The organism is Methylobacterium sp. Leaf123 (assembly GCF_001423405.1).
Lineage (GTDB): Bacteria > Pseudomonadota > Alphaproteobacteria > Rhizobiales > Beijerinckiaceae > Methylobacterium.
In genome coordinates this window covers 110,600-165,632 of record NZ_LMNS01000034.1, presented here as the reverse complement: position 1 = coordinate 165,632, position 55,033 = coordinate 110,600, and the positions used below count along the sequence as shown (strand labels likewise).

Genomic DNA, 55,033 nt, shown 5'->3' with positions numbered 1-55,033 from the left:
GTCTGCAGGCTCAGGAGCTTGGCCGCGACCTCTTCCGTCGAGACCGTATCGACCCCGTCGAGGGAATCCTCCAGGGTCGCCTTGGTGGTGTTGGCCACCGACTTCGCGTTGGCCATGCTGCTGGCGGCCAGGCCGAAATCGGTGCCGATCTGCTCCAGGCTTTGCTGACTGTCGCCTGCGGTGAGCAGGTTCGCCGCCCGGCTGGAGACCGCCTCGAACCGGGCCGTGTCGACCGTACCGGTCCCGGTGGTGAAGTTTTCCGCCGCCATCGCGGCGATCCCGGCCAGCGTCCGGCGGATCGCCTCCTCATTGGCCTGCGCGCCGATCTCGACCGTCCGGCTGGTGCCGGCCTGCACGGTCGCCGTCGCCCGCGGGTCGGAGGCGGTGTCGCCCTTGTACCAGATCACGGTCTTGGCGCTCGCGGTCTCGGCGTAGCCGGTGCCGTAGCCGGTGGCGTCCGTCACGATGCGCCGCGGGCTCAAGCCGGCGGCGGGCGAGCCCTCGAAGAAGTTGAGCGAGGCGCGGCCGGCCGAACTCGCGGAGAGTTCGGTGTTGGCCGCCGTTGTTAGCGCGTTCTGGAGCGAGCGGGAGAGGTTCGCGGTGGTCTCCTCCGGCGTCGCGCCGATGGCGAAGGCCGTCGCGGAGCCGGCCTCGGCCGTGGCGGCGGCGGTCAGAGTGATCGACTTGGTCGTGCCGTCATGCATGCCGAGTTTGAGCGTGATCGTGTCGCCGACCGTAGGGTTGCTGCCGACCGTCACGGTCGCCGTGCCCGCGCGGCCGTTGCTGAAGGCCGCCGCCACGCCGGGCGGGCTCGCGCTTTGCACGCTGGCGATGTCGGCTCCGCCGAGCGCCCGCTTCAGATTCGCGGCGGTCTCCTCCTTGGTGGCACCGATGGAGAAGGCTCCGGCGGCATTGCCGGCCTCGCCCGCGCGGGCCGTGAGGTCGAGGGTGTTCTGACTGCCGTCGGCGAGCTGAATCACCACCCGTACCTGAGCGCCTTCGGCCGGCTGCTCGGCAAAGCTCAAGGCGACATCCGGCTTCGTCCCGGCGACGACGTTCGCGCCGAGTGCGGCGCTGTTCGAACTCGATGCGGCCATGAGGGTGAAGCCGAAATTCACCCGCACTTCGGCGCTGGGATCCTCCGCCAGGCTGATCGTCTGGGTCCCGACGCTCTGGGTCAGGCGGCCATTGCCCGCGGGGCCGAGATCGGCCTTCTTCTGCTCGGCGATCAGGGTTCTGAGACCGTCGAGGCCTTCGGACGGAATCCCGTTCAGGATGGCTTGGTCGGAGACGACCGGCGCCGTCTCGGTCGCGCGCCCCGAGAAGACGTAGACCCCGGCCGCCTGCTGGTTCAGGGCATCGACGGCCGCCGAGAGGTTGTTGGCGGCAAGCTGCACGGTGGTCGATGGCAGCTTCTCGTTGCGGGTAGCGACGATGCCGGTGAGGTTCGAGCGAGTGCTGTCGGAGAGGGCCTTGAGCTGAGTGAGGCTGGCGCTCGTGAGCTTCACCCGCGTTTCGGCCGAGCCGATCGCCGCGAGGTAGCCGTCCTGGGCGCTGATCGCCGCATGCGCGCTCAGGCTGGTCGTGCGCGCCACGCCGAGGCCGCCATAGGTTTCGGCGGTGCGCCCGGTCGAGAGCTGCTTGGCCAGCCCGTCGAGCTGGTTCTTCATGCTGACGAGGCTCGCCGACTGGCGGTCGAAGCGGTAGGTGCCGGCGGCGAAAGCGGTGATGGTCATCGGCGGCTCCGCACCTAAATCCTGAGCAGGGTGTCGATCATGTCGCGGGCAGCGGTCAGCACGCGGGCATTGGCCGCGTAGGCCTGCTGGAGCGCGATCAGGTTCGACATCTCCTCGTCGATGTTGACCCCCGAGGCGGAGGCGAACCGCCCCTGCGCCGTCGAGAGGGCGATGCTCTGTCCCTCGTCGAGATCCTGCGCCGCCGCCGCCGCGGCGCCCTGCACGGTGATGACGCCCTGGACGAAGTCGGCGACGCTCGACCGGGTCGGAGCGTCGATGCCGCTGATGCCGCTCGACGAGGAGAACAGGCGCTGCGTCCCGGTCAGCGCGGTGAACAGCGCCTGCGGCCGGGTTCCGTCGCCGTTTCCGCTTCCGGCCCCCGTCCCGGTGACGCCGACGAGGCTGCCGGCGCTGCCGACCACTGCGGGGTTCACGGCGATGCGCTGCGCGAATCCGGTGAGCTGCGAGCCGCCGTCGAAGGAGCCGGTGTAGAGTGCGGAGGAGGCGCCGTCGACGAAGAGCGGAAGCTGCGTGCCGGAGCCCTTGATGTCGCCCGCTGCGGTGACCTGCGTCACGCTGGCGCTCGCCGCGACCAGGGTGGCCCCTCCGCTGGCGAGGATGCGCATCGCGCCGGGCTCGCCGCCCGGCACGCCCGACACCGTGTACCCTCCGCCCAACGCCGTGGTGATCGCGCTGCGGAGCTCTTCCGGGGTGCGGGCGGGGGTCGCGTCCGGCCGCCGGATCGTGAAGGGGATCACCGTGGCGTTCGCGTCGTCGGTGGCGCCGGCGGGAATCGCGGGGGGCGGATTCTGGTAGGACGGCACCAGGATCAGGTTGCGCTGCGTGCCGCTCCCATCCTGGACCGTCAGGGTGATGGCGTTGCCGGCCGAGAGACCGGTCAGGTCGATGTCGAAGCCCCCCTTGGTGCCGTCGGCGGGGACGGTGCCGGTGGCCACACGGTCGGACATCGCGCGGGAGAGCCCCGCCGCGAGGTCGTCGAGCTGGCGCTGGGCCTGAGGCAGTACCGTATCGCGCAGTTCGATCGCGGCGGCGATCGAGCCGGAGCGGATCGCCCCGGAGGCGAGCAGGTCGATCTTGCCGCCACCGGGCGTCGACGCGACGATGGTGCCGACGCCGCTCTGCGACGGATCGGGGGCGTAGAGCGCGTTGGCCGAGAGCGTCCCGCGGGCATCGAAGCGGAGCGAGGCGGCGTTGGAGCGGTCGAGCAGGGTGACGCCGGAGCTGGTCAGCACGCTCACGCTGCCGTCGCTCTGGGGGACGGCGTTGATGTCGATCAGGCCCGACAGGCTGGTCAGCGCCTGGTCGCGCTGATCCTCGAGTTCGGGGCGGCTCGCATCACCCGCCGCGGTCGCGACGATGCGGGTGTTGAGCTTGGCCAGTTGCGCGAGCAGGCCGCTGGCCTTCTCGGTATCGGTGGCGAGTTGCGATTCCAGCCCCGAGCGCAGGGCCTGAACCCCGTTGGCGGCGCTGCCGATGCGCGTGGCGAGGTCGTTGGCCGCACTGAGCACCGTCGCCCGGGCGGCCGTCGAGGTCGGGTTGGCGGCCAGGGTCTGAAGCGAGAGGGTGAAGGTGTTGAACACCCCATCGAGCGCCGAGGCGTCGCCGGGCCGCCCGTAGAGCGTATCGAGCTGCGTGCGGGTCTTGGACATCAGCGAGGTGTAGGCCGCCCCCGAACTCTCGGCGCGGAGCTGCTTGAGCGCGGCCGCGTCGAGCGCCCGCGCGACCGTGCCGGTCGCCACGCCGGCATTGCCCGAGCCCGAGGTGATGGGCGAGAGCGTGCGCCGGACATAGCCGGCCGTGCCGACATTGGCGATGTTCTGCGAGACGACCCCGATCTGAGCCTGCGTGACCCGCAGGCCGGCGGTGGCCGTGCTGAACGCGTCGAGGGCCAAGGCGCTTCTCCTCCCTCAGGGCTCGTCAGCGGATGACGTTCAGCAGATCGGAGATCATCGTCTGCGCGGTCGACATCACCCGGGTGTTGGCAGAGTAGGCTTGTTGGGTAACGATCATCTTCGAGAATTCCGCGGCAATGTCGGTATTCGACTGCTCGACATTCGCCCCGACCACGGTCGAATCCTTGAGCCCGTTGATCGGCTCGCCCGAGGCGACGGTCTGCTGGTAATTGCCCATCGAATCCGGCTTCAGCCCGTCGGGATTGACGAACTGGGCCACCTCGACCCGGGCCAGCCCGATCACCGAGCCATTGGAATACTTGCCGCTGATGATGCCGTTCTCGCCGACCTCGACGGAGTTCAGCGTGCCGGAGGCGTAGCCGTTCTGCTTGAGATCGTTGGTCGTCACCGTGCCGGCGGCGGCGGCGTATTGCGTCAGGCCCCCGCTGAGATCGAGGGTGACCTCGCCGACATTGACGCCGTCCACGGTCAGGTTGCTGATCGGAATGGTTTTCCCGGTCGGGGCGGTCATCTGCCCGCTGGGGCTGAAGGTGAAGGCCTGGCCGATATTGGTCCAGCTCGCTTGGTTGCCGCTGACGCTGGTCTTGTCGGCGGTGAACAGGTTCCAGGTGTCGCTCGTGCCGGCCGCGGTGTCGGCGGCGGCCACCTTCGCCCACCGGCTCTGGACGCTCACGGGGGCGCCGGAGGCGGTGTAGACGGTGAGCGCCGGGCCGGCGATGCTGTTGTCGATGAAGCTCTGCGCATTGGCCTGGGAGACGCTGCCGCTGGTGCGGCCGTTGGTCGGCGTCACCCGCGCGTCCGACCCGTCGCTGAAGGCGGAGAGCAGGCCTCCGGTCGAGGCGGCGCTGGGCGTGGCGGGGGATTTGGGCAGGTTGGCTGAGTAGGTGACCGACGTCGTCGGCTTGGCCGGGATGATCGCGTTCGAGATCTTGATCGGCCCCGTGCCGTTGGTCTGGCCCGTGACCGGATCGAGGCTCGCGCCGACGAGGTAGGCGCCCGCGCTGTTGACGAGGTAGCCGTCCTTGTCCGGGGCGAAATCGCCGCGGCGGGTATAGAGGTTGCCGGCGGAGAAGCCCTCGCCGCCGCCCGCATCGGTGGTCTTCTTGCGCACCGCGAAGAAGCCCTGGCCGTCGAGCGCCATATTGGTGGAGACGCCGGTCGAGACCTTGTTGCCCTGGATCGAGTTGGTGAGTTCCGAGAAGGCACCGACAGAACCCGCGGTCTGGCTCCGCGCGTCGCCGTCCACGAGCATGTCGACGAAGCTGGTGTCGATGCGCTTGTAGCCGGTCGTCTGCGAGTTCGCGATGTTGCCCGAGATGTTGCTCAACGAGAAGGACTGCGCCTTCAGGCCCGAAACCGCGGTCTGAAGCGCGGAAAAGACGTCCATGGCGTTCGCTCGCTCCCAAAGGCCGCACGAAGCGGTGGATCTGGAATCAGGAGCGCAACGCCCGTGCCAGAGCTAAGTCATTGGGATTGTTGGAGCCGGTTTGCCGGGGCTCGGCAGTTTCGGACAGGCGGGTAGGGGACGAGCGGCAGATTCTGCCGGGTCCGTCCGTGTTTACGGCCCGTTATCGCCATGCCCGCTAAGGTAGCCGCGAGTTGTCGCGTCGGACGGGATTCATGAAGAACAAGAGGACGAGCCTCGTCCACCTGATCTACTTCTCACGCCTGACCATTTCGAACGAGCCGGCTCTGCGCGCCAAGCAGATCGGTGACATTACCCGTCAGGCTCAGAAGAAGAACGAGTTCGCCGTGATCACGAGCTTTCTGATCATCGATCAGAATTTCGCGATCCAGGTCGTCGAGGGCGAGCGCCAGTCGGTCAACGAGACCTTCCAGCGGATCGCCGCCGATTCGCGCCACCGCGACGTGCAGATCGTCGAGTGGCGCGAAATCGCCAAGCGGGAGTTCGTCAGCTCCTTCACCACGGTCAGCCGAACGACCGCCAACGAGCCGCATTTCGCCAAATCCGGCCTTCTGCCGATGCTGCAACGGGGCACGCCCAAGAGCAGCGCGATCCACGGCCTGGCCGTCACGCTCCAAGCCGAATCGATGGCCAAGCAGGGCATCGATCATCTGTTCGTTTGAGCGGGTGGGCTGTCTTCAGCCCGCCCTTCAGAGATCCCGTTGAGACGCGACCCCGGACGCCATGAGCGACACGCTTCCCATCCTCATCGTCGATGACCAGCCCAAGCTGCTGCGGCTGATCATCGAGCTGATGACCCGCCTCGGTTTCCCGGACGTCGAGGGCGTCTCGGACGCGGCCGAAGCCCTCATCCGGATGCGGGAGCGCCGCTACGCCCTCGTCATCTCCGATCTCACCATGGAGCCGATGGACGGGCTTCAGCTCCTGCGCGAGATCCGGGCCGACGACAGCCTGATGAACACGCCCTTCATCCTCACCGAGACCTCGTTCGACTTCGAGGACATCAACCACGCCCACGTCGCGGGCGCCGATGCCTTCATCCTCAAGCCGTTCGACATCAACCTGCTGAAGACGAAGCTGAAGCAGGTGCTCAACCGCAAGCCGCGCCGCCGCGAGGCGCCGCTGCCGGCAGAATCGACGCTGAGCCAGGAATTCCCGCTGCTCGGCAAGTTCTGACCGGCGCCGTTCTCGTCTGTCCGGTGGCCCATCGAGGGCGCCGCGCCTCGCTGTCTCGCGCCGTGTCTCCGACGACGCTTCGCTGCGTCCTTGCCTCAAGGCGGATGCCGTCGGCGCGGGGCATCCATGGGCCCTCCACACCCGTCGTTTGTCTCGGGGGTGATGCGCCGCGTTGAGCGCCGGACCCTTCGCAGCGCACTCGGTCTGATCGCCGTTTCCGAGGAAAACCGACCTATGGTTGGCGGTCCGTGAGGCACTCTTAACCGGATCCGGCCATTTTGCCGGAAACGAAGAAGGGGGTGGGCGACCGATGCAGGCGCAGGCCGAAGGTCAGGGAATCGCAGAGCGGCGGACGGGTCGGGGCAGCGGGCAGGGCGGTCGCGCGACGGTCGGCGGACAGGTGTTGCGCGCCGGCTTCGGACTCTGCCTGACCGTCGCCGGATTCGCCGCCACCGCGCTGACGGCCTCGCTCTCCGCCGCGCCGACTCTGAGGCTCACCGTCGTCGGGGGCGCGGCCGTCCTCGCTCTCGTTCTCGTCTGCCTAATGCTGCGCCGGCTCGCGCGCAGCCTCACCCGTGCGATGCAGGCCGCCGACAGCATCGCCGCCGATCCGACGCCGCCGGTCACGCGGACGGGTCTTGCCGATCTCGACGCCATCCTCGCCACGGCCCTGAAGCACCGCGAGGATGCGTTGAGCGATCGCATCGCCCGTTTGAACGCGGCGCTCGATACCCTCTCCCTCGGCTTCCTGCTCTACGACCGCGATCACCGGCTGCTGGTGGTCAACCGCCGCTACCACGAGATCTACCGGCTGCCGCCGGGGGCCGTGACCCCCGGCATGTCGGCACTGGAGGTGCTGCGCAGCAACGTCAGAGCCGGCGATCAGCCGGACCGGGGCGAGGCCGAATCCATCGCCGAATTCGGCGCCCTGATGGGGGCCGATGCCGTGCCGACCCAGATCCAGCATCTCGCCGACGGGCGCGTCGTCGCCGTCGAGATCCAGCCGATTGCCGGCGGCGGCTTCGTGGCGATCTACGAGGAGGCGACCGAGCGCTGGAACGCCGAGACCCGCATCGCCCACATGGCCCGGCACGACGCCGTCACCGATCTGCCCAACCGCGTGCTGCTGCGCGAGCGGATCGAGGGGGCGATTGCCCATGCCCGGCGCGACACCGGCTTCGCCATGCTCTGCCTCGACCTCGACAACTTCAAGCAGGTCAACGACACCCTCGGCCACGCGGTGGGCGATGAGTTGCTGCGGGCGGTGGCGTACCGCCTCAGGGCCTGCCTGCGCGAGGTCGATACCGTCGCCCGTCTCGGCGGCGACGAGTTCGCGATCATCCAGGCGGGCGTCGAGACGCCGGCCGATGCCGCCACCCTGGCCCGGCGCATCCTCGACGTGGTCAGCGCCCCCTACGCGCTGACCCATCACTCCGTCATCGTCGGCGTCAGCATCGGCATTGCGCTCGCGCCCGGAGACGGGCTGGAACCCGAGCGGCTGATGCAATGCGCCGACGTCGCCCTCTACCGCGCCAAGGATGACGGGCGCGGCGTGTTCCGGTTCTTCGAGGCGCAGATGGATGCCCGCCTCCAGGCCCGGCGCGCCCTCGAACTCGACCTGCGCGCCGCCTTCGAGGCGGAGGCGTTCGACCTGCACTATCAGCCGATCTACGACCTCGCCGAGGAGCGCATCTGCGGCTTCGAGGCACTGCTGCGCTGGACCCACCCGACCCGCGGCCGGGTCTCGCCGGCGGAGTTCGTGCCACTCGCCGAGGAGATCGGCCTCATCGTGCCCCTGGGCGAGTGGGTGCTTCGCCGCGCCTGCCGTGAAGCCTCGGGCTGGCCGGAGGGCCTCAAGGTCGCGGTCAACGTCTCGGCGGCGCAGTTCACCTCGATCGCGCTGATCGGGACGGTGCAGGCGGCGCTCGCCGAGAGCGGCCTCTCCGCCCGCCGCCTCGAACTGGAGATCACCGAAAGCGTGCTGCTCGTGAACGGCAGCGCCACGGTGGCGATCCTGCACGGGCTGCGTGATCTCGGAGCCCGGATCGCCATGGACGATTTCGGCACCGGTTACTCCAGCTTGAGCTACCTGCGCAGCTTCCCCTTCGACAAGATGAAGGTCGATCAGTCCTTCACCCGCGACCTGACGGTGGAGCAGGGCTCCGGTTTCATCGTGCGGGCGGTGGTCAGCCTCGCCTCCAGCCTCGGGATGACGACGACCGCGGAAGGCGTCGAGACGCCGGCGCAACTCGCTTGGCTGCGCGAGGAGGGCTGTGACGAGGTGCAAGGCTACCTGTTCAGCCCGCCGGTGCCAGCGAGTGAACTCCCGGCCCTGCTTCAGATCTGGAACGGCCGGAAACGCCGCGCCGCGTGACGCCGTGATCCGATCGGGCTCGTTGTCGATCGTGCGGAATCAGGCCGCTTCAGACGCCGGCGGACGTTCCCGAGACACCTGGGCCACCGCCTCGCGCAGGGTGGCGAGGCCCGCCTCCGGGCCCATACCGGCGGTGGCCAGATGGCGGCGATAGGCCCGCGCGCCGGGCCGCCCGTTGAACAGGCCGAGCATGTGCCGGGTATAGGCATGAAGCCGCAGGCCCCGTTCGAGCCCTGCGGCGACGATCGGTTCGAAGGCCTCGATCGCGGCGAAGGCATCGGCGACGGGCGCCGGCTCGCCGAACAGTTCGGCATCGACATCGAGCAGCAGCGCCGGTTCGGTGTAGGCGGCCCGGCCGATCATCACGCCATCGACCTCGCCGAGTCTGGCCTGGGCGGCGGCGATGTCGGCGATTCCGCCATTGACCGCGATCGGCAGATCCGGATGCGCCCGCTTCAGCCGGGCGACGCGGCCGTAATCGAGCGGCGGCACGTCCCGGTTCTCACGCGGCGAGAGACCTTTGAGCCAAGCCTTGCGGGCATGCACGATAAGGCCGTCGACTTCGGCTGCGACCACCGCATCGGCCACCGCATCGAGGGCTTCCTCGATATCCTGATCATCGACGCCCAGGCGGCACTTTACGGTCACCGGCACCGGGACGGCCGCCTTCATCGCCGCCACGCAGGCGCCCACGAGGCCCGGCTCGCGCATCAGGCAGGCACCGAAGCGTCCGTCCTGCACCCGGTCGGAGGGGCAGCCGACATTGAGGTTGATCTCGGCGTAACCGAAATCGACGGCGATCCGCGCCGCCGCCGCAAGGTCGTCCGGGTTGGAGCCGCCGAGCTGCACCGCCACCGGCTGCTCGTAGGCGTCGAAACCCAGCAGCCGCTCCCGGTCGCCGTGCAGCACGGCCCCGGTCGTCACCATCTCGGTATAGAGCCGCGCCCGGCGCGACAGGGTCCGGTGGAACGCGCGGCACTGCCGGTCGGTCCAGTCCATCATCGGTGCGACGCTGAAGCGCCATCCGCTGAGTTCGTCGAGTTTTGCAGCCGGGGTCGACACGTGCGCCCTGTTCCGTTTCGATTCTGCTCGCCGCGAGCCGTCCGCGAGGATCATCGCAGGGGCGGCTCGGTCGGCGGCGTACGAGTCTCGGCCTGAACGACCGGCGAAACGCCGATGCGGCAAGGGTCCGATCTGCCTGATTCCGCAGGCCGGACGCTCTCCTTCAGGACGATGTACGCGATGCGCGTGCCGATACCACGCATCGGCCAGCCTCAAAAGTGACGAGCATGGCCCTAGCAGGACGGGAACGTTTGCTCGATCGTGGGTCACCGCGCTTCAAGCGATGACTCTCATCACGGCTGCAACACCGATGTTTGGACAGAAGCGTTTAGAAGTAGGCACCGAAGGCATCGGCCTGCGTGTTTTCATCAACCGTGACGATGCCGTGAAACTTCTTCCCTTCCGCGGGAGTGACGAAATTCTCCGGGTTCATCTGATCCATGAAAAACGGCAGGCCCGACCAGCGGCGGCCCATGATACCCAAGAACAATTGCAGACAGCCGCCGACATATACGGCATGCTTTCCACAAACATCTCGTATGTGGATGCCGAGCGGCATCGCATAGGATCCGCATGACAAGAGAGCGATATCGAAATCGATTGCGCTGATCTCCGAATTCATCCGGTCGACGGTGGCCTGCCAGCTTTTGTCCGGATACATTTCCTGGGGCAGTCCGGCATAAGTAATGGGGGTGTCATAGGTGACTAGATCGAATTCTGGGTATGTATAGTTTTTGAAAAATTTATGCTTGCGACTCTGTTGTTCTACGGATGTTTGACTGAATGGGGAGATTACCAAAACCTTTTTCCCGGGGAGTAGCTCCGACAGAAGGTTAAATAATGTAAATTTATTTGAGACTATTCTCTCAATAAAATCATAGGCGTGCAGGTAAGGTCCATCTCTTTCGCTGAAGAGAGTATCGATGAACTCACGATACTCCGTGAGATATTGTGCATCCTCAGGGCGCAATTTGTATCCAATTCGTTGTGGATAATAGGCGCTCAACAGCGTCCAATTGGTGACGAAAAGCTCGTCGCTTTGCTGATAACATTCTCTGAGCGTATTGAGATAGTTAATATATTGTGTCTTTTGGTCTCCTTCGATTGCATAGAATCCATTGTATTCCTTAACGCGGTTCAAAAAATAATCAAAACTACCTTCATTGGATGGATCTTTCCAGTATGACATCAGCGCGTCGGTATCGCTTCCGCCAATACGTGAAAGAAATCGAGGCACTTGGCTCGTTAAAAGACTTTTTGCTCGCTGATGAGTTTCTTCCTCGGAAGCTACAATATTGATCATTGATTCCTGTCCACCATGGAGCATTTGTTCAAAGGTCTAATTTAGTCTCATAAGCGCTTCCTCGTCGGCTGTTGGTTCAGCAGGCAAGGCTCAAGGGACCCTTATCAGGTCGCGCTGCCCACGGCCTAAACCTCAGCGCAATCGAGCAGGGTAAGTCCATCGCTCGTCAGCAAAGCCATATCCTGATAGCGCCTCGTGCGCGAGCACCAAGCCCCTAAGATTTTGAGGCAAGTTTTCTGCATACGGCTATAGGTTTTTTTAAAGAGGTAATTTGCAAATTATATTGACTCAAGGTAAGCTATACGCATCTTGAGTTGATGGGCCATGTGGAGTGTTCGGACTGGCGGAAGCGTTTGTAGCACGTCGCGGACGACGCTTGCTCCGATTGCGGAACCGGTTGATCCAAGCACACAAGACCTCGGTAATCGACGTCAAAGGCCAAGCTGTGGACTTGTGTGCCCAGATGCAAGGGGAATGCTTGGATGTTGCGCTGAGCCGCGCAAAGATGGCTCTCTGCTCTCGTATCGGTGAGCTAGTCGTCGCGGTGTTGCGCGACCGGTGACGGTCTCCGATCAGTTGCCGCGGCTTTGGATGTCGGGCCGGCCGCAGCAGTTTAGAAACTCGGCATACATTGGGCACCGACGTGTCACGCACCCTTCGAGAATGGCTGACGTGTGGTGCTGTCGGCGGCCATCACGGCATCCACCGCGCGTTCGGCCAGCGCACGAACGAGATCATGGGGCAGTCGGCCGTTGCTGGGCAATTGCCGGCTGGTGACGTCCTGTTGCGCGATAACGGCGGCAACGGCCCTGATCCGATCTTCGCGGCTTGCCTGAGCCTGATGCACGTCGTCCCTCCTGGTGCGGCGTCGATCCGAACTGGATTGCGCCTGTGCAACGCCGATGAGAGTGCCCCGCAAACCTCGCGATCATTGATCGCTTCCCTCTCACCGCGACGGCGAAGGGACGGTTCGGCAGAGGCACCAAGTTGAGGCGCTTCGCGCGCTTTGCGCTTGTTCAATACCGGAACGGGCGTCCCATGTCCGCGTCGTAGTCAAAAATCTGCACAAGTTGCAGGCTGGTTGGAAATGTTTGAGGCGCCCATTTTGTAGGCTGTGCACAAACGCCATGCACCGTCGATCCGAGCTTGGTGACCGTCCGGATCGCGGCCGGTCGGCTACGATTTCTGCGCGGGCTGCTGATCGCCGAGCCTGAGAAAGCTTGCTGCGAAGGCTTCCGCGCTCTCCTTGGTCAAGTCGGTGATGACGAGGCCCTGGGCGGTCACCGCCCAGAGACCGTCGCCGTTCTTGACGATGCTGATTTCCGTCACGGCGTTCTCCCGGAACTCAACGTCCCGGTTAACCATCACGCTCCGCAACACGTTCCTGGGCGGTCGCGGCGGGGCATGCCCACGCCGCTCACGCGATCCACGGTGTCTCGATGGCGTTGGCAGCCGCTCAGTGTTCGTGGCGGTGGCTGTGACCATGCTCATGGCTGTGGTCGTGGCTATGGTCATGCCCGCAGCCGCCGTGGGCGTGGCTGTGCTCATGGTCATGATGCGCATGGGCTTCATGACCATTCGCGTCATGCGGTTGGGGTTCGTGGCCGTGATGATGATGGTCATGGCCGCACTGGCTGTGGTCGTGAGCGGCCTTTTCCGGCTTGAAGGGGCGGTTCACGGGCTCGGCCGAGCAGCCGGCGCCGCGGATCAGTTCGGCGGCGCTGGCCGGGACATAGAGAACCTCCGCGCCGACTTCCGCGGGGACATGCTCGCCGCCGAGCTGCCAGGCGAGGCGCAACAGGCGGGCCGGATTGCCGGCGCGGACTTCCAGAAGCGCTTCCTCGGCGGCACGCACGGCCACGAGGCGCCCGTCTTCGAGCTTCAACGCGTCACCGTCTTCAAGGCCCGCCGCACGATCCAGGTGTAGATCGACGGACAAGCCGCCCGCCGTGGTCAGGTGCGCATGGGCCTGTGCCCGGGCGGCGTGGTCGAGGGTCACCGTATCGACGACGAGATCGGGCCGGACGGCGGCCTTGCGGACGATCAGGCTGGCTTTGGGCATGGTGGTCCTCGGACATGGGCCCGTCGGCAGCGGGCCGAAACCGGGCGAATTTGCAACAGGCGCGCCTTCAGATGGCAGGCGCAGGGCGAAAAGTCATGCGCCGATGCAACCTGCCCCAATCTTGGCCGTTTCATGTGCCGTCGATGACGGCCGGTGACAAACCAAGGCCAAAACCGTGCCCTGCGCCGGCCAATGGCCCGATCGCCGATGCACAAGGGAGTTCGGACCACCATGAAGAGACTCATTGCCGCCGCCCTCGCGGGCAGCCTCGCGCTCTCGCTCGGTGCCTGCAACACGCCTCAGGATCGGGCTCTGGGCGGCGCTGCCCTCGGTGCGGGCCTCGGCGCAGCGGTCGGCGGCCTCGCCACCGGTCGTGCGGGCGGTGCGCTGGCCGGTGCCGCGATCGGCGGCGCGGGTGGCGCCATTGCCGGTGCCGCCTCGGCCCCGCGCTGCCCCTACGGCACGATCCGTGACGAGTACGGCAACGTCTACTGCCGCTGATCCGCGACGCGACGGCGCATCCAAACGAAGACCGAGAGCCGTATCCGGCCTGACGCGTTCAGGTCGGATACGGCTCTCGGGAAAGGGCCGGGGCGGCACGCTCCGGCCCTTTCCTTTTGCGATCGGACAACGCGCCGGGCTTGCGCTGCGGTACGCTTTGCGGCGTTTAAGGCATCGTCCCGAAAGGTGGCTGCCGGCTTTCGGAACAAGACGATGCTCCGGCTCCAACGAACGCTCCCGCCGCATGACCTCGGAACCGCTCTTGCCCGCACTGAAGTCCCGATCCTCCCGCTCTCCTCGCGCGGGCGGCGCCCGATGAGCACGGGCTTGTGGGGCAAGATCGGCGGGGCCGGAATCGGCGTGCTGGTCGGCGGGCCGATCGGGGCGCTGGTCGGATCGGTCGCGGGCCACTTCCTCGTCGATCGCGAGGGCGCGCCCTTCGGCCCGACGCCCCGGGACGTGGTGTTCACGACGGGACTCGTGGCGCTCGCGGCCAAGATGGCGAAATCCGACGGCGTGGTGACCGAGTCCGAGGTCCAGGCCTTCGGGCGGGTGGTGCAGGTCGAGCCCGAGGCGCGTGCGAGCGTCCAGCGCCTGTTCGACCTCGCCAAGGCGACGACCGACGGCTTCGAGGCCTATGCCGGGCAGCTCGCCGCGACCTTCGGCGAGGAGCCGGCTCTGCTCGAGGACGTGCTCGACGGCCTGTTCCACATCGCCACCGCCGACGGGGCGATCCACGAAGGCGAGGAGCGCTACCTGCGCTCCGTCGCCGGGATCTTCGGCCTCGACGAGGCGGCCTTCCGCCGGATCGCTGCCCGGCACGTGCGCCTCGCCGACGACCCCTACCTCGTGATCGGCCTCGAACGCTCCGCCGACTCCGCCGCCCTCAAGGCGCAGTACCGGCGGCTGGTGGCCGAGAACCATCCCGACCGGGCGCTGGCCCGCGGCCTGCCGCCGGAGGCGGTGGCGATCGCGACGCACCGGCTGGCTGCCATCAATGCCGCCTGGGACCAGATCGCGGCCGAGCGGGGGCTGACATGAGCTTCTCCCCCGATAGCCCGCTCGTGCAGTCCGTCATCGCCTCGCCCAATCGCGGCGCGCGGATCGGCGACGGGCTCGACATGCTGATCCTGCATTACACCGGCATGCCGACGGCGCAGGGCGCGTTGGACCGCCTGTGCAACCCATCGGCCGAGGTCTCGGCCCATTACTTCGTGTTCGAGGATGGCCGCGTCGTGCAGATGGTGCCGGAGGCCGATCGCGCCTGGCACGCGGGCGCCGGCGCCTGGGCCGGCACGCGCGACGTCAACTCCCGCTCCATCGGCATCGAGATCGCCCATCCCGGCCATTCCGGCGGGCTCCCGCCCTATCCGGAGGCGCAGATCGCCGCGGTGGCGCGGCTGGCCCGCGACATCGTCGTCCGGCGTGCGATCCCCGGCCCCCGCGTGCTCGCCCATTCCGATGTGGCGCCCGCACGTAAGGAGGATCCGGGCGAAGGCTTTCCCTGGGAGCGGCTGGCGCGCGAGGGTGTCGGGCATTGGGTGCCGCCGGCTCCGGTGCGGGATGGCCGCTTCTTCGCCATGGGCGATACCGGCCAGCCGGTCGAGGCCCTGCAGGCGATGTTGGCCCTCTACGGCTACGCGCAGCCGGTCACCGGCCATTTCGATGCGGCGATGCGCGCGGTCGTCACCGCCTTCCAGCGCCATTTCCGGCCGGCCCGCATCGACGGCGTCGCGGATTCCTCCACGATCACGACCCTGCGCGATCTGATCGCCTCCCGCCCGGCGTAAATCCGGCCCGCCGCGGATTTCGGAAAGAATTCCGGTCGCCGGGCGTTCCGTTGCCACCGTCATTGGCACGGGGGCACGTCGGGTCCGTTTCCTTTCATGTTCGTGTTCCACTGGATCGTCGGCGTCTTGGTCGGCGCGGTTCTGCTCGCTGCCCTGGCGCGGCGCCTGCGCGCGCCCTATCCCGCCTTCCTGGCCCTGGGCGGCGTCGGCCTCGCCTTCGTGCCCGGCGTGCCGAGCCTGACGCTCGATCCGGAACTGGCGCTCGCCCTGTTCCTCGCGCCGGTGCTGATGGATGCCGGCTACAGCACCTCGCTGCGCGATCTCCTGCGCAATGCCCGCCCGATTGCCGGGCTCGCCGTCGGCGCGGTGGCGGCGACCACCGCAGCGGTCGCGGGGGTCGCGCTGTGGCTGGTGCCGGACATGCCGCTGGCCGCCGCCATCGTGCTCGGTGCCATCGTGGCCCCGCCGGATGCCGTGGCGGCGCTGTCGGTGCTCGGTCACGTCTCCCTGCCGCACCGTCTCGCGACGATCCTGCGCGGCGAGAGTCTGCTGAACGACGCCGCCTCGCTGCTGATCTACCGGCTCGGCGTGGCGGCGGCGATGACCGGCCATTTCGCCTTCGCCGAGGTGGCGCCGGCCTTCCTGATCGGTGTCGTCGGCAGCCTCGTGGCAGGGCCGCTCGCCGCGCTCGCCTACCTGCGGATCCTGCGCCGCATCGATGAGCCGGCCAGCGTTATCGTCTTGCAGTTCGCGGCCGCCTTCGGCCTCTGGATCGCCGCCGAGGCGATGGAGCTGTCCGGGGTGCTCACCGTTGTGAGCTTCGCGATCACGGTTGCCCGCCTCGCCCCCGGCCAGACCTCGCCGCGCCCGCGGGTGATCTCGAACGCGGTCTGGGCAACGGCGATCTTCGTGCTCAACGTCCTCGCCTTCGTGCTGATCGGCGAGCAGATCGGGCCGATTCTGGCGCGGATGTCGCCGGAGCAGGAATTCGCCTACGCCTCCGTGGCCGGGGCCGTGGTCGTCACCGTGATCCTCGTTCGCATCGCCTGGGTGCTGCCGGCGAGCGCCATCCGCCATGTCGGCTTCGGCGTCGCCTCCGATCCGCCGGACGATCACGGCCCGGCCCGCGATCTCGGCCTTGGTGCCGGCTTTGCCGTCTCGTGGTCGGGGATGCGCGGCCTCGTCACCATCGCCACGGCTTTGGCCCTGCCCGAGGGCGGACCTGAGGGTGGCGCGTTTCCCTATCGCGACCTGATCGTGCTCACGGCCTTTTGCGTGGTGATCGGGACGCTCGTGGTCCAGGGCTTGAGCCTGCGTCCGATCCTGGGCTGGCTCGGGCTGGAGGATAGCGATCCGGTCGGCCGCGAGGTCGGCCGGGCGCGGGCCGAGGCCTACGGCGCCGCGGTCGAGGCCCTGAAGGACGACCATTCGGAGGCGGCGGATGCCCTGCGCCGTGAGTTCCATGCCGCGCTGGCCCAGGCCGAGGCGCATGAGGAGGGCCTCGCCCCGGAAGGGCTGCCGACCGACGAGCCCCGCCGCCGCGCGATTCACGCCGCCCGCGACCGTCTCCTGACCCTGCGCCGGAACGGCCGGATCGGCGACGACGCCTATCTCGTGCTGGAAGAAGAACTCGATTGGGCCGAACTCAATGCGACGCCGCGAGGCGAGGCGTGATTCGGGATTCGACGGGTATGGGTTTAGACGGCTTCACTTTTAAATTGTAACAGAACGGCCGAATATTCTGCTGTTTCGCTTATGAACCGGCAAGAGCAATTCAGTGAGTCTTCAATTTGCCAAATTACCCCGTTGTATCGCCTTCACAGCCGCCGCGTGGCCGGGCGAATATAATCTTGACGCGCGCTGCCTATCGACGGATCGATTTATGAGATTTGTTTCCAGTGTTGCCACGTGCGCCCTGTTCCGCAATCGTCCGTATGGAACTGTGTATCGCCGTTGGAATGATCCAAAAATCCTGATCGAATAAAGTGCCGATGCACTAAAGCGCATGGGCCCGAGGCGGCGATGACGGGGACGGCTGTCAGAAGCGCGCCGGGCAAACCTTTTGCCCCCCTGACACGTAATGGCCTGCGCCACGCGGCGCGCCCGCGATCCCTCATGTCTTCGCGCTGCCATCGGCTTCCGCGGATGGGGCGGGAACAGTCCGATGCCGAGATCGATGTTCGAATCGTCAGCCTCATGCCGAACTGCATATCCGCCGGGACAGCCCCCGGCGGATTGCGTCCCTGCCTCCGTCCGTTCCCTCGGGGTGGGGCCAGGCAGCGCCTGTCTTGCAGGTCCGGCTATCGTCCGTCCGCTGGATCGCCTGTGCTGATGGTCGCGAGCACCGCTTGTCTTGTCGCGGGTGTCGGGCTGGCGGCTCAGGCGCACCGCTTCGGCGCGCGCGCGGCTTTGGCCGAAACCCTGGCCGGCCTTCTGCTGATCGCCGGCCTCGCCCTGATCGGCTCGGGGCTACCGGTGTTTCGGTAGGGGGCGATCGCGATGGGGGAAGGCCGGTTGTCCGAGACGCTTCCGTCTCGGAGGACCGTCAGCCGCCGACGCTGCGGCGGGCGGCGAGCCGCACCTCGATCGCATCCCAGACCGAGACCGCGAGATCGGGGCCGCCGAGCCGCTTGATGGTGCGGATGCCGGTGGGGGAGGTGACGTTGATCTCGGTGAGATGACCGTCGATCACGTCGATGCCGACGAGGATCAGGCCGCGGCGTCTCAACTCCGGCCCGATGGTAGCGCAGATCTCGCGCTCCCGCTCGGTCAAGTCGGAGGCGCCGGCCGCACCGCCGCGGACCATGTTGGAGCGGATGTCGCCCTTGGCCGGCACGCGGTTGATCGCGCCCATCGGCTCGCCGTCCACGAGGATGATGCGCTTGTCGCCCTCGGTGATCTTTTCCAGGAAGCGCTGCACCACCCACTGCTCGCGGAAGGTGGCGGTGAACAGGTCGAACATCGAGCCGAAGTTCGGATCCTCCTCCGTGACCCGGAACACCGCTGCGCCGCCATGCCCGTGCAGCGGCTTCATCGCGACCGTGCCGTGCTCCTTGCGGAAGGCCTCGATCTCGGCGCGGTCGCGGGAGATCAGGGTCGGCGGCATCAATTCGGGGAAATCGAGGACGAACAGCTTCTCCGGCGCGTTCCGGACCTCGGCCGGATCGTTGACCACCAGGGTGCGCCCGGCGATCTTCTCCAGCATGTGCGTGGCCGTGACATAGGCCATGTCGAAGGGCGGATCCTGGCGCATCAGCACCACGTCGACTTCGGCGAGGTCGATGCGCTCCGGGGCCCCGAGACTCGCATGCGCGCCCTCGACATCCTGCACCGTCACAGGCTGGGGGTAGGCCGTGACCAGTCGGCCCTGCATCGAGAGCCGGTCCGGCGTATAGGTGTAGAGGCTGTGACCCCGCGCCTGCGCTTCCAGCATCAGGCCGAAGGTGGTGTCGCCCGCGATGCGGATCGACTGGATCGGGTCCATCTGAACCGCGACGGTCAACGCCATGCTCATCCCCGATATTGCTGCGCGTTCCGCCAAAACAGCGGGCGAAACCGCGGGCTCTCAGCGAGCCCGCTCCGTTCCGATCGGTCCTCTGAGGGGACCGAAACCCGAATGCCTCGCACCCGGCGCCTGCTGCACCGCCGAAGCAGAGAGACTCAGCGCGTGGGTGTTCCGTGAGGCAGCCGGAGCGGTGCCGTTAGCGCTGGCCGCGGGTCTGCGAGCCGCCGCTGCGCCGGTCGTAGTCGCTGATGGCGGACTTGCACTCGGGCGAGAGGCGCGAGCGGTTGCGGGTCATGCAGGCATCGGCATCCTGGCTGTTCGGATCGACGCCGGCGCAGAGCCGGAAGTAGTCGTTGGCGCAGCCGAGTTGCAGCCCCTGGTCCTCGCGCTGAGCCTGGGCCGGGCTTGCCGCCACCAGAGCCAGCAGAGCGAGAGGCGCCAGTTTCAGGGCCGCGGACACCCCGCGCGCCGGGCTGCCGAATCGTGAGAAGTCCGGACGCATCCTGCCTTGTCCTTACGCTCGATCAAAGTTGGGTTGGCTCCGCATATCGGGCATCCCCCCTTGTTAGCAAGCGCAGCACGCCACCGTTGCACCCGCCCGCTCGCGCCGGCCTGGGCCTCCGGCGTAGCCCGAGAAAACCCGCCCGACAAAGAAACGGCCCCGCAGCGTGATCGCGCGGGGCCGAAGTCGAGGGAGGAAACGCCCGCCATGGGCAGGGGCAAGTTTGCAAGGACCGTGCCGTCCGTGAAACAGGTCCCGCCGAGCTCGCCCATGGCGGCTGACGAACGCCGAATGCGGGGTGCGTTGAAACACTCCGTTAACCACGTCGTGCTGAGCTTCGCTTGAGATCGCCCGGCCGGGGCGGGCCCGTCCCGCTCACGACGAGCGCTCGCTCATGCTGCCTGCCCGCTCCGGGAGGCCGCAGGGCGGGAGCCGGCCGCCACACACATCGACGGGACAGGCCCATGACGCCCTCAACGACCGCCCCCTTCACGACGTCCTCTTCCGCTCCCGCAGCGAAGCTCGGCGACCGGGAGAGCGGTGCGACCGGCTCCGTCGTGCCCTTCACCCCCGCGACGACCCGCCGCTTCCGCCGCGAGGCGGACGATGCGCCGCGCGGCCAGATCCTGCTGTTCATGGGCGTACGCTACGAGCGGATGCCGGAGGCGGAGGCTCTGCCGGTTCCGCGCCGCCGCCGCTCGTGACGCGCGCCGGTTCTCGATCCGCGTGCTTGCTTCTGGCCCTGCTGCCGGGCGCCTGTGCGCAGGAGGGTAATTTCGGTCGCCCGGCGCCGAGCGCCTGGAACCGCCTGATCGAGACCACGGGGACCGTGGCCGCCTACGAACGCGGCGCGCCGGCTTCGGCCTTTCCGCTCACCGACGACGAGACGATTCTGCGCGATCGTGCCTGGCGGTTTCTGATGCCCGCCGACGGCCAGGCCGCCTTCCTCGACGCGCTCGCGAACCTGACCCGAGCCCGGGTGCTGCCGCCGCATTGGCGGCACGATGATCTTCCCGCCTATCACAACGATTTGATCGCCGAGGCGTTTCGCTCTCCCTACTCTCGCTACCGCAGGTTGTCGGACGACGCGGTCGCCGATGGCCGGCTGATCCCGATCTTCGCCGCCGTCGCCGGACGTGTCTTCGACGCGGACGGGGTGCGCCTGCGGGCCCTGCCGTTCTCGAAGAGCCTCGACGATCGGGACGTGCGGCAGGCCGCGATGCGGGTTGCCGAGAATCGCTGCCTCGTGGCGTGGGTGCGCCTGGAAACATCCCTGCGCATCGCCCGCTACCGCTACGCGCTCGAGCATTTTCTGATCGAGATGCCCGGCCGCGAGGCGGCCTCGGCCGAGCAGGCGCTCGCCTTCCTCGAAGGACGGCGCGGGCTCCTCGACCCGCTGCTGCCGCCGGACGCGGCCGCCCGCTGCGGTCTCATCGGCGAGCCGTCGGCGCAGGCGGTTTTGGCCGCGCCGGTCGTGGCCAAATATTAGCTGGCGTGTATTAGCCCCGGTCCGGAAACGGCAGGCACAGGGCTGAAAGCGAATGGGACCGATGCGAACCATCGTCTATGCGGATGGCGGCTGCGACCCCAATCCCGGCCCCGGCGGCTGGGGCGCGGTGATCCAGGCGCCCTCCGGCACGATCGAGCTGTATGGCGGCGAGCGTGCCACCACCAACAACCGCATGGAGCTGACCGCCGCGATCCGCGCCCTGGAGCATTTCCCCGAGGGCGCCGCGATCGAGATGCGCTGCGACAGCCAATACGTAGTCAAATCCGTCACCGAGTGGATGCGCGGCTGGAAGGCGCGGGGCTGGCGCACCGCCACGGGGCCGGTGAAGAATATCGACCTGATGCAGCGCCTCGACGCCCTGGCCGCCTCTCGCGACGTGCGCTGGACCTGGGTGCGCGGCCATGCCGGCGAGGCCGGCAACGAGCGCGCCGACCGCCTCGCCACCCTCGGTCGGCGCGAGGCCCTGACTGGGAAGGCATCGGGCGAAACGACGCTCCCGCCGGCCGATGCCGGACTGGCGCCAGCGCCGGCTCCGACGCAGCCTGTGCAGGCGGCGCAGCCTTTGCAAGCGGCGCAGCCGGTGCCAGCCAAGACGGTGCAGGTGGCGTTGAGCGCGGATCTGGCCAACGCCCTGTCGCGGGCGGCCGGTCGTGCCGGGATCACCCCCCAGGCCTATCTCGAAGACGCCGTGCGGCTGGCGCTCGAACTCAAGCCGCCGGGTGTCGCCCGTGTTCGGGCCGAACTGCAGAAGGCGTCCTGACCGGGCGGAGGCGGGCGCGATGAACCCGGCCTTCTTCGACCGACCCGCCGCGACCGTCGCCGCCGAACTGATCGGCCACGGGCTGTTCGTGGACGGTGTCGGCGGCCTCATCGTCGAGACCGAGGCCTACGACCGGAGCGATCCGGCCTCGCACAGCTTCGCCGGGCCGACGCGGCGCAACGCCAGCATGTTCGGGCCGCCGGCGCGCGCTTACGTCTACCGCTCCTACGGCCTGCACTGGTGCCTCAACCTCGTCTGCGAGACCGGCAGCGCCGTCCTGCTGCGCGCGCTCGAACCGAATGAGGGTCTGGAGACGATGCGGGCCCGCCGCGGGCTCGACGCGCCGCGCCTCCTCTGTGCCGGGCCGGGCCGGCTCGCCCAGGCGCTCGGCATCGACCTGTCGCAGGATGGCCTGCCCCTCGACCGCGCGCCCTTCGCCTGGGCGGCGCCGGAGCGGCCGATGCCGGTCGCGGCGACGACCCGCATCGGCATCAGCCGCGGGGTCGAGGCCCCCTGGCGCTTTCTGGTGCCCGGCTCGCCCTATCTCAGCCGGCCGCTGCCGCGGGTGAAGCCCGGTGCCGATCCGGCGGCAGGGTAGGGATTCAGGTCTCGGCTAGGCCCGCGCTCGACTCGGACGGTGCCCGCCCATGTGGCGTGCCGAGATATCCCTCGGAACGCATTTCGATGAGGCGGGAGGCGGTGCGCTCGAACTCGAAGGCCTCGCGGCCCTGTCCCGCGGTATAGAGTTCGGTCGGCTCGGCCGCGGCCGAGGCGACGAGCTTCACATGCGCGTCGTAGAGGGTGTCGATGAGGGTGATGAAGCGCTTGGCCTCGTTGCGCTCCGCCTCGCCCATCACCGGAATGCCGGAGACGATCAGGGTGTGGAAGCTGTCGGCCAGCGCCATGTAGTCGGAGGCGCCGAGCGGCTTGCGGCACAGGTCGTCGAAGCTGAAGCGGGCGACGCCGCCGGCTTCTTCCGGCACCGGCACGGCGCGGCCCTTCACCTTCACCGTGCTCGGTTGGCCCTTCGCGCGCCCCGCGAGCGCCTTGAAGGCGGCGTCGAGCGCGGCATCGGCCGCCGCATCGGCCGGCACATGGTAGACCGAGCTGCCGCCGAGCTTCTCCAGGCGGAAATCGGTGCGGGAATCGAGGCGCAGCACCTCGACCCGCTGCTGCAGCTCCGCCACGAAAGGCAGGAACAGCGCCCGGTTGAGGCCCCCCTCATAGAGCCGGTCTGGCTCGACGTTCGAGGTCGCCACCACCGTTACGCCGCGCTTGAACAGCGCCCCGAACAGGCGGCCCAGGATCATCGCGTCGGCGATGTCGGTCACCGTGAACTCGTCGAAGCAGAGCAGCGTCGCCTCCGCCGCCAGCGCCTCGGCCACCGGCGGGATCGGGTCGTCGCCCTTCACCTCGCCCCGTTTCAGGGCCTGACGATGGGCGTGGATGCGCTCATGCGCGTCGGCGAGGAAGCCGTGGAAATGGACTCGGCGCTTCGGGCCCGGCGCGGCGTCGTGGAACAGGTCCATCAGCATGGTCTTGCCGCGGCCGACCGAGCCCCAGATGTAGAGCCCCTTGGGCGGCCCGACATCGTCGTCCTTGCGGCCGAACAGCCAGCCCAGCGCGCTGCCCTTCTTGGCCCGGCGCCGCCGCTCCAGGTTCTGCACCAGCCGGTCGAGCGCCTGGACGAGCCTGATCTGCGATGGATCGCGCTCGATCGCGCCCGAGGCCACGAGGGAGTCGTAGCGCTCGCGGACCCGGCCGGGCGGAGCCGCGCCGGCGCGGGCAGGGTCGGAGGAGGCGTGGGTCTCGGGCATCCCGGCCGATCGTTCGCGTGAGGGAGCGGCTCTTCCGGCAAGGGGCCCTGCAGAAGAGGCGGGCGGTGTGGCGCGCCCCCGCTGTGCCGCGCGGCGGCAGAGCGATCAAGTCGGCGCGGGTCAACCGTGCATACATCCGCCGCGATCCGAAGCGGAGGCTTCCTGCCAGGGTCGATCGTGCGCGACCATGCTCGGACCCGAATACGCCGGAGCCGCTCCCCATGGCTTTCAACGGGGAACGGCTCCAGGCGCTCATTCTCCTATTTTCGCATGCCGAACCAGACGAGCATCCGGTTCGGCGCAACGATGTTCTATTGCGTGATGCGAGCGACTCTCAGTGCCTGTTTGAACATTGCGCCGAGTGAAGCGGTGATATCATCCTGGGTATTGGCCGTGTAGAAAAATCCCGGCGATGCGCATTTCCGAAGAGGATCTGCGAGGGTCGGACTGAATTGATTGACACGGCCATTCTCCCAAACAATATAGCTGTCATTGTTGTAATTTTTTACAATGTTGTAGGGTATATACAGAACTGAGATGGTCGCGCCGGCGTTTTTGAGATCCGTGCACTTCGACGGATCGATCTGAGCGGGTTGCGAGCCGTTCCAGTCGGCGTTGGGATAGCCTGCAAATTTCGAAGGATTTCCAGAAAATGTCTTCGTATCCTTCCACGCTGAGTACGACTGGCTGTTCTGCATGCCGTCGGTGATCAGAAACACGAACGGCCTCGAGTTCGTTGAGGCAGAGCCGTTGCCATAGGGCTTGATGGTCGACTTCATCTTCGGCAGGGCCGCCTCGAAATGAGTCCCACCGCTGCCGGTACCGGTCTTCGGATCGTTGTTCGTAAATAGTTGCGTGCTGCCCGTGTCGAGCAGATTGGTGAAAGCGAGCGGCCAAATCTTATCGCACTGAGCCGCCGTTCTCAGCGCAGCAAGAGACGTGGTGGTATCGGTGAGGGGGGCGAGTGTCGCCAATTGATTGATGAACGGATAGATGCCGATTCGATACTGGTTCGGTACGACTGGCGTCGAGGCCCGTTTCAGGAGTTCGCAGACCGCGTTGTTCACCGCGTCGGACCGCAACTGGATTTTTCCCGCCGCCTTGGTCCAGCCGACACTATCTGGGAAGTGGCACGCGAATTGGCAGTTTCCCTGCTTCTCCTTGCTTTGCATGGCGAGCGCTTCAGCGTCGGAATCTTTCGTCGGCAGACCCATTGAGCCCGATACATCCACCATCAGGTAGAAATCGAGGTAGCCTGCGAGGTCGACCGAGGCGTTGACCCGGTTGGTTAGGGTCGTCGCCGAAAGCCCGAAAATCCTTCCAAAAGTGCTTTGAACGGTGGCCGTATAGCTGACCGTCGCATCGAGGGTTTGTCCGCTTCGTACGATCTCTAGTTGAGAAAGAGAGACTGTTGCAAACGGGACTTTGCTGGCATTGGCGTTGAAGGCCTTGAGGGCCTGGTACTCTCCCGCCTTGATGCCGGACGCCGTCACGTCGCTCTGCTGCGCGTTGGCGGCGATAAACTCCTTGGCCGTCACGACGCCCGCGAGCGCGGCGGCGTCCGCTGCGTTGTCGAGCCGCGTCTTGCTGCTGATCGCCATGCCGTAATCGACGCCGAGGCCGACAAGGCCGATGGTGGGGAGCGCGGCGAGGGCGAACAGGATGTTGATGCTGCCGTCGGCGTTCGAGGCCAGGGCCGTCGCCCGGCCCTTGAGCCGGCCTACGCGGGTCAATAGCCGGTACATTTGGTCGCGATCCCGTCGTTATTGGTTGTGTCGAAGCTCACCAGCGAAGCGTAGCGCGGCTGCACATAGGCCGATCGCGCGATCCGCACGGCGGAGACGAAACCTGACCCGAAGGTCGGCGTGAAATCGAACGCCACGTCGATCACCACCAGCGATCCGGGCCCGTAGGTGGATCGCGGCAGGGTAGTCCGACTCGACGCCGCGTCGTCGGCTGACGGCAGTTGCGGCGTATCGCAGGGTCGGTAGTTGTTCCCGCCGGGCTGGGCGGTGCCAGTAGTCGTCCAGACCACTTTGGCATCGTAGCAGGGACTCAGATCGACGCTGGTGTCGAGGTTGCTCTGGCAGGTGGCATTCTTGGCCTTGAACTGGATGCTGGCGTAATTGATCGAGATGTTCTGCCACCACGGACGGCCCTGCCGCTTGGCGTCTTTCATCACGTAAGGAAACAGCACGAGGGTGGCGTCGTAAGCGAAATGCAGGTCGGTGGCATTGACCCGAGCGACGGTCGAGTTGTCTGGCGGCACCGATTGCGAGATCATCTGGCTGATCGAGTGCGCGACGAGTTCGACTTTGCGGGTCGCGTCGATGTAGGCGACCACCTGGGTGCCTGCGAACAGTATTAGGAGCAGGGTGGGCAGGATCAGAGCGAACTCGATAGCGGCTACCGCCCCCTCCGCCGCACGGAAGTGTTCCGCTTGCGCCCCGAGGCCGGCGCGGATGCGTCGAAGCGACGCCCGCGTTCGGAGCGCGAGGGAGCTCTCCAGCGCCGGGCTGCGCAGCGGTGCGGGAAGGGGCGTGCGGGGTGAGCCGGCCGCCATCAATACTGCTCGTTGCGAAAGGCCGCGGCCGAAACCGCGAGATAGGCCGGCTTGCCCTTGTAGGTCGCACCGCCGCTCAGCCAGGACGAAATTGGCGAAGGCAGGAATGTGATGGGGTAGATGACCTGCAAATACTGGTAATCTCCCCGGCTGCCGAGATTGAATTGTCCCGCCCCCGTGGCGAGATTGGCCACGGTCACACCGCTCAAGTCGGATGAGACGTAGGAGTAGTACCCGCTGGGTTGCCCCGCCTTAGGCACCACGTACAGATTGACGATCACGTTGTCGCAAGAAAGCGTCGCTGGCAGGTATCCGCAGAGACTTTGCTTGAAACCTTCCTGCGTTGCCGCAGTCGCTTGAGACTGAAGGCTCCCCGTCAGAATTTGGCGCGATGCCCGTATCGTAGCATTGTCGATGGTCTGGTTGATAAATACGACCAGTGCAGATGCCATCACGAAAAGCAATGTAAGGATAAACGTTGCTCCAACGAGGGCGAACTCGACGGCCACCGATCCTTCGTCGTTGCAAATGTAATTCGATTCTCGCCGCATGGATTCAGGGTATCTTTCAGAATTTAAATAAAAGATAACAGGATATTGGAAATCCGGGCCTTTGCTGGCTGAGCTCGGCGCGATGCTTCCGTTAGCTCTGATTGGGGGCCCGTCCGAGGCGGACAGACCAGCCATGCGGAGGTCGGCGTCGATCCGGCATTTTGCTGCATTGCAGCATGGCGCTTTTCATACCAGATTCATCCGGTCCGCGCCGTGAGAGGGAGGCCGCGCGGGTGAAGCGCCGATCCGGCTCATTGCAAGAGTTCTTCGCGTCCCCGATGTCTCTCTCGATACCTTTGCCCGATCCTCCCGTGCGCCGCGTGGCCAGCGCGGGCCGCGACAGCCCCCGCCTTCGCCGTCTCTGGCTGAGCGACCGGCCGGCGGTGCGGGCCTTCTTCCTGCGCCTCGATCCCGAGACCCGCGCGAGCCGCTTCATGGCCGCGGTCAACGACCGGATGGCCGCGTCCTATGCCGAGCGGGCGACCGTCATGTCCGGCATGGTCATCGGTGCCTTCGTGGACGGCGAATTGCGGGCGGTGGGTGAACTGCGCCCGTTCGGATCCGGGCAGGCCGGAGGCCGGCGTGCGGAAGTCGCTCTCACCGTCGAGCGGGGCTTCCGGCGGGCGGGTCTGGGTTCGATGCTGCTGCGGCGTCTCGCCGAGGCGGCCCGCAACCGCGGCATCGCCGAGCTGCGCCTGCGCTGCTTGTCCCACAACGTTGCGATGCGGCGGCTCGTCACGGGCCTTGGTGCCGAGCTGCGCCTCGATGACGGCGAGAGCGAAGGCGCGATCCCTCTTGCGCGGGCGACGCCGCTCTCGCTCTGGCGGGAGGGCATCGAGACAGCGCTCGATTTCCATCTCGCGGTGGCGACTCTGCCGCTGCCGCCGCCTCTGGTGCGCGCAGCCTGACTCGCCCGCTCAGGCGGCTTCGTCCGGCCACGCGACGATGCGCTCGACCAGCTCGTCCTCGGCAAATTCCTCCTCGTTGCCGGCGACGCGGCCGCGCACGGAGATGCCGGCCTCGTGGACGCTGGCCCGACGGCCGGTCTTCAGCGGGTGCCACGCGGGCAGGTCGCGGCCCTCCCGCACGAGGCGGTAGCCGCAGGTCGGCGGCAGCCAGGGGATCGTGCGCACCGCCTCCGGCGTCAGTTGCACGCAATCCGGCACGCGCTTGGCGCGGTTGCGGTAGTCGCGGCAGCGGCAGGTATGGGTGTCGAGCAGGGTGCAGCCGACATCGGTGTGGTGGATCTCGCCGGTGTCGTCGTCCTCGAGCTTGAGCAGGCAGCAGCGGCCGCAGCCGTCGCACAGGCTTTCCCATTCCGCCGGGCTCATCGCCTCGAGCGTCTTCACGCGCCAGAACGGCCCTTCGCTGCGCTCGGCCATATCAGGCGCCTGCTCGCTTTCGATCGTATCGTTTCGGGACAAGGCGCCCCTCCTGCCGCATGCCGACGCCGGGAGCAAGCCGGACCGGACGTTCCGCCATCCGCCCGCCGGATTCGGCTGCCAGAGGCTTCTTAAGGTTAACGCACAGTAGGTGGTCCGCCCGGGGGCGGTGGCCCGCCCTTCGCGTTCCTTAACGGAAGCGAAAGCTCGCGGGCCGGCGCATGTCCTGATACAGAACGTATCGGATAGCGTTGCCGAGGCCCGCGCTCTACGCCGACCCGGACAACGTCGAAAGAAACCGGAAGCCGCCTTGCGCCTGCCCAGCCTCAAGACGCTGACGACGCGGATCAGCCGTGCGGCCCTGGCCTTCGATGCCTGGGTCAATGCGAGCCTATACGAGGGCGGCCATTCCACGACGGAAGCCTACGAGCGCTTCCAGGCGCGGATGCAGGTCTTCTCCGTCCGCGGCTGGAAGCGCTACGCCCTCGATCTCACCAGCGAGGGCGTCACCATCGGGACGGCGGGCGCCATGCTGCTGCTGTTCCTGGCGCAGCCCGCCTTCAACCTCACCAGCGACAACTGGCTGAAGGCCCAGGATCTCGCCGTCACCTTCCTCGACCGCTACGGCACCGAGGTCGGGCGCCGCGGCATCAAGCACGACGATTCCTTGAAGTTCGACGATTTTCCCGAACTGATGATCAAGGCGCTGCTCTCGACCGAGGACCGGCGCTTCTACGAGCATTGGGGTATCGATCCGATCGGCACCTCCCGCGCGCTCGTCTCGAATTCCTCCGGCAAGGGCAATGTGCAGGGTGGTTCGACCCTCACGCAGCAGCTTGCCAAGAACCTGTTCCTGACGAACGAGCGCTCGCTGGAGCGCAAGGTCAACGAGGCGTTCCTCGCCTTCTGGCTCGAAGCGCACCTGACCAAGAACCAGATCCTCAAGCTCTATCTCGACCGCGCCTATATGGGCGGCGGCACCTTCGGCGCGGTGGCGGCGGCGGATTACTATTTCGGCAAGCGCCTGCAGGACATCACGCTGGCGGAAGCCGCGATGCTGGCCGGCCTGTTCAAGGCGCCGACCAAGTACTCGCCCAACGTCAACCTGCCCGCCGCCCGCGGCCGGGCGGTGGACGTGCTGCACAACATGGTCGAGGCGGGCTTCGTCACCGAGGGGCAGATCCAGACGGCGTTGCGCAACCCCGCGACCCCGGTGACCCGCACCAAGGACATCACCGCCGACTATTACCTCGATTGGGCCTTCAACGAGGTGAAGCGGATGGCCGATGCGGGCAAGCTCCGCAACGACCGCGTGCTCACGGTCAAGACGCCGCTCGACCTCTCGATCCAGCGCTCCGCCGACCAAGCGGTCGAGAACATGCTGCGGCGGCTCGGCGACCAGTACGACGTGGACGAGGCGGGCGTGGTGATCCTCGACCCCGACGGGGCGCTGCGCGCCATGGTCGGCGGCGCCGATTACGGCGAGAGCCAGTTCAACCGCGCCACCGATGCGCTGCGCCAGCCGGGCTCCTCGTTCAAGCCCTACGTCTACGCTGCGGCCCTGGCCTCGGGCTTGTTCAAGCCGGACACGCCGGTGGTGGATTCGCCGGTCTGCGTCGGCAACTGGTGCCCGCAGAATTACGGCCGCTCCTATTCCGGCCGCCAGCCGATGTGGCTCGCGGTGGCCAAATCGGTCAACACGATCCCGATCAAGGTCACGACCGCGATCGGTAAGGGGCTCGGCATCACCCACGACTGGAAGGCGGCCAAGGCGGGCCGTGAGAAGATCATCCAGCTCGCCAAAGCGATGGGCGTGACGACGCCGCTCACCGACACGCCCTCGTTGCCGATCGGCGCCACCGAGGTGACGGTGATGGATCAGGCGGCGGGCTTTGCCGTGTTCGCCAACGGCGGCAAGGTCGCCAAGCCCTACGTCGCCTCCGAGGTGCGCAATTCCAGCGGCGAGGTGATCTACCGCCACGCCGACGAGAAGCCGGTACAGGTGCTCTCGTCGCAGGTGACGGCGGACATGAACTACATGCTCAACAAGGTCGTCGAGGAAGGCACCGCGCGAAAGGCCCAGATCGAGGGCGTGAAGGTCGCGGGCAAGACCGGCACGACCAACGGCTACCGCGACGCGTGGTTCGTCGGCTACACCGGCAACTATGTCGGCGCCGTCTGGTACGGTAACGACGACCACAGCCCGACCAACAAGATGACCGGCGGTTCGCTCCCCGCGATGACGTGGCACGAGATCATGGCCCCTGCCCATCAGGGCATCGAGTTGAAGCCGATGCCCGGCCTGAACGACCGCAAGAGCGCGCCGCAGGCCGCCCAGGCGCAGGCCGACGGCGCGGCGGCGGCGGCGAGCACCGGCGGCCGGCTCTCGCGCCGCTCCTTCGAGGTGCTGTCGGGCCTCAACGGCCTGTTCCGCAACGTCGAGACCAACCGTTCCGCCGCTAAAAGCGAGCCCGGCAAAAGCGAACCTGGCAAGACCGATCCGGCGCGCTCGGGCGCCGTCGCCCCCGATCGGATGCGGGCGCCGGGCGTCATGCCCGTCGATGTCGCCGAGGGCGCGCGCGCCTCCGGCGGCTTCGGGACGCCCTGAGGCCGACCCCATGGCCCAGTCGAGTGGAGTCGGCCCGGCGGCCGGAACATCCCTGCGTGAGGATGCGGGCGCGGAGCCGTCCAGGCGCACGCCCGCGCAGCTGCCCAAGCGGCTTGGTCGCCTCGCGCGGGGCGCGGCTTCGCGCGGCTCGCGTGTCGGGCTGTTCGTCTACGCGCTCACCCTCGGTGGGCTCCTGGGCCTTGCCAGTGCCGACTACGCCACCAGCGGCGGCTATCCCTTCGGCGGGACGGCGATCGGGAGCTGGACGGCGTGGCCGCGGGCGGGCTCGCTCGATTCCGATCCCTATTCACGCGCCGTCAACGCCCGGCGCAGCGACATTCCCCTCGCGGTCGGGGAGGGCATGTTGCTGACCGCTGCCAGCGACGACAAGGGGCGGACGCTGGACGCCGCCTGCAGCTATCGCCTCGCGGGGGTGACGCCCCCGGCCCGCGCCTGGACCCTCACCGTGACCGGCCGTGGCGCGCTGGCCGCGGGGCAGGAGCCGGTGCGGACGGGCTTCACCTCCACCGAGATCCTGCGCGAGCCTGATGGCCGGTTCGCGATCCTGCTGAGCCCCGAGGTCCAGCCCGGCAACTGGCTGCCGATGCCGCGACCGCGGGGGCCGATCCGGCTGGCGCTGCGCCTCTACGACACGCCGGTGGCCGCGAGCGTCGGCTCGCTCGACCGGGACACCCTGCCGGCGATCGAGCGCACGGGGTGCGGGTCATGAGCCGCGGCGCCTTCTGGCTCGCCACCGCCTGCGGCCTCGTCATCGCCGGCATCGTCCACATCGCCACGGTGCTGGCGATTCCGCGCTTCTCGGAGGGCGACGCCTTCACCCGCGCGCGGGCGAGCGAGACCCTCGACCATCCCTTGCGCATCCACGGCCTTGCGGGTGCGCCCGCGGCGAACGGCGAATGGCTGCCCAACCCCGATCCGGCGGTCTCCGTTGGCGTGTGCTCCTACGACCTTGATGACGGGCCGATGCGGGTCTCGGCCCAGGCCGGCTCGCTGATGCTGTCGGTCTCGATGCATAGCCGCCGGGGCGCCTTCTACGCGGTGACCGATCAGGCGGCGGTGCGCGGCGGGCTCGATCTCGTGGTGATGACCCGCGCCCAGTACGACGAGGCTTTGGCCAACGACGTGGCTGGCGAGGTGACGCGCGACGTGCGCATCGTCGCCCCCGCCCGGCGCGGCTTCGCGGTGGTCCGCGTCATCGCCGCCCTGCCGAGCGAGCGCGCCGTGGCCGACGCGGCGGTGCAGGCGGTGTCCTGCACCATCGACAGCCCGGCCGAGCCGACGGGGGAAGAACCGGGCAAGGGCAAAAGTTGAGGCGAGAGTTGAGGGCAGACGGCGATCTGCTCCGCTGCCGCAAGCGCTTGGCTGTCCACACCGATAGAAGGAACGCGAGTCCGATCGTCCGAGGGATCGCTACCCCTGACGGCCGGCTCAGCCGATTCCATTTCAGTCCTTGGGCGCATCGGCGTTCCGTTCATCGAGGAACGCGCGGATTATTTTCGCCGCGGCGGCTTTCGGGAGCGCGATGTCCATGCGGATGGCTGTGAAAGCCATGTGCGTGGTTCGATTGTACCCACGATGATTTTTCTTTAGGGTCCGGGTCTTAGGTCTGTCGCAGGGATTCCACCGCGCGGCTGCCGTCGAGCGGGACGCGTATCGCGCGAAAGCGCAGGGGCCCAAGGGGCTGCTGCCTTTTCACGCAGGACTCCGATCCGATGGCGGCGGATCGCGGGGCGGCCCAATGATTCGCGGAGGCGGCTCGCCGCCCCCATATCCGTCGGTGCTGAACCCGTCTTGCGGGTCCGAAACGCCAGTGCGCCGTGGGCGCACCGAGGAAGAGTGTCATGAGTCAATCGGGCCGCGATGACCCGCAATCCCTGGACAGCCAACTCTGCTTTGCCGTCTACGCGGCGGCACATGCCTTCGGTCGCGCCTATCGCAGCCTTTTGGCCCATCACGAGCTGACCTACCCGCAATATCTCGTGCTGCTGGTGCTGTGGGAGGAGGAGGGGCTTTCGGTCAAAGAGATCGGCAGCCGCCTGTTCCTGGATTCCGGCACGCTCACGCCGCTCCTCAAGCGCCTGGAGGCCTCGGGCCATGTCCGCCGCGCCCGCGACCGGCCGGACGAGCGCCAGGTCAGCATCTTCCTCACGGAGAAGGGGCGTGGCCTTAAGGGTAAGATGGATTGCCTGCCGCACACGGTGGGCGGCATGACCGGGATGACCCTCGACGAGCGGCGCACGCTCCTCGACAACCTCGCCATGATGCGCGACGAACTGCATGCCCGCGCCGGCAGCACCGAATTGCCGGCCGCGAACGCGTCCCGCTGACGCAGCCGCCGGTCAATTGACGGTCGAAGACGAAAAAAGCCGCCCCGAGGGGCGGCTTTCCTATTGGAGTCGATCGAATGCCGGAGGCGCGGGGCCTCAGGACTTCGTCTTGAGGTAGGCGATGATGTCGTCGACCTTCTTCGGGTCCTTGACGCCGGGGAAGACCATCTTGGTGCCGGGCACCTTCTTCTTCGGGTCGGCGAGCCATTCCTTGAGGTTGGCCTCGTCCCAGGTGATGCCGGACTTCTTCAGCGCGTCGGAGAAGGCGTAGCCGTCGGCACCCTCACCGGCCTTCGCGCCGACGACACCCTTCAGGGTCGGGCCGACGCCGTTCTTCTCGAAATTGTGGCAGGCCTTGCAGGGCGCGAACGCCTTCTCGCCGGCGGCGGCATCGCCCTCGGCATGGGCGGCGACAGGCAACAGCAGCGCGAGGGCGGCGCCGAGGATGAGATGACGCATCGTTGTTTTCCTCCTTGAACGGCCGAAGCCGGCCTGCTTATGGCAGAGCTTTTAGCCTTAGAACAGATATAGACTATGCCGGGCACGCGTCCAGCCGAGGGCGCTTCACGAAGACGCTTCCGGTCCTTTCGGTGGCTGCATGGGTCGGCGGGAACCGCCGTGCGTCTCGGGAGACTTTCCGCTAGGATGCGCATCCGACGTCGTCCGAGCGAACCTGAGCCGCGGCGGCTGAAGCGGGGCTGAAGGCCCCGCACGCCCCTGTGGATCGCCGGAAACGACGACGAATAAACAAATCTCTGGAGGAGATGCCGGCCATGTCGATCGCCTTCCCCGCGCCGGATGCGGATGTCGTCGCCCGCCGCGAGGCGATCATCGAAGGGCTGTCCGCGCTGGTGGCGCCGGAGGCCCTGGTGACGACGGAGGACGAGCGCCGCGCCTTCGAGACCGACGGGCTCACCGCCTACCGCAAGATGCCGCTCGCCGTGGTGCTGCCCTCCACGACTCGGGAGGTCTCGGCGGTGATGGCCTTCTGCCACGCGAACGGCGTGCGGGTGGTGCCGCGCGGCGCCGGCACGTCTCTGGCCGGCGGCGCCATCGCCCAGGAGGACGCGATCATCCTCGGGGTGGGCAAGATGACGCGCATCCTCGATCTCGATTTCGCCAACCGCGTCGCGCGGGTCGAGGCCGGCATCACCAACCTCGCGATCTCCGGGGCGGTGGCGCATGAGGGCTTCTTCTACGCGCCCGATCCGTCGAGCCAGCTCGCCTGCACCATCGCCGGCAACATCGCCATGAATTCCGGCGGCGCGCATTGCCTGAAATACGGCGTGACGACGAACAACCTCATGGGCGTCACGCTCGTGACCAATGACGGCACCGTGGTCGAACTCGGCGGCGAGCATCTCGATTCCGGCGGCTACGACCTGCTCGGCCTGATCTGCGGCTCGGAAGGGCAGCTCGGCATCGTCACCGAGGCCACGGTGCGTATCCTGCGGGCTGCGGAAGGCGCGCGGCCGGCGCTGGTCGGCTTCTCATCGGTGGAGGATGCCGGCGCCTGCACCGCGGCGATCATCGCGGCGGGCATCATCCCCGTCGCCATCGAGTATATGGACCGCGAGGCGATCCTCATCACCGACGATTTCGCCAAGGCCGGCTACCCGCGCGACGCCGCCGCGATGCTCATCATCGAGGTCGAGGGTTCGGACGAGGAATGCACAGACATGCTGGCGCGCATCGAGGCGATCGCCGCAGGGTTCAACCCCACCAGCATCCGCGTCTCGAAATCGGAAGCCGAATCCGCCGCGATCTGGAAGGGCCGCAAATCCGCCTTCGGCGCCACCGGGCGCATCTCCGACTACATCTGCATGGACGGCACGATCCCGACCGGCCAGCTCGGCCACGTGCTGGAGCGGATCGAGGCGATCTGCGCCGAGCAGGGGCTTCGCGTCGCCAACGTGTTCCATGCCGGCGACGGCAACCTGCACCCGCTGATCCTGTTCGACATCAACAAGCCCGGCGAATTGCAGAAGGCCGAGGCGGCGGGTGATGCGATCCTCAAGCTCTGCGTCGAGGTCGGCGGCTGCCTCACCGGCGAGCACGGTGTCGGCATCGAGAAGCGCGAGCTGATGCGCTTCCAGTACACCCAGGACGACCTCGAACAGCAGATGCGCGTGCGCAACGTGTTCGATCCGGCTTGGCTGATGAACCCCGCCAAGGTGTTCCCGCTCGAGGGCCGGATCGCGGCCTGAACGGCAGGCGGAACGGATGCGGTCGCGGCCGGTTGGCGTCTCACCCGCTTCGCATCGGCCTGCGATGATCGCGCCGGGACGATGCGCCAACCAGAGGCTCACGTGATGAAACATCCGATTCTGACCGCTGCCGCTCTCGTTTTCGGCACTGTCGTTCTGGCCGGTCCCGTCGAAGCCAAAGGCTGCCTCAAGGGCGCCGTCGTCGGCGGTGTCGCGGGCAGCATGGCCGGCCACGGCAAGGCCGGTGCCGCTGCCGGTTGCGCCGTCGGCCACCACGAGGCTAACAAAAAGGACAAGTCCGGTGGCCAGAGCCCGCAGCAGGGCTCGCCGAAGTAAGGCTGTCCTCCCTGGTGCCTCGCTACTTCTTCCACACCCGCATCGGCCCCGACGCCCTCACCGACGACGAGGGCGTCGAGCTGCGTGATCCCGATCAGGCCTGGCGGGTGGCGCGGGCGACGATCCGCGCCAGCCTGGAGGATGAGGGGAGCGATCCGCGACTGATCACCGCGATCCTCGTCGTCACCGACGAGGCCGGGGAGGTCGTCCTGGAATTCCCCTTCGCCGAGGCGATCCCCGAACCGGGCGTCGAGCCCGAGCCGGGGGAGGGGACGTTGCATTGAGGGCGCGGCGGGTGGTTTATCCTGTCGGCCCGAGCCGCTCGCTGCGGAAGGCGCCGTAGCCGCTGCGGGCCAGCCGCTCGGCGAGAGCCGGCATGAACAGCTCCGCTTCCGCCGCCAGGGTCCAGGGCGGGTTGATGACCACGAGGCCGGTGCCAGTCAGGCGGGTCGGATCGTCGGGCCGCTCGATCATCAGGTCGAGGCGCAAAGCGGGCCGCTCCAGCCCCGCATCGAGCGCGGCGGCCATGCGATCGACCCCGGACACGTCCTTGATCGGATACCAGCCGATATAGGTCCCGGTGGGCCACTTCCGCGTGGCCTTCAGCAAATGTGCGCCCAAACGGTCGATCTCGCCGCGCTCCTCGTAGGGCGGGTCGATCAGCACGAGGCCCCGGCGCTCCGGCGGCGGGATCAAGGCGTTGAGCGCGGTCCAGCCGTCGAGATGCATCACCTTGGTGCGGGAATCGCTGGCGTAGCGCTGCGCCAGCGTCTGCGCGTCGGCCGGATGCAGCTCGACGAACACGCCCTTGTCGCCGGCCCGCAGGGCTTCGCGGATGATCGCGGGCGAGCCGGGATAGGTGGTGGCCCCGAAGCGCGCCCGCACGGCGGCCACCGCCTCGCGATAGGGCGTGAGCAAGGTCTCGACCTCGGGCGCGAACGGCACGTCGAGCCGGCCGAAGCCGTCGTGCCACTCGCCCGTGCGCCCGGCTTCCTCCGCTTCGAGGTCATAGACGCCGAGGCCCGCATGGGTGTCGATGGCGCGGAACGGTTTGTCCTTGGCGCCGAGATGGATGAGCACGCGGGTCAGCACGAGGTGCTTGAGCACATCCGCGAAATTGCCGGCGTGGAAGGCGTGACGGTAGTTCAGGGCGCGTGTCCAAGAGCAGGAGAGACGACGTCGAAGGTTTGCGGGGGAAGGCACGGCGCCGTCATCGTTGACGGGCGGAAGCGCAACCCCTCATACGTGTTCGTGTCGGACGTGAACCTTCCCGGTTGCGACGGCCCGGTGGCCAGCGGGGCTTGCGGTGGAGCCAGCCGGCCACCGCCCATCGCGAGCAGGCGAACCGGGAAGGAGGTGAGAGAATGTGATCGGTTTCCCGATTGCGGTCAGCATCACCGTGACGAAAACGCGAGATGGTTGGCGCTTTGCCATCCACCTCGCGCTGATCTGATCAGGATCGTCTGACAGGAGGCCGGCGGGCTGCCACCTGCCGGTCTCCGCTCACAACATAATGTCGTTCTGCGGAATTCCACAATCCGTGGACTTCGGGCTTCACACAATCCGACGGAATGTCCGCGCCTTACCTTGCCGCGTCGACCGACACCTCGCCGGCCCGGCAGTTCTGGCGTGCCACCTCGGGGCAGGGGGTGAAGCCGCGCAGGTCCTTCGAGAAGCAGATCCGCACGTCCTGCAACTGCCCGCGGCGGCAGGTCACCGACATCATGTCCGGGCGTAGGCCTTTGTTGGCCATCACGAACTGGCGGGCGATCTCGATCGGGGCGGCCCGCAGGCTCGCTTCCGGCTTCGCGAAAGCCTCGGGGATCGTCACCGCCTCGCGCGCCGTCTTCACCGCCTTGAAGTAGGCGACGGGATCGAGGCCGGAGCAGGTGCCATGGGTGCGCCACTCATGGCGGGCCAGCCCCTCGCTCGGCATGATCTCGCCCGCAGCCTCGACCGCGTTGCGGGTCAGCGGGCGCTCCACCGCCGAGCAGTTCGAGGGATAGCCGCGCTCGAATTGCGGCCACAGCCCGTGCACCACGAAGCCGAGTCCGCGGCCCGGGGCGCATTGCCCGTTACGGTCGCGGCGCGCACCCTCGCCATCGCAATAGGTCGGCGACCACGAGAGCGACAGCACGTAGAAGTCGAAACTGCCGGGCTCGCCGCCGCGGCGGAACCCGCCGAAATCCTGCGCACCCGCGCCGGAGGCCAGGGTCAGCCCGAGGGTCAGGGCAGCGAGGCGGCGGAGGCGGAGCATGGACGGGACTCGGAGGCAGCGGGACGCCTCAGGACGATGCCGGGCGCGGCCTGCAAGTCAAGCTTGCATCCGCGCGCTGCGGCGGGTTTCCCGCCCCGATCAGGGCCGCGCCATCCGGCAGGCCGTGGCGTAGGCATAGGCGTTGTTGCGGTCGAGGCCGTGAACGCAGAAATCGACGCCCCAGGTCGAGCCGATGATGCCGAGGCTCTCGCGCACCGAGTAATCGACCTTGCGCCGCACCCCGTCCGAGGTGGTAGCAAGCGCCGAGCAGAAGCGGCGCGGGATGAAATCGACGCCGTAGGGGCGCCACGCCGTGCGCTCGATCCGCTCGTAGGAGAGGATCGTCAGAGACGAATTCCAGAACTTCGCCTCCTTCTCGGCGAACTGGGTCGAGACCTTTTCCAGAACGTCGGCGTCCTGGCAGCCGGGAATGTCGGCATCGTAGGGGAAGGTCTGCTCCTCGGCCGGCGAGATTTCCTCGCGGCCGGAGCGGGCGAGCGCCGGCAGCACGGACGAGGCCGTGACGAGGCCGAGCGCCAGGACGGCGAGGGGAAGGTTCGGGCGCATGCCGCTCAGATCCGCCAGTTGAGGGTGCCGTGGCGCGACGCAGGCCCGGTCAGGGCTTGGCGCAGCGGGCACCGGATGGGCGAAAGACGATGCGCTGCGCTTGGCTCAAGTCAAGCTTCGACCGGGCCCGCGCGCCGCTTTTGGTCCGGGCTGGGGTGCGCCGGGCACACCCCGGACGGATTAATAGATCGGCTCGTCCGAGGCGTGATCCGCAGCATGGGGTGCGGCCAGCGACAGCGGCGCATAGGCCGCGTCATGGGCCGGAACCGGGGAGCGGGGCCGGCTCGGCGCGGGGGCGGCGGCATAGGCCGTGGGCGCCGGGGCGGCCGGCGCACGGGCGACGCGGTTGCCGGTCGTGCGTGAAGAGGTCGGCGCGACGCCGTAGGGATCGTCCTCCTCGACATCGATCGGCGCCTGGCTCGGGGCGGTCTGGCGCGTGGGCGGGCGCGGTGAGGCCAGGGGCCGGGGCGAACCGTCGGCAAGGTTGAGCTGCGACTCGAACTTGAGCAACGGCTTGCAGATGCGCTTCAGGCCGCGCGGGTCGTGCATCGCCAGATCGACGTGGATGTGGTCGTAGTGGAACACGTTGGAACCCGGCGCCAGCACCGTCGAGAACCGGGCGCAGGCCCCCACGAACACCTCGCGCAGGAAGGCCTGCTCGGCCTCGGTGCCGCGCCAGCCGCCCTTGACGGTGATGACGTGCCCGTCGGCGAGGGTGAAGGACATGATGTCGAGGGCGTTGCCGAAGGAATGCTCGGAGAGCTTGGCGCCGGCTTGGTTGTTGCGGCCGCGGCAGGAATAGGTGCCCGCGTTGATCTCGGCCACCGGCACGCCGAAATAGAGGTTGGCGGCGGGCTGGATCGTGTCGGCGAGCCACGCCTCGGCCTCGGCGAGCGCCGGGCAGGCCAAGGTCATGCGCTGCTTGAGCGCCACCGTGCCGCCGCCGAGCCGGGTGACCTTGAACGGCTGCTGCATGCCGCAGGGGCCGGGGCCGTCGATCTCCTTGGCCAGCGAGACATAGGCCGTCGGCTGCACGAGCTTGCGCGCGATGCACATCTGTTCGGCTTGATCACGCCATGCCTCCCGGCGTTCGAACCGGTTGATCGCACAGCCTGTGAGCCCCGCACCGAACAGCACCAGGGCCGAGAACGCTAACGCTTTACGCCACATGGACGCGACGATGCGCAGCGTCCCGTAAACGAGCCGCTAACGATGCGCGATCGGATCCGCTCCCATGTGGAGCGCTGTTGACAGATTCGACACGGACCCTGACTCGGATGGCATGATTTCGCTTCTCGATATCTGCGCCCGTGTCACCGACGGCTCCCTCTCGGCGGCGGACGCGATTCAGACGGCGCGCGAGCGGATCGCCGAACGCGACCCCGCCATCGGCGCCGTGCTCCGCACCGCGCCCGAGGCAGCGGTGCCCGCGCGCGGGCCGCTCGCCGGCATCGCGGTGGGGATCAAGGACATCATCGACACCGCCGACATGGCGACCGAGTCCGGCTCGGCGATCTATGCCGGCTGGCGGCCGCGGGCCGATGCGGCGATCGTCTCGCGGCTGCGCGCGCTCGGCGCAGTGCCCCTCGCCAAGACCGCGACCACGGCCTTTGCCGGCCTCGACCCCGCCGCCACCGTGAACCCGCGCGATCCCGGCCATACGCCCGGCGGCTCCTCCTCGGGCTCGGCCGCGGCGGTCGCCGCCGGGATGCTGCCCCTCGCGCTCGGCACCCAGACCGGCGGCTCGGTGATCCGCCCGGCGGCCTTCTGCGGGATCGCGGCGATCAAGCCCTCGTTCCGGCTGCTGCCGACGGTGGGCGTCAAGACCTTCTCCTGGGCGCTCGACACGGTCGGCCTGTTCGGTGCCTCCGTCGCCGACATCGCTCACGCGCTCGCGCTGATCGCGGACCGGCCGGGCATCGAGGCGCCTGCCCCGGAGCGCCCGCGCCTCGCCCTCTGCCTCCAGGATTTCGCGGGGAGCGCCGATGCGGATGCGCTCGCCGCGCTCGACCAGGCGGCCCGTGCCGCGGAGCGGGCCGGGGCGGTTGTGCGCGATCTCGTCCTGCCGGACCCCTTCGCGCGGGCCTGGGCCGCCCACCCGACGGTGCAGGATTTCGAGGCGCGCCAAGCGCTCGCCTGGGAATATGCCGAACACCGGGCGGCGCTGCCGCCGGTGCTGCGCGGCCAGCTCGACCGGGCGCAGGATCTGAGTGCGGCCGATTACGACGCCGCCCGCCGCGCGGCGCACCGGGCGCGCCGCCAGCTCAAGGAGCTGTTCTCGGATGTCGATGCGATCCTGACGGTGTCCAGTGTCGGACGCGCGCCGAAGGGCCTCGGCTCGACCGGGGATGCGCGCTTCAACCGCCTCTGGACCCTGATGGGCGTGCCCTGCGTCACGGTTCCGGTGCCGGGCGACGGCCTGCCGCTCGGCGTGCAGGTGATCGCCCGCTTCGGCGATGACGGGCGGGCGCTCGCCATCGCGTGGATGATCGAGGCGGCGCTGGCGCGGGGTTAAGGGATCGTCCCGCGGGGGCCTTCGGAATCTAGCCGGACTCGGTCCCACGCCGCGTCGTCTTGCGCCGTTCCGTGAGCGGCAGGTCGATGGAGCAGTGCAGGGCTGTCTCGCTCAGTTCGTAGCGTGTCCGCGCGTCGAGGGCGTAGGGCAGCGCCTTCTCGATCAGCTCGCGCCCGTAGCCGCGCCGTTGCGCGGCCCCCTCGCCGTGCGGGCGCTCGACCTCCGTCTCGCTCCAATGCAGGGCGAGCCGCATCCCGTCACCCTCGGCATAGGTGCGCCACGTCACGCTCAGCCATCCCGTGTCCCCGGCGAGCGCGCCGTATTTGCGGGCGTTGGTGGCGAGTTCGTGCAGGGCCAGCGCGAAGGTCTGCACCGTCGCCTTGCGCAGCCGAACGGACGGGCCGTCGAGATAGATGCGGTCGGACGCCTCCCAGGCGCCGAGGGCGTCGAGTTCCGTGGCGATGAGCGCGTGCAGGGTGATCGGCTCGATGGTGGAACGGGAGAGCAGGCCCTGCACCCGCGAGAGCACCGCGAGCCGGTCGTAGAACCGCGCGCGGAACGCCGTCATGGAATCGCTTCGGGCCATGGTCTGCTCGGCCAGCGAGCGCACCACCGTGATGAGGTTGCGGGTGCGGTGCTGCAACTCGGCCACCATCACGCCCTGCTGCTCCTGAAGCTGCCGCAGGTCGTCGATGTCGGTGGAGGTGCCGAGCCACTCGACGATCTCGCTTCCCTCGCGCAGCGGCAGGGCACGCGACTGGAACCAGCGATAGCGGCCCTCGGGGGCGTGACAGATTCGGTAATCGACGGCCAATGCCTCGGCCATGGCGGCCCCGCTCCAGGCATCCTGGGCCCGGTCGCGATCCTCGGGGTGAACCGCGTCGAGCCAGCCGAAGCCGCGGCTTTCCGCCTCGCTCTGGCCGGTATAGCGGCACCATTGCGGGCTCGCCCAGCTCCACGCGCCGCCTTCGCCCGCGCGCCAGACGAGCTGGGGGATGCCTTCGACCAGAGCGCGCTGCCGGGCTTCGCTCGTGCGCAGCTCGGTTTCGGCCTGCGCCCGCTCGGCCGCCTCCCAGGTCCGCGCGGCCACCTCCTCGATCAGCGTCGTCTCGGAGCGCGTCCAGATTCGGGGCTCGCGATGGATGGCGTAGAGCACGGCGCGCAGCCGGCCGTCGCGGACCAGCGGCACCGCGAGGAGGCTGCGGATCGCCGACCGGCTCCAGATCTCGGCGGTCGACACGCTCGCGATATCGGTCGCGCACACCGTCTCTCCGTTCCGGAGCCGGTGCTGGAACGCCTCGCCGAACATCCCGATCGATAGCGGTCCGAGGCGGAGCCGGGCCTGGGAGGGGTAGCCCACCTGCCTCTCGACCCGCTCGCCATCGTCGAAGATGCGCGCGTAGCCGACCCGGCTGACGCCGAGATGGTGTCCCAGCGTATCGACGACGCTCTGAAGGGCCGCCTGCGGCTCGGTCGCGCGCTGCAGCCGGTCGGCGATGTCGAGCAGGAAGGTCTGGCGCGCCTCCTCGATCCGCAGGTTCTCGGCGGCGATGTACTGGTCGTGGATGTCGGTGGCCGCGCCGAACCAGTGGACGATCCGTCCCTCGCCGTCGCGGGCCGGCGCGTGGCGGATCAGGAACCAGCGATAGGCGCCGTCGCGGCGGCGGACGCGCTGCTGCCGCTCCACCGGCCGGCCCGTGGCGGAGGCCTCGATGAAGGCGCGTTGGGTCTCCTCCCGCTCGTCGGGGTGGATCAACGCCAGCCAGCCGCCCTGCTGGGTCTTGTCCACGGGCTGGCCGGTATAGTCGCCCCATTGCTGGTTCACGACGATGACCTTGCCCTGAGGATCGACGTTCCACAGCAGGCTCGGCACGAGTTCGGCGAGGGTCCGGAACCGCTCCTCGCTCTGGCGCAGGGTGTCGGCGGTCCGCTTGCTCAGCAGCGCCTGGAGGATGGCCGGGGCCAGGGCCTCGGCGGCTTCGAGGTCCTCCCGCCGGTATCCGCCGGCGCGGTTGCCCAGCCCGATCATTCCGATCGTCTGTCCGTTCCGCTTCAGCGGCACGCCGAGAAAGGCCTTCAAGGGCGGGTGGCCCGTCGGTGTGCCGATCCGGTCCGGGTGCATGTCGGGATCGTTGGCGATGAGGCTTTTCCCGTCGCGCAGCACGCGGCCGTAGAGGCCGTGGATCTTGAGCCCTTTCGGGCCGACGCCCTTGGGAAAAGCGGGGTCGTCCATCGCGAAATGCTGCCAGCTGCGATCGCTGATGGAGAGTTCGTTGAACCGGTCGTTCTCCTGGTCGATCTCCCCCATGAAGCTGAAGGCGCTCTGCGTCACATCCTCGGCGACCGCGAGGCAGACCCGGCCGAGTTCCTCCTCGGTGCGGGCGGTCAACGCCTCGCGGAAGATGCGGTTGATCCCTTCGAGCACCGCGTTCTTGCGCCGGATATCCGCCTCCGCCCGGCCGCGCTCGACCGCCGACCAGATCCGCTCGGCCACGTCGCGCAGCAATCCGAGGTCGGCCCCCGTCCAAGCGCGTGGACTCGAATGGGTGACGCAGAGGGCGCCGACCAAGTTGCGGTTCTTGATGAGCGGCGCGCCCATGCAGGCGGCGATCTGCAGGGCGGCGAAGGCAGGACGGCCGGCCTCCGGAACCGACGCCGAGGCCTGCGTATCGGCCAGGACATGGCACACCCCGCGGCGGAGGATGTCGGCGGACCAGGCAAAGTCCGCGAACCTGTGCTCGCCGACGATCGAGAGCGCATCGCCGCGAAGGTGGTCCCACGCGATCCGGACGATCCCGGCGGCTTCGTCGATGGCGGCGTAGTAGCACCGGTCCACGTCCAGCCGCTCGCCCACCAGCCGGCAGGCCTCGCGCTGGATCGCCTCCGGATCGCTCAGTGTGCGCACCGCATCGCTCAATGCCAGGAGGAAGGCCTGCCGCTCCTCGCGGTCGCGCAGGGCCGTCTCGGCGACTTTGCGCTCGGTGACGTCGTCGTAGAGGATCAGCACGCGGTCGTTCGCCTGCGGATAGACGGAGACCTCGAACCAGCGGCCCTTCGGCGTATCCGTATGCTCCAGCCGCGCCGGCAGGCCCGCCGCGGCGATGCGCTCGTAGGTCTGGACCCACCAGGGATCGAGATCGGGCACCACGTCGCGCGACACCCGCCCGCGGGCGGACGCGGCCGGCAGGCCGATCAGCCGCTCGAAGGCGGGATTCAGCTCGATGTAGCGGAAATCGACGGCCCGGCCCTGCGCGTCGCGCACGAATTCAAGTTCGCAGAAACCCTGCCCCATGGTCTGGAACAGGGTGCGGTACTTCTCTTCGCTCGCCCGAAGGGCCGCTTCGGCCCGAAGGCGCTCCCTGTCCTCGCGGGCGGCGTCCGTGGCCGTCTCGCAGGCGCCGGTCACGAGAACGAGCACGCCGGCCGCCGTTCCGTCGGCGCCGCGCAGAGGGCTGAGGCAGAGCGTGATCAGGGCGCCCGAGGGCGCCGTGCCGAGGGCGATGCCGGTGGCGGTGACCGCCTCGCCGCCGCGGGCGCGCCGGAGGAGCGGCGCGAGCGCGTTCCCCGTCGATCCGTCCGTCCCGAGTGTGGTGAAGGCGGCGCCGAGCGGGTCGCGACCGAGAAGCGTGGCGAAGGCGTCGTTGCACAGGGTGGTCGAGGCCGCGCCCCAGGCCAGGGCGGCGGGGGTTCCGAGGCCATTCACGAGCGTGGCGGCGGAGCGCAGGGCATCCGGCCACGACTCGACCGGGCCGAGCGGCGTCGCCGCCCAGTCGTGTTGGTAGATCCGCCGGTCCGCCGCGCCCAGATCCGACGACCGGTTGGGCGGGCCTGTTCGTTCGCCCATCCCACACACCGTTGTGGCTCGATGGGCTCAACCTAAGGAGTGGGTTGGCGATTTTGTAAAGTGAGCGGGTGCCGTGGAGTCATGTCTCGCTCAGATGTGTCCCGTATCCGGCTCATTACTTTCCCGGCAATCCCGTTACGGGACTGCCAAGAAACGTGTGGTGAGCGTTCGGGCCGGGCGTGCTACGCGCCGCGCAGGCGCGAGGGGTCGAGCGGCAGCGAGCGCAGGCGCTGGCCCGTCGCGGCGAAGACCGCGTTGGCGATGGCCGGCGCCAGGACCGGCACGCCGGGCTCGCCGATCCCGGTGGGGGCGACCTCGGAGGGCACGATGTGAACCTCGACCCGCGGCATCTCGGAGATGCGCGTCGGCTGGTAGCTGTCGAAATTCGTCTCCTGCACCACGCCGTCCTTGAGGGTGATGCGGTTGCGCAGCACCGCCGAGAGGGCGAAGCCCACCGCACCCTCGACTTGGGCGCGCACCACGTCCGGGTTCACGGCGATGCCGACATCGACCGCCGCCACGATCCGGTTGACCCGCACGCCGGACTCGCCCGCCGTGACGTCGGCCACCATCGCGACGTAGGAGCCGAAGGATTCGTGCACCGCCACGCCGAGGCCGCGGCCCTTCTCGGAGGGTTTCTCGCCCCAGCCGGCCCGCTCGGCGGCCAGCCGCAGCACGCCCGACAGGCGCGGCGCGCGGGTCAGCAGCGACAGCCGGTAGGCGACCGGGTCGGAGCTCGACGCATGGGCCAGCTCGTCGATGAACACCTCCATCACATGGGCGGTGTGGGTGTGGCCGACCGAGCGCCACCACAGGACCGGCACGCCCTCGCGGGCATTGTGCACCTCGAAGCGGTAGGCCGGGAGCGCGTAGGGCGTGTCGGAAGCACCCTCAACGGTGGTGGAGTCGATGCCGTTCTTGACGAGCATCGCCTCGAAGGGCGAGCCGATCATGATCGACTTGCCCACCATGGTGTGGCGCCAGCCGGTGATCTGGCCCTTCTCGTTCAGGCCCGCCTTGACCGTGTGGTAGACCTGCGGGCGGTAATAGCCGGCCGCCATGTCGTCCTCGCGGGTCCAGACGAGGTGGACCGGCGCCTTGCCGTCCCAGGCCTTCACGATCGCGGCGGCCTCGGCGAAGTAGTCGGCGCCCGGCGTCGCCCGCCGGCCGAACGAGCCGCCGGCCCATTGCGTGTGCAGCCGGACCCGGTCGGTCGTGACGCCCAGCGTCGCCGCCACCACCGCCTGCTCGATGGTCTGGATCTGGCAGCCGGCATAGACGTCGTAGCTGCCGTCCGCCGCGCGCTCGATCGTGGCGTTCAGGGGCTCCATCGCGGCATGCGCGAGATAGGGGAAGGAGAACTCCGCCTCCAGCACCTTGGCCGAGCCCTTGATGGCGCCATCGGCATCGCCCGCCTGCGAGGCGACGAGGCCGGAGGTCTTGGCCGTCTCGCGGTACTCGGCGAGGATCGCGTCCGAGGAGCGGGTCTCGGCGGTAGAGTTGTCCCAGGTGATCTTGAGGGCCTCGCGGGCCTTCATCGCGCTCCACGTGTCGCGGGCGATCACCGCGACGCCGGTCGGGATCGTGACGATGCCGACGACGCCGGGCATGCCCTGCGCGGCCTCCGCATCCACCGACTTCACCGTAGCGCCGAAGCGCGGCGGGTGGGCGACGAGCGCCGTGACCTGACCGGGGCGGCGGATGTCGAGGGAGTAGATCGCGGTGCCGTCGGTCTTCGCCGCGGAATCGATCCGCGGCACGCGCTGGCCGATCAGCGTCCACTCGCCCGGCGTCTTGAGGCGGGACTCCTGCGGCACCGGCTTGGCGGCGGCAGCCTCGGCGAATTCGCCGAAGCGGGCCTGCTTGCCCGACTTGTGGCTGATGACGCCCTTGGCGACAGTGATCTCGCCCGCCGGCACGCTCCACTTTTCGGCCGCGGCGGCGACCAGCATGGCGCGGGCGGCCGCACCCGCCTTGCGGAGCTGGAACCAAGAATTGGCGATCGCCGTGGAGCCGCCGGTGCCCTGGACCGGGCCCATCAGCAGGTTGGCGTAGAGCTTGGCGTCGGCCGGGGCGAAGGCGACGCGCATCTGGCTCCAATCCGCGTCGAGTTCGTCGGCGAGGATGGTGGCGAGCCCGGTCGTGTTGCCCTGGCCCATATCGAGATGCTTGATCATCACCGTGACGCTGTCGTCGGCGGCGATCCGCACGAAGGCGTTGGGCTGGGCCGGCCCCTTCGACAGCGCGTCCGAGGCTTCCGCGGCGCGGGCGCCCTTCAGGTCGAGGCGGAAGGCGAGCAGCACGGCGCCCGCCGTCGCGCCGGTGAGGAAGGCGCGCCGCGAGGGGACGGGCGCATCGATCGTATCGAGCTTGAGCATGCCGTGCTCCTTGTTCCGGTCGGTTGCAGGGCGGCTCAGGCCAGTGAGCGGGCGGCGTCGTGGATGGCGGCGCGGATGCGCTGGTAGGTGCCGCAGCGGCAGACATTGCCGTCCATGGCGCCGTCGATATCGGCGTCGCTGGGTTTCGGGTTCTCGGTCAGCAGGCTGATGGCCGACATGATCTGGCCGGACTGGCAGTAGCCGCATTGCACCACGTCGAGGCTGCGCCACGCCGTCTTCACCGCATCGGCCACCTTGCCCTCGACGCCCTCGATCGTGGTGATCTTGGCCTCGCCGACATCGCCGATCCGGGTCTGGCAGGCGCGCACCGGCTGGCCGTCCATGTGCACGGTGCAGGCGCCGCATTGGGCGATGCCGCAGCCATACTTGGTCCCGGTCATGTCGAGCCGGTCGCGGATGACCCAGAGCAGGGGCATGTCGGGGTCGGCATCGACCTCCCGCGCCACGCCGTTCAGGTTGAGGGTCAGCATGGGCGCACTCCGAGAGGAAGGTGTCGCACGAAACGCTCGGGGCTCGGGGCCGTCATCCGGCCGGGAGATGCGCTTCGGGACCGTCACGTGGTGTCGGCACTTGGAATCGTTCCGATTCTGATCCCGTCTGACCATCTCCGATGTGCGGGAGCGCACTCGAATACAGGCGATACGGTTCCCGCATGATCGATGCGAGAACCGTATCGCCGAGCCCGCGCGGCCTCTGAGCGAAGCCCAAATCCGCCATCCCGAAGGGATCGACCGGATTCGGCATGAGACATTTCGGTTCTCATATCTGCGCAATTCGCCGGATCGTCGAAGCCGCTTCTTAACGGTTCGCACGGCACCTTGAGGGCTCTCCACCCCGCCCCGTGCGCCGCTAGTCCACGACCGGGCGCCCGGCGTTCCGATCCCGATTGGCGATCTCGACTGTTATGGCCGACCTCACAGCGGAGATGGTTCAGCGCGGGCGCGGGCCCTCCTCGCAAGAGGTGGCCAAGCGCCGGGGCATCGCGCGCGAGATGCGCTCGGCCCGCGAGCGGCTGACCTCCACGAGCGGCCTGGAGCGGGCCTTCGACACCGAACTCCTGCGGCTCTACGCGCAGTACCGGGTCGGGGCGGGCATCCCGCTCCTGCTCCTGGCGCTCATGGTCGCGGGTGCCTCCTCGATCTGGGTGACGGCCGTGACCGCGGCGGTCTGGGCCGCCGGGGCGATCGCCGCCACCACCCTGATGCTGCTGCTGAGCCGCCGCTTCCTGCGGCAGGCGCCGGAAAGCCTCTCGCTGAAGCGCTGGGGGCGCACCTTCGTCGCCGCCGAGTTCGCCCAGAGCGCCGCCTGGGCGATGCTGCTGCTCGTGGGCGTGCCCGAGGCGCGGACTTTCGCGCTGTTCGGCCTCGTCATCGTCGCGGCGGTGACGACGATGCTCGCCGCGACCGTGCCGGTCGCCGCCCTGGCGGGCCTCGTGCCGCTGATGCTGGCGGCGCTCTCGCTGCTGGTCTTCTCCAGCGACATGGACACGATGCTCCTCGTCGCGATGACGGTGGCGAGCCAGCTCTTCTTCGCCGGCTTGGCACGCCGCCTCTACGCCTCGGCGGTCGGCACCCTGCAATCGCGGGCGGAGAAGGACGCGATCTTCGCTGAACTCGAACAGGCCAAGGCCAATTCCGACGAGGCCCGGCGGCGGGCGGAGGAGGCGAACCTCGCCAAATCCCGCTTCCTCGCCACCATGAGCCACGAGCTGCGCACGCCGCTCAACGCCATCCTCGGCTTCTCGGAGGTGATGAAGAACGAGGTGTTCGGCGCCCATATCGCCCCGGCCTACCGGGAATACGCCACCGACATCCACGACAGCGGGATGCACCTGCTCAATCTCATCAACGAGATCCTCGACCTCTCGCGCATCGAGGCCGGGCGCTACGACCTGACCGAGGAGGCGGTGCAGCTCGCCCACACGGTCGAGGAGTGCCGCCACATGATGACCCTGCGCGCCCGCAGCAAGGGCCAGACCTTCGCCAGCCTGATCGACGATTCCCTGCCGCGCCTCTGGGCCGACGAGCGGGCGCTGCGCCAGATCGTGCTCAACCTGCTCTCGAACGCGGTGAAGTTCACCCCGCCGGGCGGCGAGATCACGATCAAGGTCGGCTGGACCTCGTCGGGCGGACAATATCTCAGCGTCAAGGATTCCGGGCCCGGCATCCCCGAGGACGAACTCGGCACGGTGATGTCCTCGTTCGGCCGCGGCTCGCTGGCGATCAAGACCGCCGAGCAGGGTTCGGGTCTCGGCCTGCCGATCGTGAAGGGCCTGATCGACCTCCATGGCGGCGGCTTCCAGCTCAAGTCGAAGCCGCGCGAGGGCACCGAGGTGATCGTCACCTTCCCCGCGAGCCGTGGCATGGACACCCTGCCCGCGATGACGCTCGGCGCCGAGAAGGCCCCGGCCGAGGCGGCCTCCGCCCGGCGCGCACGGGCCGCCTGAGCGGCGGCTCGGAGCCGGAACGACTGGTTCCGGCAACCGTCACGGTCCTCATGCTGAGGCGCTGCGTCGCAGCCTCGAAGCACGCCGCGACGCTTCTCCGGGCAGACCCACGCGACAGGATCGACCGTTCGGGCGTGCTTCGAGGCCGAGCTTTCGCTCGGCACCTCAGCATGAGGGGCGATAAGCTTGCCAAAGCCCTCCACTGAATAAGATTCTAGCCCTCGCTCTTGCCCGAGACCCCGGCCTGCTCGAACGTCGCCATGTCGCGGTGGCAGGCCAGCGCGCCCTTCAGCAGGCCGAGCGCCAGGGCCGCGCCCGAGGCTTCGCCGAGGCGCATGTCGAGCGACAGGACGGGCTTGAGGCCGAGCCGTTCCAGCACCTCGCCATGCGCGCCCTCGGCCGAACGATGGCCGGCAATGCAATGGTCGAGGGCGTGCGGATCGGCGGCGTGCAGAATGGCCGCCGCCGCGGTTGCCACGTAACCGTCGAGCACCACCGGCACCCGTTGCAGCCGTGCGGCCAGGATGGCGCCGGCCATCGCCGCGATCTCCCGGCCGCCGAGCCGCGCCAGGATCGTCAGCGGGTCGCCGAGATGATCCGTGTGGGTGTCGAGCGCCAGCCGCACGGCCTGCGCCTTGCGGGCGAGGCCGGCCGCGTCGAGGCCGGTGCCGCGACCGACCCAATGCTCGGACTCGCCGCCATAGAGCGCCGCGTAGATCGCCGCCGCGACCGTGGTGTTGCCGATGCCCATCTCGCCGACCGCGAGGCAATCGGTGCCCGCTGCCACCGCCTCCATGCCGAAGGCCATGGTGGCGACACATCCCTTCTCGTCGAGGGCCGGGCCGGAGCAGATGTCGCCGGTCGGCAGATCCACGGCCAGATCGAACACCCGGAAGCCGAGGCCGTAGGCGGCGCAGAGTTGGTTGATCGCCGCACCCCCGGCGGCGAAGTTGTCGAGCATCTGCCGGTTGACCGCGGCGGGGAAGGCCGAGACGCCGCGCTCCACCACCCCGTGGCTGCCGGCGAACACGCAGACCATCGGCCGGTCGAGGGTGGGCTTGGCCTTGCCCTGCCACGCGCCGAGCCATTCCACGAATGTTTCGAGCCGCCCGAGCGCGCCCGGCGGCTTGGTGAGGCTGGCATCCCGCGCGCGGATCGCGGCGACCGCGTCCTCGTCGGGGCCGGGCATCTCCGTCAGCAGCCGGCGGATGTCGGCGAAGGGCGCGGCGTCGGAGGTCGGGCTGGAGGTCATCGGCAGGGCTCGTGCGCGTCGGATGCGGGAAAAACGAAGGAGGTCGCCCGATCGGTGCGGGAATTGCCACCGGATAGCCAGCGACGCCGCGTAGCAGGCCGGAGGCTCCCGGCGCTATAGAAGCGGACGGGCCCGCGGTACAGGCGGCCGATGGGAAGGGAAGCGGAATGATCGAGCGCAGTGGCCGCGATCTCGGACCGCCCTTTCCCGGGGCGGAGCTGGTCTACGATCTCGCCGCCTGCCTCCGCTTCTTCACCCGCCTGCCGGTTCCGCCCCTGCCGGACGAGCCGGCGCCCTACGCCGCGCCGGATTTCCGCACCGTGCCGCGGATGCTGCCGCTGGCCGGGCTGCTGATCGCCGCGCCCGCCGCCTTGGTTCTGGTGCTGGCCTGGGAGATACGGCTCGGGCCGTTCGTCGCCGCCGCTCTCGCCCTCGTGGCGCTCGCGCTCATCACCGGCGCCATGCACGAGGACGGCTTGGCCGACGTCGCCGATGGGTTCGGCGGCGGCCAGAGCCGCGAGCGCAGCCTGGAGATCATGCGCGACAGCCGCATCGGCGCCTATGGCGGCACCGCCTTGTTCCTGGGGCTGGCGCTGCGGGCGGCGATGCTCGCGACCCTGCTCGACCGCTCCGGCGGGCTCGCCGCCGTGTCGCTGCTCTTCGCCGCCGCCCTGTCGCGGACGGTGGCGCTGGTCCCGCTCGCGATCCTCGATCCCGCCCGTCCCGGCGGCGCGGGCGCCGCCGTCGGCCGGCCGACCCGCGCGACGCTGGGCATCGCGGGACTGACCTGCCTGATCCTCGCCGGGATCGCCGCCGCCCTCGGCCTGCCGCCGCTGGGTCTCGGCCTCGCGCTGATCCTGGCGCCGCTCGCGGCCTTCGGCCTGAGCGCGCTGGCCGAGCGGAAGATCGGCGGCCAGACGGGCGATGTGGTCGGCGCCTGCCAGCAGGTCGGCGAGATCGCGGTGCTGCTGGCCCTGGTGGCGGCGACGGCGTAGGCGGGAGCCCAGAGTGATGCTGAGGATCCTCCGCCGGCTTTTCCTGGGCCGGACGGCAAAGGCGCAGAGCCAAGCCCCGTCCGATTCGCCCGCGGAAGCGATCGACCGTGCCGACACCGCCGAGCAGATCGAGATTCTGGCCCGCGGCGGCTTCGAGACCGAAGGTTCGACACTCGAGACGATCCTGGAGGAGTATCTTGACCCCGACACGGTCGCGCCCGACGATCGCCGCTGGGTCGAGGCGGAGGTGACGCGCGCCTTCGCACGCAAGCGGGCCGACGAGGCGACGTGGCCGCTGGAGACGGATTTCGACCGCCTCGCCATCGCCTTCGACGCGCTGGACGCGCGCGGGATCATCGCGCTGCACAAAGCCGGCTATACCCGCTCGGACGGCATCTCGGACGCGACCGAAATCTACCACCAGCGCCGGGAGCGCGGGCGCGCGTCGCGCGGGTTCGTCTTTTACCACGGGCAGGATGTCGAGTCGGTCGTCTTCGACCAGGGCCTCTACCTCGCCTCCGGCGCGTTCGAAGACCGCGACAAGACCGCGGCCGCCATCGCCGCCGAGATCGTGACGGCCGTGGAGGCGCAAGGCTTGCGGACGCAGTGGGAGGGGGATGTGGGAACGCGCATCCTCGTCCACCCGATCCACTGGTTGAAGCGCAGCCCGTCCGACGACCCGCGGGCGGCATAAGGTTTCCGGCCAGACCTTGATTCACGGCCCCGCTCCGTCCCATTTGCACGGGCGATGCTGGCGATTCCTTCCAAAAAACCCTCCTCACCCTGCACCAAGCTCTGCGTGCTCGATGCCGTAACGGGCCTGTGCGAGGGCTGCGGGCGCACGCGCGACGAGATCGGGCGGTGGGGCTCGTTCTCCGAGCCGCAGCGTTTGGCCGTCATGGCCGCGCTGCCCGAGCGGCTCCGCCGGGCCTATCCCGGCCGGGAGGCGCGCGCGTCATGATATGGGCCGGGCTTGCCATTCTCGGGATCGGCCTCATCGTTCTGATCGCCAACCATGACGGCGGCCCGGTGATGGGGCTCGATTCCGATCAGCTCGCTGGCGTCGTCTCGATGACCGCGCTGCTGCTGCTCCTCACCGCCGGCCGCTGGCGGCAGGCGCTCGTCATGCCGGGCAAGACCCTGGGCGCGATCCTGATCTGGCTTGCCATCGGCGCGGTGATCGTCGTCGGCTACACCTATCGCGACGACGCGCAACGGGTCGGCGCCAACGTCGTCGGGGCCCTGCGCCCCGGCACCGCCGTGGTCGGCCCGGGCGGCGAGGTGACGATCACCCGCCGCTCGGACGGCGATTTCGCCGTGCTGGCGGCGGTGAATGGCCGCGCCGAGCAGCGCTTCGTCTTCGATACGGGGGCGAGCAGCGTCGTGCTCACCGCTGAATCCGCCGAGCGCCTCGGCATCCGCCCGCCGGAGAGCGCCTTCACCCAGCGCGTCTCCACCGCCAACGGCACCGCGCTCACCGCGCCGATCCGGCTCGACTCGCTCACGGTCGGGCCGATCGCCGAGCGCAACGTCGACGCGATGGTGAGCCGGCCCGGCGTGCTGACCACCAACCTGCTCGGCCAGAGCTTCCTCGACCGGCTGCCCTCCTACGAGGTGCGCGGCGACCGGCTGATCCTGCGCAGCCGCTGACGGGCGTCACGCGTCCGCCCGGAATCCGGCTTCGGCGTCGTGCGCGGCGGGTTGAATGATAGGTTCCAAAGCCGGCCGGATGGCTTGTTTCTTGCGTGAAACAGTGAACCACTACCAAGGACTAATCGTTGGAACGGCTCAGTCTTCCCGGTGCGGGTCACGAACCCGGCCGGTGAAGTGCTGTGAGGGGCGCGTTTCGAACGGAGTCTTTCAACCGTGGCCATCTTTGCCTGCCGCGCCGCCCGGCGTCTTTCCCTGATCACCGGTCTCTCGGCCGTTCTCCTCGGCCTCGCACCGCTCGCCGTCTCGGCTCAGTCCGTGGTTGCCCCGGACATCGAGGGACCCTCGGTCGAGGCGCCGGCCGCGCCCGACCTCGGCAACGGTCTTCCCCAGGGCGCACTGGTCTTTCACGGCAATTATTGCGGTCCGGGCAGCCGCGGCGCCGGCCTTCCCCCGATCGATGCCCTCGACCGGGCTTGCATGCACCACGATGCCTGCTCGCCGCCGGTGGGCCAGGGGCTCCCCCGCTGCTCCTGCCACGACCGGCTGGCGCGCGAGGCGACCGCCGTGGCCCGCACGCCGCGGATCGACGACGAGTTGCGGACGGCGGCGGAGTTCGTCGCCATCGGCGCGAAGGCGCTGGCCTGCGAACCCTGACCCCATCCCTCTGAAACAGAATCGGCCCGGAGCGCTCGTTCCAGGCCGATTCTTTCGTGCGCGAGGCGGGTTTGGTTCGAAGCGCGGAGGGCCGCGCCTCGTCCGGCCTGCCGCGGCCTCACGCAGGGCGGGACGCCTTATGCCTCCGGCGTCTCCATGGGAATGCCCAGCGCGTCGAGGCCTTCTTCGAGGAGCGGCGCCGCGTCCGGCGTGCCGAGCAACTCACGGATCACCGTATCGCCCGCCGCCTCACGCTCCTTGGCGAAAGCGACCGCCGTGCGCCATTCCGCCGCCTCGTAATCGCCGCGGCCGATATAGAGCAGCGCCCCGAGATCGGCGCGCTCATCCTCGTTGAGCCCGGCGATCATGCTGCGGATCTCCTGCTCGGTGGCGTCGTCGGTGCCGCCGACCAGCATGTCGATCGAGCCGTCATCGGTCGGGTTGGAGCCCGAATCCGGATCGGTCGCGCCTTCCTTCACCTCGACCGCCCGCAGCCGCAGAATGATCTCGGTGATCTTGTCGAGGGCAATGTCCATAAGCGGCTCCAGCATCGACGGCCCATGAAGGCGGCGTCGGGTTCGAACGGAACGCGCCGTGTCCGCCGCCATCGTCCGGGCAGGCCGGAGACGTCGGGCCGCGACAGGGCGCAGAGCCTCGACAACCCGTGGCGTGGCCGTTGGTTCGGCAAGGGCCGGAGCGCCATGCGGAATCGGGAGGGGAAGGGAGCGGCCAAGCGGCGGGCGCGCTCGCCCGGAACGCTTCAGGCTCGCGGCGGATATCCGCCCGGCTCGGCGTCCACGGTCCGCGCCGGGCGCTCCTCCTCCCGCCGGTGCCACATCAGCAGCAGGGCGGAGATCACGAGCCAGGGACCGGCGATCCCGATGAAGAACGACATGAGCGCATCTCCCCGCGGCGGTGTCTGCTGTTTCGAGAGAATCCGTTCCGCGTGACAGGATGATAAGCGCTACCGGCCGGCCCGCAAGCGGTGCGTCAGGCGA

Annotated in this window: 54 protein-coding genes (2 of these 54 cut by a window edge); 27 read left to right on the top strand and 27 right to left on the bottom strand. The window is 68.5% G+C overall.

What is annotated here, in order from left to right; translation table 11 throughout:
- The 3 genes in view from ASF53_RS16685 to ASF53_RS16675 are tightly spaced (at most 25 nt apart) and all read right to left on the bottom strand, a layout consistent with a single transcriptional unit that may run on beyond the window.
- Nucleotides 1–1,736: the 5' portion of a flagellin family protein gene (locus tag ASF53_RS16685; protein ID WP_056200715.1), read on the bottom strand. It extends 70 nt beyond the left edge of the window; the window shows 1,736 of its 1,806 coding nt (coding positions 1–1,736); it begins with the start codon at nt 1,734–1,736; its stop codon lies off the left edge, out of view.
- Nucleotides 1,737–1,750: 14 nt separating this feature from the next.
- Nucleotides 1,751–3,649 (bottom strand): flagellar hook-associated protein FlgK, encoded by a 1,899-nt coding sequence (gene flgK, locus ASF53_RS16680; RefSeq protein WP_056200710.1) that lies wholly within the window; start codon nt 3,647–3,649, stop codon nt 1,751–1,753.
- Between the two features lie 25 nt (nt 3,650–3,674).
- Entirely contained in the window at nt 3,675–5,057 is a 1,383-nt protein-coding gene (locus tag ASF53_RS16675; protein WP_056200708.1) for a flagellar hook protein FlgE, read from the bottom strand.
- Between the two features lie 233 nt (nt 5,058–5,290).
- On the opposite strand from ASF53_RS16675, the gene ASF53_RS16670 reads away from it, so the two are divergent.
- The 3 genes from ASF53_RS16670 (at nt 5,291) to ASF53_RS16660 (ending at nt 8,646) form a co-directional block, all read left to right on the top strand.
- Entirely contained in the window at nt 5,291–5,758 is a 468-nt protein-coding gene (locus tag ASF53_RS16670; RefSeq protein ID WP_056200705.1) for a BLUF domain-containing protein, read from the top strand.
- Between the two features lie 61 nt (nt 5,759–5,819).
- Nucleotides 5,820–6,272: a response regulator gene (locus ASF53_RS16665; RefSeq protein WP_056200701.1), complete on the top strand. Its 453-nt coding sequence runs from the start codon at nt 5,820–5,822 to the stop codon at nt 6,270–6,272.
- A 310-nt stretch (nt 6,273–6,582) separates the two neighbouring features.
- Nucleotides 6,583–8,646 (top strand): putative bifunctional diguanylate cyclase/phosphodiesterase, encoded by a 2,064-nt coding sequence (locus tag ASF53_RS16660; protein ID WP_056200697.1) that lies wholly within the window; start codon nt 6,583–6,585, stop codon nt 8,644–8,646.
- A 39-nt stretch (nt 8,647–8,685) separates the two neighbouring features.
- On the opposite strand, the gene dusA is transcribed toward ASF53_RS16660, so the two are convergent.
- The 5 genes from dusA to ASF53_RS25145 all read right to left on the bottom strand — a co-directional run bounded on the left by dusA (nt 8,686) and on the right by ASF53_RS25145 (nt 13,073).
- On the bottom strand, nt 8,686–9,708 hold the full coding sequence (dusA, locus tag ASF53_RS16655; RefSeq protein ID WP_082482778.1) for a tRNA dihydrouridine(20/20a) synthase DusA: 1,023 nt from the start codon (nt 9,706–9,708) through the stop codon (nt 8,686–8,688).
- A 328-nt stretch (nt 9,709–10,036) separates the two neighbouring features.
- Nucleotides 10,037–11,011, bottom strand: coding sequence for a hypothetical protein (locus tag ASF53_RS25850; protein WP_156635600.1), 975 nt, complete (start codon nt 11,009–11,011; stop codon nt 10,037–10,039).
- 646 nt (nt 11,012–11,657) lie between these two features.
- The gene (locus ASF53_RS25150) at nt 11,658–11,858 is read right to left on the bottom strand and encodes a hypothetical protein (RefSeq protein WP_082482776.1); all 201 of its coding nucleotides are present in this window, start codon (nt 11,856–11,858) and stop codon (nt 11,658–11,660) included.
- 329 nt (nt 11,859–12,187) lie between these two features.
- Entirely contained in the window at nt 12,188–12,340 is a 153-nt protein-coding gene (locus ASF53_RS26335) for a hypothetical protein (protein ID WP_200943253.1), read from the bottom strand.
- A 127-nt stretch (nt 12,341–12,467) separates the two neighbouring features.
- Nucleotides 12,468–13,073, bottom strand: coding sequence for an urease accessory protein UreE (locus ASF53_RS25145; protein ID WP_082482775.1), 606 nt, complete (start codon nt 13,071–13,073; stop codon nt 12,468–12,470).
- Between the two features lie 231 nt (nt 13,074–13,304).
- Here ASF53_RS25145 and ASF53_RS16635 point away from each other — a divergent pair, with 231 nt between their 5' ends.
- From ASF53_RS16635 to ASF53_RS26330, 5 genes are all read left to right on the top strand, one after another.
- Nucleotides 13,305–13,574: a YMGG-like glycine zipper-containing protein gene (locus ASF53_RS16635; RefSeq protein ID WP_056200687.1), complete on the top strand. Its 270-nt coding sequence runs from the start codon at nt 13,305–13,307 to the stop codon at nt 13,572–13,574.
- A gap of 315 nt (nt 13,575–13,889) precedes the next feature.
- The gene (locus ASF53_RS16630) at nt 13,890–14,615 is read left to right on the top strand and encodes a TerB family tellurite resistance protein (protein WP_056201026.1); all 726 of its coding nucleotides are present in this window, start codon (nt 13,890–13,892) and stop codon (nt 14,613–14,615) included.
- Nucleotides 14,612–15,364: an N-acetylmuramoyl-L-alanine amidase gene (locus ASF53_RS16625; protein ID WP_056200683.1), complete on the top strand. Its 753-nt coding sequence runs from the start codon at nt 14,612–14,614 to the stop codon at nt 15,362–15,364. Before ASF53_RS16630 ends, ASF53_RS16625 begins: the two co-directional genes overlap by 4 nt.
- Nucleotides 15,365–15,460: 96 nt before the next feature.
- Nucleotides 15,461–17,038: a Na+/H+ antiporter gene (locus ASF53_RS16620; protein WP_056200680.1), complete on the top strand. Its 1,578-nt coding sequence runs from the start codon at nt 15,461–15,463 to the stop codon at nt 17,036–17,038.
- 657 nt (nt 17,039–17,695) lie between these two features.
- Complete coding sequence (locus ASF53_RS26330; protein ID WP_200943251.1) at nt 17,696–17,851, top strand: hypothetical protein; 156 nt, start codon at nt 17,696–17,698, stop codon at nt 17,849–17,851.
- 58 nt (nt 17,852–17,909) lie between these two features.
- Here ASF53_RS26330 and gshB read toward each other — a convergent pair whose 3' ends face one another.
- Entirely contained in the window at nt 17,910–18,872 is a 963-nt protein-coding gene (gene gshB / locus ASF53_RS16615) for a glutathione synthase (RefSeq protein WP_056201023.1), read from the bottom strand.
- A gap of 193 nt (nt 18,873–19,065) precedes the next feature.
- Entirely contained in the window at nt 19,066–19,371 is a 306-nt protein-coding gene (locus tag ASF53_RS16610) for a hypothetical protein (RefSeq protein WP_056200676.1), read from the bottom strand.
- A gap of 464 nt (nt 19,372–19,835) precedes the next feature.
- Here ASF53_RS16610 and ASF53_RS16605 point away from each other — a divergent pair, with 464 nt between their 5' ends.
- From ASF53_RS16605 to ASF53_RS16590, 4 genes are all read left to right on the top strand, one after another.
- Nucleotides 19,836–20,075 (top strand): hypothetical protein, encoded by a 240-nt coding sequence (locus ASF53_RS16605; protein ID WP_056200672.1) that lies wholly within the window; start codon nt 19,836–19,838, stop codon nt 20,073–20,075.
- Nucleotides 20,072–20,860 (top strand): hypothetical protein, encoded by a 789-nt coding sequence (locus ASF53_RS16600; protein ID WP_056200669.1) that lies wholly within the window; start codon nt 20,072–20,074, stop codon nt 20,858–20,860. The genes ASF53_RS16605 and ASF53_RS16600 overlap by 4 nt, the downstream gene beginning before the upstream one ends.
- Before the next feature lie 61 nt (nt 20,861–20,921).
- On the top strand, nt 20,922–21,641 hold the full coding sequence (gene rnhA, locus ASF53_RS16595; RefSeq protein ID WP_056201020.1) for a ribonuclease HI: 720 nt from the start codon (nt 20,922–20,924) through the stop codon (nt 21,639–21,641).
- 19 nt (nt 21,642–21,660) lie between these two features.
- Entirely contained in the window at nt 21,661–22,239 is a 579-nt protein-coding gene (locus ASF53_RS16590) for a DNA-3-methyladenine glycosylase (protein WP_056200666.1), read from the top strand.
- A 4-nt stretch (nt 22,240–22,243) separates the two neighbouring features.
- Here ASF53_RS16590 and zapE read toward each other — a convergent pair whose 3' ends face one another.
- The 4 genes from zapE to ASF53_RS16570 all read right to left on the bottom strand — a co-directional run bounded on the left by zapE (nt 22,244) and on the right by ASF53_RS16570 (nt 26,572).
- Nucleotides 22,244–23,458, bottom strand: a complete 1,215-nt coding sequence (gene zapE, locus ASF53_RS16585; protein WP_056200663.1) for a cell division protein ZapE — start codon at nt 23,456–23,458, stop codon at nt 22,244–22,246.
- 311 nt (nt 23,459–23,769) lie between these two features.
- Complete coding sequence (locus ASF53_RS16580; RefSeq protein ID WP_056200659.1) at nt 23,770–25,203, bottom strand: pilus assembly protein TadG-related protein; 1,434 nt, start codon at nt 25,201–25,203, stop codon at nt 23,770–23,772.
- Nucleotides 25,188–26,021 (bottom strand): TadE/TadG family type IV pilus assembly protein, encoded by an 834-nt coding sequence (locus ASF53_RS16575; protein WP_056200656.1) that lies wholly within the window; start codon nt 26,019–26,021, stop codon nt 25,188–25,190. The genes ASF53_RS16580 and ASF53_RS16575 overlap by 16 nt, the downstream gene beginning before the upstream one ends.
- Complete coding sequence (locus tag ASF53_RS16570) at nt 26,021–26,572, bottom strand: TadE/TadG family type IV pilus assembly protein (RefSeq protein ID WP_056200653.1); 552 nt, start codon at nt 26,570–26,572, stop codon at nt 26,021–26,023. The genes ASF53_RS16575 and ASF53_RS16570 overlap by 1 nt, the downstream gene beginning before the upstream one ends.
- A 278-nt stretch (nt 26,573–26,850) precedes the next feature.
- On the opposite strand from ASF53_RS16570, the gene ASF53_RS16565 reads away from it, so the two are divergent.
- Nucleotides 26,851–27,480 (top strand): GNAT family N-acetyltransferase, encoded by a 630-nt coding sequence (locus ASF53_RS16565; RefSeq protein WP_056201015.1) that lies wholly within the window; start codon nt 26,851–26,853, stop codon nt 27,478–27,480.
- A gap of 9 nt (nt 27,481–27,489) precedes the next feature.
- Here the strand turns inward: ASF53_RS16565 and ASF53_RS16560 are convergent, their stop codons facing one another.
- Nucleotides 27,490–27,954 (bottom strand): YcgN family cysteine cluster protein, encoded by a 465-nt coding sequence (locus ASF53_RS16560; protein WP_056200650.1) that lies wholly within the window; start codon nt 27,952–27,954, stop codon nt 27,490–27,492.
- Between the two features lie 310 nt (nt 27,955–28,264).
- Here ASF53_RS16560 and ASF53_RS16555 point away from each other — a divergent pair, with 310 nt between their 5' ends.
- The 4 genes from ASF53_RS16555 (at nt 28,265) to ASF53_RS16540 (ending at nt 32,910) form a co-directional block, all read left to right on the top strand.
- Nucleotides 28,265–30,562, top strand: coding sequence for a transglycosylase domain-containing protein (locus ASF53_RS16555; protein WP_056200647.1), 2,298 nt, complete (start codon nt 28,265–28,267; stop codon nt 30,560–30,562).
- 10 nt (nt 30,563–30,572) lie between these two features.
- The gene (locus ASF53_RS16550) at nt 30,573–31,292 is read left to right on the top strand and encodes a DUF1214 domain-containing protein (protein WP_056200644.1); all 720 of its coding nucleotides are present in this window, start codon (nt 30,573–30,575) and stop codon (nt 31,290–31,292) included.
- The gene (locus ASF53_RS16545) at nt 31,289–31,894 is read left to right on the top strand and encodes a DUF1254 domain-containing protein (RefSeq protein ID WP_056200642.1); all 606 of its coding nucleotides are present in this window, start codon (nt 31,289–31,291) and stop codon (nt 31,892–31,894) included. The genes ASF53_RS16550 and ASF53_RS16545 overlap by 4 nt, the downstream gene beginning before the upstream one ends.
- Nucleotides 31,895–32,424: 530 nt before the next feature.
- The gene (locus ASF53_RS16540) at nt 32,425–32,910 is read left to right on the top strand and encodes a MarR family winged helix-turn-helix transcriptional regulator (protein ID WP_056200640.1); all 486 of its coding nucleotides are present in this window, start codon (nt 32,425–32,427) and stop codon (nt 32,908–32,910) included.
- A 96-nt stretch (nt 32,911–33,006) separates the two neighbouring features.
- Here the strand turns inward: ASF53_RS16540 and ASF53_RS16535 are convergent, their stop codons facing one another.
- The gene (locus ASF53_RS16535) at nt 33,007–33,369 is read right to left on the bottom strand and encodes a c-type cytochrome (RefSeq protein ID WP_056200638.1); all 363 of its coding nucleotides are present in this window, start codon (nt 33,367–33,369) and stop codon (nt 33,007–33,009) included.
- Nucleotides 33,370–33,683: 314 nt separating this feature from the next.
- On the opposite strand from ASF53_RS16535, the gene ASF53_RS16530 reads away from it, so the two are divergent.
- The 3 genes from ASF53_RS16530 to ASF53_RS16520 all read left to right on the top strand — a co-directional run bounded on the left by ASF53_RS16530 (nt 33,684) and on the right by ASF53_RS16520 (nt 35,737).
- Nucleotides 33,684–35,117 (top strand): FAD-linked oxidase C-terminal domain-containing protein, encoded by a 1,434-nt coding sequence (locus ASF53_RS16530; RefSeq protein ID WP_056201011.1) that lies wholly within the window; start codon nt 33,684–33,686, stop codon nt 35,115–35,117.
- A 105-nt stretch (nt 35,118–35,222) separates the two neighbouring features.
- Nucleotides 35,223–35,453 carry a hypothetical protein gene (locus ASF53_RS16525; RefSeq protein ID WP_056200636.1) on the top strand — a complete coding sequence of 77 codons (231 nt, stop codon included), beginning with the start codon at nt 35,223–35,225 and terminating at the stop codon, nt 35,451–35,453.
- A gap of 14 nt (nt 35,454–35,467) precedes the next feature.
- Complete coding sequence (locus ASF53_RS16520; protein ID WP_056200634.1) at nt 35,468–35,737, top strand: DUF6894 family protein; 270 nt, start codon at nt 35,468–35,470, stop codon at nt 35,735–35,737.
- Nucleotides 35,738–35,753: 16 nt separating this feature from the next.
- Here the strand turns inward: ASF53_RS16520 and ASF53_RS16515 are convergent, their stop codons facing one another.
- The 4 genes from ASF53_RS16515 to ASF53_RS16500 form a co-directional block, all read right to left on the bottom strand.
- On the bottom strand, nt 35,754–36,560 hold the full coding sequence (locus ASF53_RS16515; protein ID WP_082482771.1) for a 23S rRNA (adenine(2030)-N(6))-methyltransferase RlmJ: 807 nt from the start codon (nt 36,558–36,560) through the stop codon (nt 35,754–35,756).
- Nucleotides 36,561–37,035: 475 nt separating this feature from the next.
- Nucleotides 37,036–37,710: a ribonuclease T2 family protein gene (locus ASF53_RS16510; RefSeq protein WP_056200631.1), complete on the bottom strand. Its 675-nt coding sequence runs from the start codon at nt 37,708–37,710 to the stop codon at nt 37,036–37,038.
- Between the two features lie 99 nt (nt 37,711–37,809).
- On the bottom strand, nt 37,810–38,277 hold the full coding sequence (locus ASF53_RS16505) for a hypothetical protein (RefSeq protein WP_056200622.1): 468 nt from the start codon (nt 38,275–38,277) through the stop codon (nt 37,810–37,812).
- Between the two features lie 180 nt (nt 38,278–38,457).
- Nucleotides 38,458–39,447: an extensin-like domain-containing protein gene (locus ASF53_RS16500; RefSeq protein WP_056200618.1), complete on the bottom strand. Its 990-nt coding sequence runs from the start codon at nt 39,445–39,447 to the stop codon at nt 38,458–38,460.
- Nucleotides 39,448–39,559: 112 nt separating this feature from the next.
- Between ASF53_RS16500 and ASF53_RS16495 the strand changes: the two genes are divergently transcribed.
- Complete coding sequence (locus ASF53_RS16495) at nt 39,560–40,792, top strand: amidase (protein WP_056200615.1); 1,233 nt, start codon at nt 39,560–39,562, stop codon at nt 40,790–40,792.
- A 28-nt stretch (nt 40,793–40,820) separates the two neighbouring features.
- Here ASF53_RS16495 and ASF53_RS16490 read toward each other — a convergent pair whose 3' ends face one another.
- From ASF53_RS16490 to ASF53_RS16480, 3 genes are all read right to left on the bottom strand, one after another.
- On the bottom strand, nt 40,821–44,636 hold the full coding sequence (locus tag ASF53_RS16490; protein ID WP_156635598.1) for a GAF domain-containing protein: 3,816 nt from the start codon (nt 44,634–44,636) through the stop codon (nt 40,821–40,823).
- Nucleotides 44,637–44,818: 182 nt separating this feature from the next.
- Complete coding sequence (locus ASF53_RS16485; protein ID WP_056200612.1) at nt 44,819–47,014, bottom strand: xanthine dehydrogenase family protein molybdopterin-binding subunit; 2,196 nt, start codon at nt 47,012–47,014, stop codon at nt 44,819–44,821.
- A gap of 35 nt (nt 47,015–47,049) precedes the next feature.
- The gene (locus ASF53_RS16480; protein WP_056200610.1) at nt 47,050–47,505 is read right to left on the bottom strand and encodes a (2Fe-2S)-binding protein; all 456 of its coding nucleotides are present in this window, start codon (nt 47,503–47,505) and stop codon (nt 47,050–47,052) included.
- Nucleotides 47,506–47,939: 434 nt separating this feature from the next.
- Between ASF53_RS16480 and ASF53_RS16475 the strand changes: the two genes are divergently transcribed.
- Nucleotides 47,940–49,481 (top strand): sensor histidine kinase, encoded by a 1,542-nt coding sequence (locus tag ASF53_RS16475; RefSeq protein ID WP_056200606.1) that lies wholly within the window; start codon nt 47,940–47,942, stop codon nt 49,479–49,481.
- Nucleotides 49,482–49,695: 214 nt separating this feature from the next.
- Here ASF53_RS16475 and cobT read toward each other — a convergent pair whose 3' ends face one another.
- A complete protein-coding gene (cobT, locus tag ASF53_RS16470; protein WP_056200603.1) occupies nt 49,696–50,733 on the bottom strand; it encodes a nicotinate-nucleotide--dimethylbenzimidazole phosphoribosyltransferase in 1,038 nt (345 codons plus the stop codon).
- Between the two features lie 167 nt (nt 50,734–50,900).
- Here cobT and cobS point away from each other — a divergent pair, with 167 nt between their 5' ends.
- The 5 genes from cobS (at nt 50,901) to ASF53_RS16445 (ending at nt 54,035) form a co-directional block, all read left to right on the top strand.
- Entirely contained in the window at nt 50,901–51,728 is an 828-nt protein-coding gene (gene cobS / locus ASF53_RS16465) for an adenosylcobinamide-GDP ribazoletransferase (RefSeq protein ID WP_056200600.1), read from the top strand.
- A gap of 16 nt (nt 51,729–51,744) precedes the next feature.
- Entirely contained in the window at nt 51,745–52,422 is a 678-nt protein-coding gene (locus tag ASF53_RS16460) for a DUF6891 domain-containing protein (RefSeq protein ID WP_056200597.1), read from the top strand.
- 54 nt (nt 52,423–52,476) lie between these two features.
- A complete protein-coding gene (locus ASF53_RS16455; protein ID WP_056200594.1) occupies nt 52,477–52,689 on the top strand; it encodes a DUF1289 domain-containing protein in 213 nt (70 codons plus the stop codon).
- Nucleotides 52,686–53,378, top strand: a complete 693-nt coding sequence (locus ASF53_RS16450) for a retropepsin-like aspartic protease family protein (protein WP_056200591.1) — start codon at nt 52,686–52,688, stop codon at nt 53,376–53,378. Before ASF53_RS16455 ends, ASF53_RS16450 begins: the two co-directional genes overlap by 4 nt.
- Nucleotides 53,379–53,594: 216 nt before the next feature.
- Nucleotides 53,595–54,035: a phospholipase A2 family protein gene (locus ASF53_RS16445; RefSeq protein ID WP_056200588.1), complete on the top strand. Its 441-nt coding sequence runs from the start codon at nt 53,595–53,597 to the stop codon at nt 54,033–54,035.
- A gap of 137 nt (nt 54,036–54,172) precedes the next feature.
- Here the strand turns inward: ASF53_RS16445 and ASF53_RS16440 are convergent, their stop codons facing one another.
- The 3 genes from ASF53_RS16440 to ASF53_RS16435 form a co-directional block, all read right to left on the bottom strand.
- On the bottom strand, nt 54,173–54,571 hold the full coding sequence (locus ASF53_RS16440) for a DUF3775 domain-containing protein (RefSeq protein WP_056200586.1): 399 nt from the start codon (nt 54,569–54,571) through the stop codon (nt 54,173–54,175).
- A gap of 224 nt (nt 54,572–54,795) precedes the next feature.
- A complete protein-coding gene (locus ASF53_RS26825) occupies nt 54,796–54,930 on the bottom strand; it encodes a hypothetical protein (RefSeq protein ID WP_286134499.1) in 135 nt (44 codons plus the stop codon).
- 95 nt (nt 54,931–55,025) lie between these two features.
- Nucleotides 55,026–55,033: the 3' portion of an NUDIX domain-containing protein gene (locus tag ASF53_RS16435; protein ID WP_056200583.1), read on the bottom strand. 559 nt of this gene lie beyond the right edge of the window; 8 of the gene's 567 nt are visible here — the last part of the coding sequence; the start codon falls outside the window, past its right edge; its stop codon occupies nt 55,026–55,028.

What these genes read in the sequence shown, in the direction of transcription:
- ASF53_RS16675 (WP_056200708.1), bottom strand. Translation starts at nt 5,057, where the DNA reads ATGGACGTCTTTTCCGCGCTTCAGACCGCGGTTTCGGGCCTGAAGGCG.
- ASF53_RS16670 (WP_056200705.1), top strand. Translation starts at nt 5,291, where the DNA reads ATGAAGAACAAGAGGACGAGCCTCGTCCACCTGATCTACTTCTCACGC.
- ASF53_RS16665 (WP_056200701.1), top strand. Translation starts at nt 5,820, where the DNA reads ATGAGCGACACGCTTCCCATCCTCATCGTCGATGACCAGCCCAAGCTG.
- ASF53_RS16660 (WP_056200697.1), top strand. Translation starts at nt 6,583, where the DNA reads ATGCAGGCGCAGGCCGAAGGTCAGGGAATCGCAGAGCGGCGGACGGGT.
- ASF53_RS25850 (WP_156635600.1), bottom strand. Translation starts at nt 11,011, where the DNA reads ATGATCAATATTGTAGCTTCCGAGGAAGAAACTCATCAGCGAGCAAAA.
- ASF53_RS25145 (WP_082482775.1), bottom strand. Translation starts at nt 13,073, where the DNA reads ATGCCCAAAGCCAGCCTGATCGTCCGCAAGGCCGCCGTCCGGCCCGAT.
- ASF53_RS16635 (WP_056200687.1), top strand. Translation starts at nt 13,305, where the DNA reads ATGAAGAGACTCATTGCCGCCGCCCTCGCGGGCAGCCTCGCGCTCTCG.
- ASF53_RS16630 (WP_056201026.1), top strand. Translation starts at nt 13,890, where the DNA reads ATGAGCACGGGCTTGTGGGGCAAGATCGGCGGGGCCGGAATCGGCGTG.
- ASF53_RS16625 (WP_056200683.1), top strand. Translation starts at nt 14,612, where the DNA reads ATGAGCTTCTCCCCCGATAGCCCGCTCGTGCAGTCCGTCATCGCCTCG.
- ASF53_RS16620 (WP_056200680.1), top strand. Translation starts at nt 15,461, where the DNA reads ATGTTCGTGTTCCACTGGATCGTCGGCGTCTTGGTCGGCGCGGTTCTG.
- ASF53_RS26330 (WP_200943251.1), top strand. Translation starts at nt 17,696, where the DNA reads ATGGTCGCGAGCACCGCTTGTCTTGTCGCGGGTGTCGGGCTGGCGGCT.
- gshB (WP_056201023.1), bottom strand. Translation starts at nt 18,872, where the DNA reads ATGGCGTTGACCGTCGCGGTTCAGATGGACCCGATCCAGTCGATCCGC.
- ASF53_RS16610 (WP_056200676.1), bottom strand. Translation starts at nt 19,371, where the DNA reads ATGCGTCCGGACTTCTCACGATTCGGCAGCCCGGCGCGCGGGGTGTCC.
- ASF53_RS16605 (WP_056200672.1), top strand. Translation starts at nt 19,836, where the DNA reads ATGACGCCCTCAACGACCGCCCCCTTCACGACGTCCTCTTCCGCTCCC.
- rnhA (WP_056201020.1), top strand. Translation starts at nt 20,922, where the DNA reads ATGCGAACCATCGTCTATGCGGATGGCGGCTGCGACCCCAATCCCGGC.
- ASF53_RS16590 (WP_056200666.1), top strand. Translation starts at nt 21,661, where the DNA reads ATGAACCCGGCCTTCTTCGACCGACCCGCCGCGACCGTCGCCGCCGAA.
- zapE (WP_056200663.1), bottom strand. Translation starts at nt 23,458, where the DNA reads ATGCCCGAGACCCACGCCTCCTCCGACCCTGCCCGCGCCGGCGCGGCT.
- ASF53_RS16580 (WP_056200659.1), bottom strand. Translation starts at nt 25,203, where the DNA reads ATGTACCGGCTATTGACCCGCGTAGGCCGGCTCAAGGGCCGGGCGACG.
- ASF53_RS16575 (WP_056200656.1), bottom strand. Translation starts at nt 26,021, where the DNA reads ATGGCGGCCGGCTCACCCCGCACGCCCCTTCCCGCACCGCTGCGCAGC.
- ASF53_RS16570 (WP_056200653.1), bottom strand. Translation starts at nt 26,572, where the DNA reads ATGCGGCGAGAATCGAATTACATTTGCAACGACGAAGGATCGGTGGCC.
- ASF53_RS16565 (WP_056201015.1), top strand. Translation starts at nt 26,851, where the DNA reads ATGTCTCTCTCGATACCTTTGCCCGATCCTCCCGTGCGCCGCGTGGCC.
- ASF53_RS16560 (WP_056200650.1), bottom strand. Translation starts at nt 27,954, where the DNA reads ATGGCCGAGCGCAGCGAAGGGCCGTTCTGGCGCGTGAAGACGCTCGAG.
- ASF53_RS16550 (WP_056200644.1), top strand. Translation starts at nt 30,573, where the DNA reads ATGGCCCAGTCGAGTGGAGTCGGCCCGGCGGCCGGAACATCCCTGCGT.
- ASF53_RS16545 (WP_056200642.1), top strand. Translation starts at nt 31,289, where the DNA reads ATGAGCCGCGGCGCCTTCTGGCTCGCCACCGCCTGCGGCCTCGTCATC.
- ASF53_RS16540 (WP_056200640.1), top strand. Translation starts at nt 32,425, where the DNA reads ATGAGTCAATCGGGCCGCGATGACCCGCAATCCCTGGACAGCCAACTC.
- ASF53_RS16535 (WP_056200638.1), bottom strand. Translation starts at nt 33,369, where the DNA reads ATGCGTCATCTCATCCTCGGCGCCGCCCTCGCGCTGCTGTTGCCTGTC.
- ASF53_RS16530 (WP_056201011.1), top strand. Translation starts at nt 33,684, where the DNA reads ATGTCGATCGCCTTCCCCGCGCCGGATGCGGATGTCGTCGCCCGCCGC.
- ASF53_RS16525 (WP_056200636.1), top strand. Translation starts at nt 35,223, where the DNA reads ATGAAACATCCGATTCTGACCGCTGCCGCTCTCGTTTTCGGCACTGTC.
- ASF53_RS16510 (WP_056200631.1), bottom strand. Translation starts at nt 37,710, where the DNA reads ATGCTCCGCCTCCGCCGCCTCGCTGCCCTGACCCTCGGGCTGACCCTG.
- ASF53_RS16505 (WP_056200622.1), bottom strand. Translation starts at nt 38,277, where the DNA reads ATGCGCCCGAACCTTCCCCTCGCCGTCCTGGCGCTCGGCCTCGTCACG.
- ASF53_RS16500 (WP_056200618.1), bottom strand. Translation starts at nt 39,447, where the DNA reads ATGTGGCGTAAAGCGTTAGCGTTCTCGGCCCTGGTGCTGTTCGGTGCG.
- ASF53_RS16495 (WP_056200615.1), top strand. Translation starts at nt 39,560, where the DNA reads ATGATTTCGCTTCTCGATATCTGCGCCCGTGTCACCGACGGCTCCCTC.
- ASF53_RS16490 (WP_156635598.1), bottom strand. Translation starts at nt 44,636, where the DNA reads ATGGGCGAACGAACAGGCCCGCCCAACCGGTCGTCGGATCTGGGCGCG.
- ASF53_RS16485 (WP_056200612.1), bottom strand. Translation starts at nt 47,014, where the DNA reads ATGCTCAAGCTCGATACGATCGATGCGCCCGTCCCCTCGCGGCGCGCC.
- ASF53_RS16480 (WP_056200610.1), bottom strand. Translation starts at nt 47,505, where the DNA reads ATGCTGACCCTCAACCTGAACGGCGTGGCGCGGGAGGTCGATGCCGAC.
- ASF53_RS16475 (WP_056200606.1), top strand. Translation starts at nt 47,940, where the DNA reads ATGGCCGACCTCACAGCGGAGATGGTTCAGCGCGGGCGCGGGCCCTCC.
- cobT (WP_056200603.1), bottom strand. Translation starts at nt 50,733, where the DNA reads ATGACCTCCAGCCCGACCTCCGACGCCGCGCCCTTCGCCGACATCCGC.
- cobS (WP_056200600.1), top strand. Translation starts at nt 50,901, where the DNA reads ATGATCGAGCGCAGTGGCCGCGATCTCGGACCGCCCTTTCCCGGGGCG.
- ASF53_RS16460 (WP_056200597.1), top strand. Translation starts at nt 51,745, where the DNA reads ATGCTGAGGATCCTCCGCCGGCTTTTCCTGGGCCGGACGGCAAAGGCG.
- ASF53_RS16455 (WP_056200594.1), top strand. Translation starts at nt 52,477, where the DNA reads ATGCTGGCGATTCCTTCCAAAAAACCCTCCTCACCCTGCACCAAGCTC.
- ASF53_RS16450 (WP_056200591.1), top strand. Translation starts at nt 52,686, where the DNA reads ATGATATGGGCCGGGCTTGCCATTCTCGGGATCGGCCTCATCGTTCTG.
- ASF53_RS16440 (WP_056200586.1), bottom strand. Translation starts at nt 54,571, where the DNA reads ATGGACATTGCCCTCGACAAGATCACCGAGATCATTCTGCGGCTGCGG.
- ASF53_RS26825 (WP_286134499.1), bottom strand. Translation starts at nt 54,930, where the DNA reads ATGTCGTTCTTCATCGGGATCGCCGGTCCCTGGCTCGTGATCTCCGCC.